The sequence below is a fragment of the Nonomuraea sp. NPDC023979 genome (assembly GCF_040639085.1).
In the GTDB taxonomy this organism is placed as follows: domain Bacteria; phylum Actinomycetota; class Actinomycetes; order Streptosporangiales; family Streptosporangiaceae; genus Nonomuraea; species Nonomuraea ceibae.
This window is the reverse complement of record NZ_JBEZZG010000046.1, coordinates 1-57,671: the sequence shown is the minus strand read 5'-3', so window position 1 is coordinate 57,671 and position 57,671 is coordinate 1. Positions and strand designations below refer to the sequence as shown.

General features: G+C 72.2%; 46 protein-coding genes (1 of these 46 running past the window's edge). 25 read left to right on the top strand and 21 right to left on the bottom strand.

Annotated features, from left to right (window positions below):
- From AB0G11_RS44615 to AB0G11_RS44590, 6 genes are all read left to right on the top strand, one after another.
- Positions 1-444, top strand: the final stretch of a protein-coding gene (locus AB0G11_RS44615) for a nucleotide sugar dehydrogenase (RefSeq protein ID WP_357592990.1). Its footprint begins 870 nt before the window's first position; the window shows 444 of its 1,314 coding nt (coding positions 871-1,314); its start codon lies beyond the left edge, outside the window; the stop codon is at positions 442-444.
- A gap of 99 nt (positions 445-543) precedes the next feature.
- Positions 544-1,914, top strand: a complete 1,371-nt coding sequence (locus AB0G11_RS44610; RefSeq protein ID WP_357592988.1) for a condensation domain-containing protein — start codon at positions 544-546, stop codon at positions 1,912-1,914.
- A gap of 41 nt (positions 1,915-1,955) precedes the next feature.
- Entirely contained in the window at positions 1,956-3,590 is a 1,635-nt protein-coding gene (locus tag AB0G11_RS44605; RefSeq protein ID WP_357592986.1) for an MFS transporter, read from the top strand.
- Between the two features lie 81 nt (positions 3,591-3,671).
- Positions 3,672-5,987, top strand: coding sequence for an excinuclease ABC subunit UvrA (locus AB0G11_RS44600; RefSeq protein ID WP_357592984.1), 2,316 nt, complete (start codon positions 3,672-3,674; stop codon positions 5,985-5,987).
- A gap of 16 nt (positions 5,988-6,003) precedes the next feature.
- The gene (locus AB0G11_RS44595) at positions 6,004-7,317 is read left to right on the top strand and encodes a nucleotide disphospho-sugar-binding domain-containing protein (protein WP_219508704.1); all 1,314 of its coding nucleotides are present in this window, start codon (positions 6,004-6,006) and stop codon (positions 7,315-7,317) included.
- Positions 7,314-8,762 (top strand): extracellular solute-binding protein, encoded by a 1,449-nt coding sequence (locus AB0G11_RS44590; RefSeq protein WP_357592983.1) that lies wholly within the window; start codon positions 7,314-7,316, stop codon positions 8,760-8,762. The genes AB0G11_RS44595 and AB0G11_RS44590 overlap by 4 nt, the downstream gene beginning before the upstream one ends.
- A gap of 78 nt (positions 8,763-8,840) precedes the next feature.
- Here AB0G11_RS44590 and AB0G11_RS44585 read toward each other — a convergent pair whose 3' ends face one another.
- On the bottom strand, positions 8,841-10,376 hold the full coding sequence (locus AB0G11_RS44585; protein ID WP_357592982.1) for a class I SAM-dependent methyltransferase: 1,536 nt from the start codon (positions 10,374-10,376) through the stop codon (positions 8,841-8,843).
- Between the two features lie 36 nt (positions 10,377-10,412).
- Positions 10,413-11,243, bottom strand: a complete 831-nt coding sequence (locus AB0G11_RS44580; protein ID WP_357592981.1) for a methyltransferase domain-containing protein — start codon at positions 11,241-11,243, stop codon at positions 10,413-10,415.
- A 183-nt stretch (positions 11,244-11,426) separates the two neighbouring features.
- On the opposite strand from AB0G11_RS44580, the gene AB0G11_RS44575 reads away from it, so the two are divergent.
- Together AB0G11_RS44575 and AB0G11_RS44570 are read left to right on the top strand one after the other, a co-directional pair.
- Positions 11,427-12,809 (top strand): FAD-binding protein, encoded by a 1,383-nt coding sequence (locus tag AB0G11_RS44575; RefSeq protein WP_357592980.1) that lies wholly within the window; start codon positions 11,427-11,429, stop codon positions 12,807-12,809.
- A 30-nt stretch (positions 12,810-12,839) separates the two neighbouring features.
- The gene (locus AB0G11_RS44570) at positions 12,840-13,196 is read left to right on the top strand and encodes a DUF1801 domain-containing protein (protein WP_219508709.1); all 357 of its coding nucleotides are present in this window, start codon (positions 12,840-12,842) and stop codon (positions 13,194-13,196) included.
- Between the two features lie 55 nt (positions 13,197-13,251).
- Here the strand turns inward: AB0G11_RS44570 and AB0G11_RS44565 are convergent, their stop codons facing one another.
- From AB0G11_RS44565 to AB0G11_RS44550, 4 genes are read right to left on the bottom strand one after another with little or no spacing between them, the layout of a single operon-like run.
- Positions 13,252-14,655, bottom strand: coding sequence for an AMP-binding protein (locus tag AB0G11_RS44565; protein WP_219508711.1), 1,404 nt, complete (start codon positions 14,653-14,655; stop codon positions 13,252-13,254).
- Positions 14,652-15,326 (bottom strand): NAD(P)H-dependent oxidoreductase, encoded by a 675-nt coding sequence (locus tag AB0G11_RS44560; RefSeq protein ID WP_219508713.1) that lies wholly within the window; start codon positions 15,324-15,326, stop codon positions 14,652-14,654. Before AB0G11_RS44560 ends, AB0G11_RS44565 begins: the two co-directional genes overlap by 4 nt.
- A 30-nt stretch (positions 15,327-15,356) precedes the next feature.
- Positions 15,357-15,566 (bottom strand): DUF6052 family protein, encoded by a 210-nt coding sequence (locus AB0G11_RS44555; protein ID WP_219508715.1) that lies wholly within the window; start codon positions 15,564-15,566, stop codon positions 15,357-15,359.
- A complete protein-coding gene (locus AB0G11_RS44550) occupies positions 15,550-16,878 on the bottom strand; it encodes an AMP-binding protein (RefSeq protein ID WP_219508717.1) in 1,329 nt (442 codons plus the stop codon). Before AB0G11_RS44550 ends, AB0G11_RS44555 begins: the two co-directional genes overlap by 17 nt.
- Before the next feature lie 264 nt (positions 16,879-17,142).
- On the opposite strand from AB0G11_RS44550, the gene AB0G11_RS44545 reads away from it, so the two are divergent.
- The 6 genes from AB0G11_RS44545 (at position 17,143) to AB0G11_RS44520 (ending at position 24,929) form a co-directional block, all read left to right on the top strand.
- Positions 17,143-18,252 carry a serine hydrolase domain-containing protein gene (locus tag AB0G11_RS44545; RefSeq protein ID WP_219508718.1) on the top strand — a complete coding sequence of 370 codons (1,110 nt, stop codon included), beginning with the start codon at positions 17,143-17,145 and terminating at the stop codon, positions 18,250-18,252.
- Positions 18,253-18,993: 741 nt separating this feature from the next.
- Positions 18,994-20,151, top strand: coding sequence for an epoxide hydrolase family protein (locus tag AB0G11_RS44540; RefSeq protein ID WP_357592978.1), 1,158 nt, complete (start codon positions 18,994-18,996; stop codon positions 20,149-20,151).
- 109 nt (positions 20,152-20,260) lie between these two features.
- Entirely contained in the window at positions 20,261-21,640 is a 1,380-nt protein-coding gene (locus AB0G11_RS44535) for an FAD-dependent oxidoreductase (protein WP_219508720.1), read from the top strand.
- A 154-nt stretch (positions 21,641-21,794) separates the two neighbouring features.
- The gene (locus tag AB0G11_RS44530) at positions 21,795-23,105 is read left to right on the top strand and encodes an acyltransferase (RefSeq protein WP_281427167.1); all 1,311 of its coding nucleotides are present in this window, start codon (positions 21,795-21,797) and stop codon (positions 23,103-23,105) included.
- A gap of 27 nt (positions 23,106-23,132) precedes the next feature.
- On the top strand, positions 23,133-23,696 hold the full coding sequence (locus AB0G11_RS44525) for a dihydrofolate reductase family protein (RefSeq protein ID WP_357592976.1): 564 nt from the start codon (positions 23,133-23,135) through the stop codon (positions 23,694-23,696).
- A 177-nt stretch (positions 23,697-23,873) separates the two neighbouring features.
- Positions 23,874-24,929, top strand: a complete 1,056-nt coding sequence (locus tag AB0G11_RS44520; RefSeq protein ID WP_357592974.1) for an NAD-dependent epimerase/dehydratase family protein — start codon at positions 23,874-23,876, stop codon at positions 24,927-24,929.
- 98 nt (positions 24,930-25,027) lie between these two features.
- Here the strand turns inward: AB0G11_RS44520 and AB0G11_RS44515 are convergent, their stop codons facing one another.
- The 5 genes from AB0G11_RS44515 to AB0G11_RS44495 form a co-directional block, all read right to left on the bottom strand.
- Positions 25,028-26,305, bottom strand: a complete 1,278-nt coding sequence (locus AB0G11_RS44515) for a cytochrome P450 (RefSeq protein ID WP_219508724.1) — start codon at positions 26,303-26,305, stop codon at positions 25,028-25,030.
- A gap of 89 nt (positions 26,306-26,394) precedes the next feature.
- Positions 26,395-27,597 (bottom strand): acyltransferase, encoded by a 1,203-nt coding sequence (locus tag AB0G11_RS44510; RefSeq protein ID WP_357592998.1) that lies wholly within the window; start codon positions 27,595-27,597, stop codon positions 26,395-26,397.
- Positions 27,598-27,699: 102 nt separating this feature from the next.
- A complete protein-coding gene (locus AB0G11_RS44505) occupies positions 27,700-28,920 on the bottom strand; it encodes a class I SAM-dependent methyltransferase (RefSeq protein WP_357592972.1) in 1,221 nt (406 codons plus the stop codon).
- 53 nt (positions 28,921-28,973) lie between these two features.
- Positions 28,974-30,074 (bottom strand): DegT/DnrJ/EryC1/StrS family aminotransferase, encoded by a 1,101-nt coding sequence (locus AB0G11_RS44500; RefSeq protein WP_357592970.1) that lies wholly within the window; start codon positions 30,072-30,074, stop codon positions 28,974-28,976.
- Between the two features lie 6 nt (positions 30,075-30,080).
- Complete coding sequence (locus tag AB0G11_RS44495) at positions 30,081-30,839, bottom strand: methyltransferase domain-containing protein (RefSeq protein ID WP_308125933.1); 759 nt, start codon at positions 30,837-30,839, stop codon at positions 30,081-30,083.
- Positions 30,840-31,100: 261 nt separating this feature from the next.
- Here AB0G11_RS44495 and AB0G11_RS44490 point away from each other — a divergent pair, with 261 nt between their 5' ends.
- The 3 genes from AB0G11_RS44490 (at position 31,101) to AB0G11_RS44480 (ending at position 34,568) form a co-directional block, all read left to right on the top strand.
- A complete protein-coding gene (locus AB0G11_RS44490) occupies positions 31,101-31,529 on the top strand; it encodes an enediyne antibiotic chromoprotein (protein ID WP_219508729.1) in 429 nt (142 codons plus the stop codon).
- A 218-nt stretch (positions 31,530-31,747) separates the two neighbouring features.
- Positions 31,748-32,968, top strand: coding sequence for an acyl-CoA dehydrogenase family protein (locus AB0G11_RS44485; protein WP_357592968.1), 1,221 nt, complete (start codon positions 31,748-31,750; stop codon positions 32,966-32,968).
- 10 nt (positions 32,969-32,978) lie between these two features.
- Positions 32,979-34,568: a 4-hydroxyphenylacetate 3-hydroxylase N-terminal domain-containing protein gene (locus AB0G11_RS44480; RefSeq protein ID WP_357592966.1), complete on the top strand. Its 1,590-nt coding sequence runs from the start codon at positions 32,979-32,981 to the stop codon at positions 34,566-34,568.
- 63 nt (positions 34,569-34,631) lie between these two features.
- On the opposite strand, the gene cmdF is transcribed toward AB0G11_RS44480, so the two are convergent.
- On the bottom strand, positions 34,632-36,305 hold the full coding sequence (gene cmdF, locus AB0G11_RS44475) for a tyrosine 2,3-aminomutase (protein WP_219508734.1): 1,674 nt from the start codon (positions 36,303-36,305) through the stop codon (positions 34,632-34,634).
- Entirely contained in the window at positions 36,298-39,531 is a 3,234-nt protein-coding gene (locus AB0G11_RS44470; RefSeq protein ID WP_357592964.1) for a condensation domain-containing protein, read from the bottom strand. Before AB0G11_RS44470 ends, cmdF begins: the two co-directional genes overlap by 8 nt.
- Before the next feature lie 257 nt (positions 39,532-39,788).
- Between AB0G11_RS44470 and AB0G11_RS44465 the strand changes: the two genes are divergently transcribed.
- The 5 genes from AB0G11_RS44465 to asnB all read left to right on the top strand — a co-directional run bounded on the left by AB0G11_RS44465 (position 39,789) and on the right by asnB (position 46,184).
- Positions 39,789-40,553: a 2,3-dihydro-2,3-dihydroxybenzoate dehydrogenase gene (locus AB0G11_RS44465; protein WP_357592962.1), complete on the top strand. Its 765-nt coding sequence runs from the start codon at positions 39,789-39,791 to the stop codon at positions 40,551-40,553.
- 162 nt (positions 40,554-40,715) lie between these two features.
- Positions 40,716-41,240: an isochorismatase family protein gene (locus tag AB0G11_RS44460; RefSeq protein ID WP_357592960.1), complete on the top strand. Its 525-nt coding sequence runs from the start codon at positions 40,716-40,718 to the stop codon at positions 41,238-41,240.
- On the top strand, positions 41,237-43,123 hold the full coding sequence (locus AB0G11_RS44455) for an anthranilate synthase family protein (RefSeq protein WP_357592958.1): 1,887 nt from the start codon (positions 41,237-41,239) through the stop codon (positions 43,121-43,123). Before AB0G11_RS44460 ends, AB0G11_RS44455 begins: the two co-directional genes overlap by 4 nt.
- Positions 43,120-44,334: a 3-hydroxybenzoate 6-monooxygenase gene (locus AB0G11_RS44450; protein WP_357592956.1), complete on the top strand. Its 1,215-nt coding sequence runs from the start codon at positions 43,120-43,122 to the stop codon at positions 44,332-44,334. The genes AB0G11_RS44455 and AB0G11_RS44450 overlap by 4 nt, the downstream gene beginning before the upstream one ends.
- A 2-nt stretch (positions 44,335-44,336) precedes the next feature.
- A complete protein-coding gene (gene asnB, locus AB0G11_RS44445; protein WP_357592954.1) occupies positions 44,337-46,184 on the top strand; it encodes an asparagine synthase (glutamine-hydrolyzing) in 1,848 nt (615 codons plus the stop codon).
- 71 nt (positions 46,185-46,255) lie between these two features.
- Here the strand turns inward: asnB and AB0G11_RS44440 are convergent, their stop codons facing one another.
- The gene (locus AB0G11_RS44440; RefSeq protein WP_219508741.1) at positions 46,256-47,614 is read right to left on the bottom strand and encodes an FAD-binding oxidoreductase; all 1,359 of its coding nucleotides are present in this window, start codon (positions 47,612-47,614) and stop codon (positions 46,256-46,258) included.
- Between the two features lie 103 nt (positions 47,615-47,717).
- Positions 47,718-48,707: an alpha/beta hydrolase gene (locus AB0G11_RS44435; protein WP_357592952.1), complete on the bottom strand. Its 990-nt coding sequence runs from the start codon at positions 48,705-48,707 to the stop codon at positions 47,718-47,720.
- Positions 48,708-48,970: 263 nt separating this feature from the next.
- Between AB0G11_RS44435 and AB0G11_RS44430 the strand changes: the two genes are divergently transcribed.
- The gene (locus tag AB0G11_RS44430; RefSeq protein WP_219508743.1) at positions 48,971-49,522 is read left to right on the top strand and encodes a hypothetical protein; all 552 of its coding nucleotides are present in this window, start codon (positions 48,971-48,973) and stop codon (positions 49,520-49,522) included.
- Complete coding sequence (locus tag AB0G11_RS44425) at positions 49,519-49,974, top strand: hypothetical protein (protein ID WP_219508744.1); 456 nt, start codon at positions 49,519-49,521, stop codon at positions 49,972-49,974. Before AB0G11_RS44430 ends, AB0G11_RS44425 begins: the two co-directional genes overlap by 4 nt.
- 5 nt (positions 49,975-49,979) lie before the next feature.
- On the opposite strand, the gene AB0G11_RS44420 is transcribed toward AB0G11_RS44425, so the two are convergent.
- The 4 genes from AB0G11_RS44420 to AB0G11_RS44405 all read right to left on the bottom strand — a co-directional run bounded on the left by AB0G11_RS44420 (position 49,980) and on the right by AB0G11_RS44405 (position 53,567).
- Positions 49,980-50,705: an alpha/beta hydrolase gene (locus tag AB0G11_RS44420; RefSeq protein ID WP_219508745.1), complete on the bottom strand. Its 726-nt coding sequence runs from the start codon at positions 50,703-50,705 to the stop codon at positions 49,980-49,982.
- Positions 50,706-50,761: 56 nt separating this feature from the next.
- Positions 50,762-51,532, bottom strand: coding sequence for a 4'-phosphopantetheinyl transferase superfamily protein (locus AB0G11_RS44415; protein WP_219508746.1), 771 nt, complete (start codon positions 51,530-51,532; stop codon positions 50,762-50,764).
- Positions 51,529-51,822 (bottom strand): hypothetical protein, encoded by a 294-nt coding sequence (locus tag AB0G11_RS44410; protein WP_219508747.1) that lies wholly within the window; start codon positions 51,820-51,822, stop codon positions 51,529-51,531. Before AB0G11_RS44410 ends, AB0G11_RS44415 begins: the two co-directional genes overlap by 4 nt.
- A 203-nt stretch (positions 51,823-52,025) precedes the next feature.
- Complete coding sequence (locus AB0G11_RS44405) at positions 52,026-53,567, bottom strand: acyl-CoA carboxylase subunit beta (RefSeq protein WP_246645795.1); 1,542 nt, start codon at positions 53,565-53,567, stop codon at positions 52,026-52,028.
- Between the two features lie 301 nt (positions 53,568-53,868).
- Between AB0G11_RS44405 and AB0G11_RS44400 the strand changes: the two genes are divergently transcribed.
- A complete protein-coding gene (locus AB0G11_RS44400; RefSeq protein ID WP_357592950.1) occupies positions 53,869-54,180 on the top strand; it encodes a hypothetical protein in 312 nt (103 codons plus the stop codon).
- Between the two features lie 144 nt (positions 54,181-54,324).
- Here the strand turns inward: AB0G11_RS44400 and AB0G11_RS44395 are convergent, their stop codons facing one another.
- Both AB0G11_RS44395 and AB0G11_RS44390 read right to left on the bottom strand, forming a co-directional pair.
- Positions 54,325-55,311: a helix-turn-helix transcriptional regulator gene (locus AB0G11_RS44395; protein WP_219508749.1), complete on the bottom strand. Its 987-nt coding sequence runs from the start codon at positions 55,309-55,311 to the stop codon at positions 54,325-54,327.
- Positions 55,312-55,384: 73 nt separating this feature from the next.
- Complete coding sequence (locus tag AB0G11_RS44390; RefSeq protein ID WP_357592948.1) at positions 55,385-56,389, bottom strand: hypothetical protein; 1,005 nt, start codon at positions 56,387-56,389, stop codon at positions 55,385-55,387.
- Positions 56,390-57,671: the final 1,282 nt, after the last annotated feature.

The following is a 57,671-nucleotide window of genomic DNA, read 5'->3' as shown; positions in this document are numbered from 1 at the left end:
AACCTCGGCATGCCCGAGCACGCCAGCCAGCTCATCATCGACACGCTGGTCGGCCAGGGCAAGGACCCGGCCACGGCGACCGTCGCCATCCTGGGCGCGGCCTTCAAGAACAACACCGGCGACCTGCGCGCGACCCCCGTCGAGGGCGTCGTCACCGCCCTGCTCAAGGCCGGCGCGACGGTCAGGCTGCACGATCCGCTGGTCGACCCGTTCCAGGCCGAGACGCTGTTCGGCATCGCCCCGACCGAGTCCCTCGACGAGACGGTCCGCGACGCCGACTGCGTGGCCATCATGGCGAACCACCACGACTTCGCGGACATCGACTACGCGGCGCTGCCGGTGGCGGGCAACTGCCTCATTCTCGACGGCCGGGCCTACTACAGCAAGGAAAAGATCGCCGAACTGCGCCGGCTCGGTTACCTCTACCTGGGCATCGGCCGGTGAAAGACAGCAATCCAGAATAAGTCCGGAAAGTGCGTCGCGGATATTCTTTCAGTCCGTCCGGGACGCGCCTTGCGGCGAATTTCAGTGAAGGGACCCGTGGTGAGCGTCACCGAAATCCTGAACACGCCGAGCGAGCCGGTGAGCCGCGTTCCGCTTTCCCTCAACCAGGAATTCCTGTCCGTCTTCGACGAGGGTGACGACTCGGGGCCGTTCGGACCGGCGTACAACATCTTCTACGCCTGCCGGGTGCGCGGCGAGGTCGACGACGGGACGCTGCGGGCGGCCCTGGGCGACGTCGTGGCGCGGCACGAGGCGCTGCGGACGCTGCTCGTCCGCGAGCCCGGCGACAGCCACCAGCGGATCATGCCGCCGGGACCGGTGGAGCTGGAGGTGCGCGACCTGTCGGACACCGGCGCGGACGCGCGTGACCTGCGGGCGAGCGAGCTGGTCAACGAGGTGGAGTCCGGCTCCTACAGCGCGACGTCGGTGCCGCTGCTGCGCGCCGTGCTCGGCCGCTTCGATTCGGCCGACGCGGTGCTCGTGCTGGCCGTCCATCACACCGCCGCCGACGCGTGGTCGATGCACGTGATCATGCGCGAGGTGGCGCTCTGCTACGCCGTCCGGCGCGGGCACCCGGTGGAGCTGCCGCCCCCGCCGCCGCAGTACCGCGAGTACGCGGCGTGGGAGCGGGAGCGGGCCGCCTCCGACGAGCTCGACGGGGCACGCGCGTTCTGGCGGGAGAAGCTGAGCGGCGCCGAGATGCTCACCTTCCCCACCGACCACCCCCGCTCGGCCGGGCTGCCCAAGACCACCGGCTGGCACCGCTTCACCGTCGGCGCCGAGCTGAGCGCCGCGACGAGGAAGGCGGCGGCGAAGCTGCGCTGCTCGCCGTTCATGGTCCTGTTCGCCGCCCACGCGATCGTGCTGCGCCGCATCACCGGCGTCAGCGACGTCGTGGTGCCGACGTTCACCACCGGGCGCACCGCGATGCGCTTCCACCAGACCGTCGGGTCGTTCTTCAACTTCGTGCCGCTGCGCACCGACCTGACGGGCTGCGACACGTTCGGCGACGTGGCCCGGCTCGTGCGGGCGAGCTGCCTGGAGAGCTACGCGCACGACATCCCGTTCTCGCAGATCGTCGCGCAGGCCCCGCAGCTCATGAGCACGGCGGCGGCCGACGACGGCGGGCTGTTCCTGTTCCAGGTCTTCCACTCGCCGTTCGCGATGAACGGCGAGCGCGTCGGCGACGTCGAGTACGCCGAGGTGCCCCGCCTGCTGTCGCAGCCGTCCGGCGGCGACATCCCGGACGGCGCGCTGTGCGAGCTCAACATCACACCGGCCGGGGAGATCATCGGCACTCTCGGCTACAACACCAACCTGTGGAACCCGGACACGATGGCCGCCTGGGCCTCGGAGTTCACCACCGTCCTGCGAGCCGTCGTCACCACTCCGGATTCCCCCCTGCACTAGGGCCGAGGGCCCTGGAAACCCCCCAGACGGAAGGATCTCCCATGGATGTGAGCTCCGGCGCCGGGTCCGATGTGCGGGCCGGTCGCAAGGAGTGGATCGGCCTGGCCGTACTGGCCCTGCCGACCCTGCTGCTGTCGCTGGACATGAGCGCGCTGTACCTGGCGCTGCCGCACCTGAGCCAGGACCTGGGCGCGAGCGCGACCCAGCAGCTCTGGATCACCGATATCTACGGCTTCCTGATCGCCGGGTTCCTGGTCACGATGGGCACGGTGGGCGACCGGGTCGGCCGGCGCAGACTGCTGCTGATCGGCGCCGTCGCGTTCGCCGCCGCCTCCGTGGCCGCCGCGTACTCGACCAGCGCGGAGATGCTGATCGTCTCCCGGGCGCTCATGGGCATCGCCGGCGCCACGCTGATGCCGTCCACCATGTCGCTGCTCGGCGTGATGTTCAAGAACCCCCAGCAGATGGGCGTCGCCATCGCCGTGTGGATGAGCTGCTTCATGGGCGGCATGGCGATCGGCCCCGTCGTCGGCGGCGTGCTGCTGGTGAACTTCTGGTGGGGCTCGGTCTTCCTGCTGGGCGTGCCGGTCATGGCGCTGCTCCTGCTGGCGGGGCCGAAGCTGCTGCCCGAATACCGCGACGCCGAGAGCGGCCGGGTCGACCTGGTCAGCGTGGCCCTGTCGCTCGGCGCGATCCTGCCCGTCATCTACGGGCTCAAGGAGGTCGCCAGGAGCGGCTGGCAGCCGGTGAACATCACCGCCGTCGCCGTCGGCCTCATCGTCGGCGTGCTGTTCGTGCAGCGCCAGCGCAGCCTCGCCAGCCCGCTGCTCGACCTGCGGCTGTTCGCCAACCGCTCGTTCAGCGCCGCCCTGGTGATCATGGTGGGCGGCGGCATCATGAGCGGCACGTACCTGCTGGTCAACCTCTACCTGCAGACGGTCGAGGGCCTCTCGCCGCTGCAGGCGGGCGCCTGGCTGGTGCCCTCGACCATCGCCACCATCTTCGGCGTGATGGCGGCCCCCGCCGTCGCCCGCAAGATCAGGCCCGGGTACGTGATCGCCGGCGGCCTCGTGGTCACCGCGGTCGGCTACCTGCTGCTGACCCAGGTCGGCAGCTCGGCGGGCGTCGCGCTGCTGGTCACCGGCCTCATCGTCAGCTCGCTCGGCGCGGGCCCGATGGGCGCGCTCGGCACCGGGCTCATCATCGGCTCCGTGCCGCCGGAGAAGGCCGGGTCGGCGTCGGCGATGTCGGAGACCAGCGGCGAGTTCGGCATCGCGTTCGGCATCGCGGTCATGGGCAGCGTCGGCACCGCCGTCTACCAGAGCAGCCTCAGCGGCGGCCTGCCCGCGGGCGTGCCCGCCGAGGCGGCGCGGACCGCCCAGGAGAGCATCGCCGGCGCCTACACGGCCGTCGAGCAGGTGACGGGGCCGGTGGCGGCGCAGCTGCTCACCGCCGCCCGCGAGGCGTTCACCTCGGCGATGAACTCCACCGCCGTCGCCAGCGCCGTCGTCGCGCTCGTCCTGGCCACCGTGGCCGCCGTCGCGCTCCGGCACGCCCCGCCCACCGGCGACCAGCCGGACGGCGGCGAGCAGGCGGGCGACGGCGAGCAGGCCGGCGAGCCCGGCGCCGCCCCCGCCGGGGCGGACCAGCCGGTGGCCGAGACCGCAGCCAAGTAGCGCGGGCCAGTGATCCGGCCGGGGATCGGAACACCTCGGCCGGATCACCGTGTCTCCCGCGCCGCAGGAACAGGAGCACCAGTGAGCGTCACAGCAGACCCGGCCCCCGCGCCGGCCGTCTCCCCCAGCCTCGACGTCATCAGGATCACCGGGGCGCGGGAGCACAACCTCAAGGACGTGTCCCTCACCATCCCGAAGAACCAGATCACCGTCTTCACCGGCGTGTCGGGATCGGGCAAGTCGTCCATCGTCTTCGACACCGTGGCGGTGGAGGCCCAGCGGCAGCTCAACGGCACCTACCCGTGGTTCATCCGCAACCAGCTGCCCAAGTACGAGCGTCCGCTGGCCGACGCCATCGAGAACCTCACGCCGCCGGTCGTCGTGGACCAGAAGCCGCTCGGCGGCAACGCCCGCTCCACGGTGGGGACGATCACCGACATCTACTCGGTCATCCGGTCCCTGTTCGCCCGCTACGGCACGCCGACCGACGGCCTGGCCTCGACGTACTCCTTCAACAACCCGCGCGGCATGTGCACCGGCTGCGACGGCCTCGGCCGCAGCGTCCGCGCCGACGTGGACCTGATGCTGGACCGCGACAAGTCGCTGGCCGACGGCGCGATCCTGGTCCCCGGCTACGGCGTCGGCACCCCCGACTGGCAGCTGTACGCCAACAGCGGCAAGCTCGACCCGGCCAAGCCGGTGCGCGACTACACGCGGGAGGAGATGGACTTCTTCCTCCACGGCACCGGCGGCAAGGTCCAGCTCACCACGAAGAGCGGCTCGTACAAGACGAACTACGAGGGCCTGCTCGACCGGTTCACCCGGCTGGGCGTCAAGCGTGACATGAGCAAGACCAGCGAGCGGACCCGCGAGACGATCCAGCGGTTCATCTCCGAGGGCGTCTGCCCCGACTGCGACGGCGCGCGGCTGAACCCGGCGGCGCTGGCGACCACGATCGGCGGGCGCAACATCGCCGAGTGGACCCGCATGCAGGTCACCGACCTGATCGAGGTGCTCGACGGCATCGACGACCCGGTGGCCACCCCCATCGCCCGCTCGGCCGCGGTGGCGCTGCGGCGCGTGGCGGCGATCGGGCTCGGCTACCTCAGCCTGGACCGCGCCACCTCGACGCTGTCGGGCGGCGAGGGCCAGCGGCTCAAGCTGGTCCGCTACCTGGGCAGCACGCTGACCGGCATGACGTACGTCTTCGACGAGCCCAGCGTCGGCCTGCACCCGCGTGACGTGGGACGGCTCAACGACCTGCTGCGCACGCTGCGCGACCAGGGCAACACCGTGCTCGTCGTCGAGCACGACCCGGACGTCATCGCCATCGCCGACCACGTCGTGGACCTCGGCCCCGGGGCGGGCGCGCACGGCGGCGAGATCGTCTACACCGGCTCGTTCGCGGGGCTGCGCGAGGCCGACACGCCCACCGGCCGGGGCCTGCGCGCGGCGACCACGATGAAGACCGAGTTCCGGCAGCCGCGCGGCGTCCTGCCGATCACCGGGGCCACCCTGCACAACCTCAAGGACGTGTCGGTGGACATCCCCCTCGGCGTGCTCACGGTGGTCACCGGCGTCGCGGGCTCGGGCAAGAGCACGCTAATCGCCGACGTGTTCACCCGCGCGTACCCCGAGGCCGTCTACGTCGACCAGTCGCCCATCGCCGCCTCCGCCCGCTCCACGCCCGCCACGTACCTGGGCCTGATGGACCCGATCAGGAAGCTGTTCGCGCAGGCCAGCGGGCAGCCGGCGAGCCTGTTCAGCTTCAACTCCGAGGGCGCCTGCGCCGAGTGCCAGGGCCGCGGCGTCATCATCACCGAGCTCGCCTACATGGACCCGGTCACCGTCCGCTGCACCGCCTGCGACGGCAGCCGGTTCCACCAGGACGTGCTCGCGCACCGGCTCGACGGCAGGTCCATCGCCGACGTGCTGGCGCTGCCCGCCGAGCAGGCCGTCGACGCGTTCACGCAGCCCGCGCTGCGCCGCAAGCTGCGGGCGCTCACGGACGTCGGCCTCGACTACCTGACGCTCGGGCAGCCGCTCAGCACGCTGTCGGGCGGCGAGCTGCAGCGCATCAAGCTGGCCGCGCAACTGCACCGCACCGGCACCGTCTACGTCCTGGACGAGCCCACCACCGGCCTGCACATGTCAGACATCACCACCCTGCTCACGCTCCTCGACACGCTGGTCCGCCAGGGCGACACCGTGGTGGCCATCGAGCACAACCTGGACGTCGTCCAGCAGGCGGACCACGTCATCGACCTGGGCCCCGACGGCGGCAAGGACGGCGGCCGCATCGTGTTCACCGGGACCCCGCTGGAACTCCTGCAGTCCCCCGACTCCCTCACCGGCGAGCACCTGAGGCGCTACCGGTCGACCCACGCACATCTCTAGATCCCAAGGAGCCTCCATGCGAGTGATGCTCACCGTCTGGCCCCAGAGATGCCATCTGTTCCCGGCCGTCCCGTACGCCCACGCGCTGCAGACCGCCGGGCACGAGGTCGTCATCGCGTGCCCGCCGGGCGCCGAGGACGACATCACCGCCGCCGGGCTGACGGCGGTGGTGTGCGGCGTCCCGGAGACGACCGCGCAAGGCTGGGCCCGGCCCGACCTGGCGCCGAACGTGCCCGAGATGGACCGGCTGGCGGCGGAGCTGGGCGTCTCCCCGGCCGACCGCGACAGCTGGGACGTCTTCTACCAGTTCCTGCTGTCGGCGGCCAAGTACCACCTGCCGCCGGAGCCGAGCGCGGACAACGTGGCGCTGGTGGAGTTCGCGCTCGCCTGGCGGCCCGACCTGGTGCTGTGGGACCCGTGGTTCCCCGGCGGCGCCGTGGCGGCGCGCGCGGCCGGCGCGGCGCACGCGCGCGTCATCATGGGCCCCGACTACAGCGGCTGGGCCACCGAGCTGTTCGCCGCCCGCGGCCCGGCCGCCGCCGGCAACCCGCTGGCCGACGCGGTCCGCCCGCTGGCCGAGCGCTACGGCGTCGAGGTGGACGAGGAGCTGCTGCTCGGCCAGTGGACGGTGGACCCGCTGCCGCCCGAGATGCGCGTCTCGACCACGCTCACGTCGCTGCCGGTGCGCTGGATCCCGTACAACGGCGGCGGCGTCAAACCCTCCTGGCTGTACGGGCCGCCCGAGCGGCCCCGGATCGCCCTGTCGCTGGGCCTGTCGACCCGCACCTACCACCAGGGCGAATGGCGCACCCCGAAGATCCTGGAGGCGGTGGCCGACCTCGACGTAGAGCTCGTCGCCACGCTCGACGCCAACCAGCTCGTCGGCCTGCCGCCGATCCCGGACAACGTCCGCGTCGTGGACTACGTGCCGCTCTCGCAGTTGCTGCCGACCTGCTCGGCCAGCATCAACCACGGCTCCAGCGGCACGTTCTGGGCCTCCGTCGCCGCCAACGTGCCGCAGATCATCGCCGACACGGACGAGTCTCAGCGCCTGGAGTTCACCGAGGAGGGCGGCAGCGTCATCCCCGAGCGGCACATCCTGTCGCCGATCGCCGCCTCGTACATCGTCGGCCGGGGCGCCGGGTTCCGGCTCGACCACCAGAAGCAGTCCGCCGAGGAGGTCCGCGCGCTGATCGTCAGCACCCTGGAGGACCCGGCGTACAAGGCGGGCGCCGACGCCCTGCACGAGGAGTGGCTGGACCGCCCGAGCCCGTCGGACATCGTGCCCGACCTGGAGAAGCTGACCGCGCAACACCGGGGGATCGCATGAAGAAGAAGATCGTGCTGGACGTGTGGGTGCCGGACCTGACCTTTCCCGGGTGGATGGACCGGTGGCGGGAGCAGGGCAGGGACTTCGAGCGGGCCCATCCCGACTACGAGGTGAACATCGAGGGCAAGGACTTCTGGACCTTCCCGCTGCAGGTCGCGCAGGCGGCGGCGAGCGGGCAGCGGCCGGCCGTGGCCGAGTACTACTTCTACATGGGCCAGGCCGCCCGCGACCTGGTCGGTCCCGACGGGGAGCCGGTGTTCACGTCGCTGGAGCGGGCGATCGGCGGCCGGACGGAGATCCTGGGCGAGCCGGTGGTGATCGACGACCTGCTGCCGGCCTTCCGCGAGTACTACTCGCTCGACGGGGATCTCACCTCGATGCCGTCCGGCGGCACGACGAGCCTGCTGTTCGCCAACAAGGGGATGCTGCGGGCGGCCGGCGTGACGGAGCTGCCGCAGACGTGGGCCGAGGTCGACGAGGTGTGCGAGCGGATCGCCGGGCTGCGCGGCGACCGGCCGGCGTTCCCCATCACCTGGTCCAACCACGGCACGTTCTTCCAGCAGGCGCTGGCCACGCAGGGCGGGCTGCTGGTGGACAACGACAACGGCCGGTCGGGGCGGGCCACCACGGCGTACCTGGCCTCGGAGGAGATGCTGGCGTGGGTGGAGTGGTGGCGGCGGCTGCACGCGCGCGGCCACTGTCTCTACACCGGCAAGATCCCCGACTGGGCGGGCACGTTCCGGGCCTTCGCCGAGCGTGACGTGGCGATCCGGCTGACCTCGTCCAACGATGTCAACTACATGGTGCAGGCGGCGCACAAGAACGGGTTCGACGTCGAGGTGGGGGTCTTCCCGTACAACGGCGAGGTGCCGTACGTGGGCAACGCGGTGGCGGGCACGTCGCTGTGGCTGGCGAACGGCCTCGACGCGGACACGCAGGACGGCGCGCTCGCGCTCATCCAGTTCCTGCACAATCCGCGCAACGCGGCCGACCGGCACAAGTTCAGCAGCTTCATCCCGATCACGCACGCCTCCTACCGGCTGCTGGAGGACGAGGGCTGGTTCGACCAGCACCCGTACCACCGGCTCGGCTACGAGCACGTCAGCAGGTACCCCAGCCGGGCGCTGCCCGGCGGCGGGCCGGTGCCGGTGTCGCGGGGCGCGCTGTTCGGCGACTTCGCCGGCAACCAGGACGTCATGACGCGGGCGATGGACGACGTGCTGACGCGGGGGGCCGACCCGCTGGCGCGCTTCACGGCCGCCACCGCGGAGGCGCAGAAGCTGCTGGACGAGTACAACGCGTACGCGATCGGCACGGGCTTCCGCAACCCGGCGACGAGCCCTGGGCACAGCCTGGCCGTGGAGTCGTTCAGCACCGCCTCGGCGGGGCGCGACTACTCGGCCGCCGACCTGGAGAAGGTGGTGCAGCTCAAGCTGAACCGCTGATACCCGGGCGAGGGAGAAGGGCCGCTGCCGATCGGATCGGCAGCGGCCCTTCTGGTTTCGCGTCGTCGTTCCCGGTCGTCAGGCGGGGCGCTCGGCGGTGATGAGGACGAAGGTGCCGGGGCCGTGCTCGTGGCGGATCGTCAGGCCCGCCGCGGCCAGCCACGCCTTGATGTCGTCGAGCTCGAACAGCTCCATGCCGCTCTGGTGGCCGGGGAAGTAGTGGCAGGCGACCAGGTGGCGGTAGACGGGGTCGGCGGAGGAGTGGAAGGTGAGGAAGGTGAACGTGCCGCCGGGGCGCAGGCAGCGGCCGATCTCCTTGATGGCCTCCGGCGCGTCGTCCGGGAAGGCCTGGAGCGCGTTCCAGCACATGACGGCGCCGAGGGTGGCGTCGCCGAAGGGCAGGCGGCGCGCGCCCGCCATGACGGCGGGCAGCTCGGGCAGGCGTCTGCGGGTGGCGGTGAGCATGGGCGGATACATGTCCAGCGCGATGACGCGGTCGGCGCCGACGGCCTCGGTCAGCGTCTGCGTCCACCGGCCGGCTCCGCAGGCGAGGTCGAGCACCGGGCCGTCGACCGGGCGGACGTGCTCGGTGATGTAGGCGTCCTCGTCGGCGGGGCTGATCGCGGTGCCCCAGTTGGAGCCGGCCAGCCGCAGGAAGTTGGGGCGCGCGTACGCCTCGTAGAAGTGGCCCATGCTGGGCACCTCGGCGAGCTTGTAGAGGAAGTCGCCGGCGTTGCGCTCGGCGTCCTCGGTGAGGTTGAGGATGCCGTTGGCCACCGGGTAGACGGCGGCGCAGGCCGCGCAGCGCACCTCGGCGCCGGTGAGGTCCAGGCCGCTCGCGCAGCGCGGGCAGCGCAGCGCGGCGGCGTGCGGCGCGAACAGCTCGGTGCCGCCGTCGGGCGGCGGGGGCAGCTCGTCGCGGGGCGGGACGGTGCCGACCTCGACGGGGGTGGGCGCGCCGTTGAGCGCGGCCCAGTGGGCTGCGGCGCCCAGGTTGCCGCGGACGGTGCTGGTGTCCTTGTCCCAGTTGAGGATGATCTGCTCGGTGGGCATGGCCTTGATCCACGAGTTGTCGAAGTCGCGCTCCGCCTCGTCCATCAGCGCCCACACGGCCGGCGACGGGAAGACCCGGCCGATGACCGGGTCTTCCAGGTCGAGCCGGGCGAGCGCCCGATCGAGCTTGGACAGGTCGTAGACGTCGAGCCCCCGGTCGCCGGCGACGGACAGGATGCGGTCGCGGTGCTCGGGGAAGTGCGACAGCAGGTAGGCCAGGGCGAGGGAGAGCGGCTGCCCGTTCGCGCTGCCGATCCACAGGTCCAGGTAGAGGTCGACCTGCCGCCCCACGGCCGTGGCCAGCTCGCCGTCACCGGCGGGGTCCTCGGCGCCGGCCAGCAGGCCCAGCAGGACGGCCGGGTGGGCCTTGCGGTCCGCGGGCGCGGTGCGCAGCAGCTCGACCAGCAGCGGCACGGCGGGCGAGGCCAGTTCGGTCGCCGTGCCGCCGTCGAGCAGCAGCCCGGCCAGGCGCAGGTACTCCTCGCCGAGCCGGTCGGGGTCCGCGCCGGAGAACGACTCGACGAGGTCGGCGACGGCCGGCTGGGACATGGACAAGGTCATGTGCGCGTCCTTTCGTGGTGATCGCCCGCCTCGCGCTCAACGCAGGGGTTTGCGGGCGGAGACGATGACGTACCCGATCTGGTCGGGACGGGGGGCGAAGAATCCGGCGTGGCGCCGCGAGAACGTCGTCACCGCGGCCTCGCCGAACCGCTCGGCGATCTCCTGCCTGCGGGGCATCGCGGTGCGCAGGTACTTGGACTTGCGGCCGAAGACCCTCGGCCCGCACTGGGTGTACTCCTCGGGCACGAACCCGGCGGCGCGCGCGTGGCCGAGCCATTCGGCGAGCGTGGGCAGCTCCCGCAGTTTGAGGCTGGCCATGAACTTGGCCACCCGCTCGGGCTCGGCCTGCGACTCCAGGCTGAAGTCGGAGAAGGTGATGCGGCCGCCCGGGCGCAGCACGCGGAACAGCTCGGCGAACACCGCGGCCAGGTCGGGGGCGTTCTGCAGCGACTCCAGGGCCAGGACGGCGTCGAAGGAGCCGTCGGCGTAGGCCAGGTCGGTGTAGTCGCCGTACTCGAAGGTGACCAGGTCGGCTACGCCGGCGGCGGCGGCCCGCTCGCGGGCGGCGCCGAGCTCGAACTCGCTGATGGAGATCCCGGTGACCCGCGCGCCGTAGCCGGTGGCCAGGAAGACGCTGGTGGCGCCCGGCCCGCAGCCGGCGTCGAGCAGCCGTTCGCCGGGGCGCAGCCCGAGCGTGTCGGCGACCTTGCGGCTGGTGCGGCCCACGGCCTCGGCCAGCGACGCCTCGTCCTCGTCGTCGTACCAGTACCACATGTGGATGTGGCCGTCGCGGAGCACGTCGCCGATGGGCGAGCGCTCGTCGTAATGCCTGCCGATTGCGGCCGTGTCGAGGAATTCGGAAGCCATGGAATACGTCGCTCTCCCGCGAATCCGGTGCACCCTGAGGCCATGGTGCGCCCCTCGGGCGGCCGGGCACATCTCCTGGTGTGCGAGACCGAAACCGCATTCTGGAAGACGTGGCGCGGGCCCGCGCGTGCGAGGCTGGACAACGGCCTGACACGCGGGCACCCGAGCTGGAGGCTGACGCTCATGACCGTGGTTGACGAGCCGGGCACGTTGATCGCCTCGCCCGGCGATCCGGCGTACGAGGCGGCCACGCACGTGTTCAACCTGGCGGGCCCGCTGCGGCCGGTCGCCGCCACCACGGCGCGGACCGTGGACCAGGTCAGGGCCGCCATCCGGCACGCGAGGGCGGCCGGGCTGGGCGTGCGCGCGCACAGCACCGGGCACGGCGCCCCCGCCGGGCGGCCGATGGACGGCGACCTGCTGATCCGCACCCGGATGGACGGCGAGGTCGAGATCGACGCGGCCCGCCGCGTGGCGCGCGTGCCCGCCGGGACCGCGTGGGCCGCCGTCGTGACGGCCGCCGCCGCCCACGGGCTGGCCGCGCCGCACGGCTCGGCGCCGACCGTCGGCGTGGTCGGCTACCTGCTGCGCGGCGGGCTGAGCTTCTACGGCCGCAAGCACGGGCTGGCCGCCAACAGCGTGCTGGCGATCGAGCTGGTGACTGCCGACGGCGAGGCGCGCCGCGTCGACGCCGCGTCCGACCCCGAGCTGTTCTGGGCGCTGCGCGGCGGCGGGGGCGGCTTCGGCGTCGTCACCGCCGTCGAGGTCGGCCTCTTCCCGGCGGCCCGGGTGGTCACCGGGGCCGCCTACTGGCCGGCCGCGCACGCCCCCCGGCTGCTGTCGGCCTGGCGGCGGTGGGCGCTCGACGCCCCCTGGGAGGCCGGCACGTCGCTGCGGGTGATGAACCTGCCGCCGCTGCCCGAGATCCCGCCCGCGCTGAGCTCCGGCCCGGTGCTGTGCGTCGACGGCGTCGTGCTCGACGCCGAGTCCGGCCCCGGCACCGCCGAGCGGCACGCCGCCGACCTGCTCGGGCCGCTGCGCGCGATCGCCGAGCCGGTGCTCGACACGTGGGAGACGACCACCACCGCCGCGGTGCTCGACGCGCACATGGAGCCGGACGAGCCCATCGCCATCGCCGGCGACCATCTGCTGCTGCGCGAGATCGGCGACGACGGCGCCGCCCGCCTGCTCGACCTGATCGCCGATCCGGCCGGCTCGCCGCTGGTCACCGCGGGGCTGCGGCAGCTCGGCGGCGCGTACGCCGCCCCGCCGGCGCCCGGCGGTGCGCTCGACCGGCTCGACGCCGCCTACGCCTATTCGGGCGCGGGCGTCGTGATGGACGCCGGCAGCCTCGCGGCCATCCGCGACCGCTGCGCCCGCGTACGTGAGGCGCTCGCGCCCTGGGACACCGGCAGGACCGCGCCCACCTTCGTGGAGGACAGCGAGCAGCCGCAGGGCCATCTCAGCGCCGAGCAGATCGGCGAGCTGGACCGGATCCGGCAGCGGGTCGACCCGGACGGGCTGTTCCGCGGAGATGTCACGCCGAACGCGTCCAGCTTGATATGAAAGCCATCACCACCACAAGGAGGTCTGCTAATGGGTAACCCGGACGTCGACGAATTCGTGAAGACCAGGGTCTCCCCGGAGTACAAGGACATCGTCGAGGGGCTGCGCGCGCTGATGGCCGAGGCCGCTCCCGACGCGCGCGAGGTGCTGACCTACGGGTCGCCCTCCTGGCGTGACAACAAGGTCCTGGCGATCATCAGCTTGAGCAAGACGCACGTCACGTTCGCCTTCGAGCGGGGCGCGAGCTTCGAGGACGCGCACGGGCTGCTGGCCGGATCGGGCAAGCAGACCCGGCACGTGAAGCTCAAGAAGCCGGCCGACCTGGAGACGCACGACGCGGCGCTGCGCGACTACATCGCCCAGGCCGTGAAGCTGGACAAGGGGTAGGACAGCGGCGTGCCGAGGGGCCGTCCGGTCGTCGACCGGACGGCCCCTCGGCGTCTCAGGTGGTGATCGCGTAGCGGTGGGCCACCTCGCGGGCCACCAGCGCCACGCGGTCGGGCTCCGACCTGTTGTCGAGGATCCTGGCCGCCTTCCAGCTCGTGAACGAGCCGGTGTTCGTCACCGGGTCCAGGCCGGCGTCCACGCTGACCCCGGCGCGCACCCCGGCCAGCTCGCGCAGCCGCGCCGACACGCCCTCGCCCACCTCGCGCGGGTCGCCGCTGATCTCCGGCAGCAGGTCCAGGCGCACCGTGACCTCGTCGCCCGGGTCGATGACGATCTGGTAGCCCAGGCAGCCCCGGACGCCGGTGAGCACGGCGCTCTCCAGCTCGGCGGGCTGCAGGGTGGCGCTGCCCAGGTGGATGCGGTCAGCCACCCGGCCGATGACCTCGACGACCGGCCCGGGCAGGGGCGCGCCGGGCGGCGCCGGGGTGATCCGGACGAGGTCGCCGGTGCGGTAGCGGATCAGCGGCTTGATGCCGTCGATCAGCATGGTCAGCACCAGCTCGCCCTCCCCCGTCTCGCCCAGCGCCTCACCGGTGTCCGGGTCGACGACCTCGGCCAGGTAGTTCGGCTTGGACAGGTGCAGGTCGCCGCTGACCGCGCCGGTGGCGATGCACAGGGCCTCCTGCGACCCGTACAGGGCGGGGTAGACGGCGGCGCCGGGCCACAGCGAGGTGACGTTCGCCCGGAAGGCGCCCGTGCACACCTCGCCGAGCACCAGGAACATCGACACCGGCAGCCGGTCGAGGTCGTAGCCGTAGTGCAGGGCGGCCTTGGCCAGGCTCAGGCACAGCGCCGGCGCGCACACCAGCACCTCGACGCCCAGCTCCTCGATGAGCCGCAGCGCCTTGCGGAAGCCGACGCGCGGCGACTCCGGCCAGATCTTGACGTGGCAGATGCCCAGCTCGGCGGTGACCGCGCCGAACACGTCGCCGAAGGCGTACAGCTCGGAGGGGCCCATCAGCCCGACGACGGGCCTGCGGTCGCCGAAGCGGGCCGCGAACAGCCGCCGCCACGCCTCCACGACGGCGGAGTTGCTCGTCATGACGTCCCTGGGCCCGCGCGGGCAGGGCGTGGACGCGCCGGTGGTGCCGGTCGTCTCGTAGTAGACGGCGGCCTCGGCGACGCTGCCGGACAGCACGTCGTACATCTCCCGGCGCAGGTCGTCCTTGGTGGTGAACGGCAGCAGCGGCAGCGTGTCCGGGGTCACCCGCGCCAGGTCGATCCCGGCCAGGTGGCGGCGGTAGAACGGCGAGCGCTCGGTGACGTGCCGCAGCACGCTCGCCAGCCGCCGCTCCTGCCAGGCGGCCCAGTCGTCCCGCGACATCGCGCCGGCGTAGAAGCGGGTGTGCAGCCGCCGGTACTCCTCGCGGAACGCGGCGTCGTCCGGCGGCGCGCTCACATGCGCTCCCGCGCGGCGTTCCAGGCCAGCCCCTCGCGCTCGTTGCGTTCCGGCGGGGGCAGGATGTCGTCGCGGCCGGTCAGCTCGCGGTAGTCGTCCAGCAGCTCGATCATGTCGATCATGCGCTCGACCTGGCGGCCGACGTTGATGAGGCCCTCCTCGTCGAAGGCCGCGTCGCCCTTGTGCAGGGCGTGCACCGTGGCCGGGAACCCGGCGCCGACGACGATCATGCGGTTGAGCAGGGCGTTGGCCATGAGCTGCGCCCACACCTCGCCGGCGCTGTAGCGGCGGGCCAGCGCGATGATGCCGGCGACCTTGTTGCTGAGCGGCCGGTCGAAGCGCAGATAGCCCACGCCGGCCCGCTCGATGAACGTCTGCATCAGGCTGGAGGTGCCGAACCCGTGCACGGGGGCGGCGTAGATGATGGCGTCGGCCTCGATCATCTTGTCGACGACGCCGGGCACGTCGTCGGTCTGCACGCACCGCACGACGCGGTCGTTGCAGTCGCCGCACGGGCCGCAGCGCATCATGTCGATGTCACGCAGGTGGATGGTCTCGAACTCGACGCCGCGCCGGAAGGCGATGCCCGCGGCGTACGCGAGCACGTCGGCGGTGTTGCCGTCGCGTTCCGACCCGTTGATCGCGACTATCTTCTTCGGCCTGCCGGCCATGGTTGCCTCCTCCGGGCTCAGACGGGCTGCTCACACGGGCTGCTCGGAGCTCCATTTGTGGGAGTAGAACCCGAAGTCGAGCGCCTGCCCGTCGAGGGCGGCGTGCAGCTCGGCCACGGCGGCGCGCGCCGCGGCCACGACGGAGGGGACTCCGCAGGTTTCCGCGAGCTCGTGCAGCGTCGCGTAGCAGTCGCGGAGCTGGCGCTCCTGCTTGTCGGAGAGCTCATCTGCGTTCGTCATGGAACCTCGCCGCCTTCAGTTCGAACCGGGGAAGGGTGCCCGGAGTCACGAACTCCACGTCCGGGCGGATGCCGACCTCCTGCTTCATCGTCGTGCTGACGCGGGCGCCGAGGTCGGCGACGTCCAGGCCGGGGATCTCGTCGGGCTCGATCCGCAGCACGATCGTGTCCAGGCCGCGGATCGTCCGCAGCACCACCTGGAACTCGTTCACCTCGGGGAAGCCGCGCAGGACGTCCTCGACCATGACCGGGGTGACCGACACGCCGCGGATCTTGCGCATGTCGTCGCGGCGGCCGAGGATGCCGCCGTCGAACCAGTCCCAGGTCCGGCCGCAGCCGCACTCGCTCCACGGCCGCTTGACCACGAGGTCGTCCGTCCAGTGCCGGAACAGCTGCATGCCCTCGCGGCCGAGCCCGGTCGTCACCCGGATGCCCTCTTCGCCGTAGCCGACCGGCTGCCGCGTGTCGGGGTGCAGCACCTCTTCGATGACGCCCGACTCGATGATGTGGCAGCCGCCGTTGAGCGAGGGGCACTCGAACATCGACACCGTGCCGAACTCGGTCGTCCCGGCCGCGTTGAAGACCCGCGCGCCGAACGCCTCGGAGATCGCCTGCGTGGTCGACTCGGGCCGCGGCTCGCCACCGGCCATGATGATCTTCACGTTGGCGTCGCGCGCCAGGTCGACGCCCATCTCCTTGGCCGTCTCGATCAGGCGCATGGCGTAGCTCGGCGTGCAGCCCAGCACCTCGACCTGCAGGTCCACCAGGATGCGCACGCGCGCCTTGGAGTCGAGCCCGCCCGCCGGGACGACCCGGCAGCCCATCCGCTCCAGCCCGTAGTGCATACCCCAGAAGCCGATGAACAGCCCGTACCCGAACGCGACCAGGCCCGTGTAGCCGGGCCGCACGCCCATGCCGTGCAGCACGGTGCACCACAGGTCGACCCCCCAGGTCCAGTCGCGCTGGGTGTCGAAGGTGCGCACGGGCGGGTCGCCGCTGGTGCCGCTGGTCTGGTGGTGCCGGATGGCGAAGGACGGGTCCAGCGACGGCCACGTCCCGTACGGCGGCGCCGTCTCCTCCGCCGCGATCAGGTCCTTCTTGTACAGCAGCGGCACCCGCGCGAAGTAGTCCTCCAGCGAGTCGAGCCGCTCGGGCAGCCGCTCGCGCCAGAAGGGCGAGTTCGCCCGGGCGTGGGCGAGCGCGAGCTGCAGCTTGCGCCACTGCCAGGCGGCCAGCTCCTGGCGTGGCATGGTCTCGGTCTTCCTGTTCCAGTAGCCGGCCGTGGCCGGTCCGGGTGGCGCGAGCAGTGCCATCAAGCCTCCCCCACGCGCGGGTGACGCGATATCAACCGAATCAACCGAAGGAATAGCGTTACGAATCATGCTTTACTGGCACATCTTGCTGGCCGGTCCGCCCGTGGCGCATCTCCGAGAATGCTGGGGCTGAACCAGCGGATTTCTCCGAGAATGCGGCGTTCATCTGTTCGGTTGTCCGGCGACCTTTTCTCTCAGCAAACTGTCGGTGAATGGCCCTCAGTTGAGGCGAGGACATCCACCATCACAAGGGAAACAGGGACCATGAGCGATCTCCAGCGGCAAGTTCAGGAGACGATCGACCAGCTAGTCGAATCCGGAGCCGAGACGGGTCTGCAGGTCGCCGTCTACCGTCACGGTGAACTGCTGGCCGACGCCGTCTCCGGCGTCGCCGACCAGGCGACCGGACGGCCACTCACCTCCGACACCCCCATCTACGCCACCTCCGCCGGCAAGGCGCTCACCTCCACGGTGGTGCACGTGCTCGTCGGTGAAGGCGTCTTCGGGTACGACACCCCGATCGCCGAGATCTGGCCCGAGTACGGGGCCAACGGCAAGGAGAAGGCGACGATCAGGCACGCGCTGACCCACACCGTCGGCACCCCCGGCGTCCCCGAGGACACCACCGGCGACGACCTGACCGACTGGGACAAGATCGTCAACGGCCTGGCCGCCGCCGAGCCGTGGTGGGAGCCCGGCTCCAAGACCGGCTACCACGCCCAGACGTTCGGCTACATCATCGGCGAGGTCGTCCGCCGCGCCACCGGCAAGCGCATCTCGGAGGTGCTGCGCGAGAAGGTGTCCGGCCCGCTCGGCGTCGCCGACGAGCTCTACCTGGCCGTGCCCGAGTCCGCCCTCGACCGCGTCGCCCCGCAGGTGCAGGTCGGCGACCCGGTCGACCTCGACATGCTCGCCCAGATGATGCCCACGTACTTCAAGGCCGTGCCCAAGGCCGTGCAGCTCTCGGCCGAGCTCGTCAACCGGCGCGACTACCTCGGCGCCGAGATCCCCGCCGGCGGCACCATGAGCGCGCGGGCGCTCGCCAAGCTGTACGCCGCCCTCCAGAGCGAGGTCGACGGCGTCCGCCTGCTCAGCCCGGGGCAGCTGGAGGAGATCTCCGCCGTCGCCGTCAACGACGTCGACCAGATCTTCGGCCACCCCACCCAGTACGCGCTCGGCTTCGGCCTCGGACGGCCCGTCGAGAACGGCCCCGACCCGTCGACCGTCCTCGGCTGGCCCGGCGCCGGCGGCAGCCACGCCGAGCTCCACCTGCCCAGCGGCACGGCGTTCGCGGTCACCAAGACCCGCTTCAGCCCGGGCGACTACTCGGCCGTGGCGGCGGTGGCGGACGTCATCACCAAGGCCACCGCCTGACCCCCGCACCGCCGGCGCCGCCACCGTAGCCGGCGCCGGACCCCTCGGCCCGGCCGGCCCGCCTCCCCCAACGGCACCCGGCCGGGCCTTCGCCATCCCTGGGCCCCGCCGTCTTCGTACGCCGCACGCCGCCGCAGAGGCCCACGTCGGCCCCCGACGCCCCTGAGAAGACCAGACCCGCCACAGGCCACCCCGAGAACCACCGACCACCCCTGGCCCCTGGGTGAAGCAGCCCCCAAGGAGCCCGGCCCCAGAGGGCACCCGCCCAGAGAGGGCACGCCCACCCGGAGGGGGCCCGTACGCCCGCAGAGGGCCGCCCCGCCGAAGAGGACCCGCCGTCTCGCGGAGAGGGCGCCCCGCCGGAGGGGGCCGTCCGGCGCAGGGGCCGCTCCGCCAGAGGGCCGGCCCGTTGAAGGGGCCCGCCGCCTCGCGAGGAGGTCACCCCACCGGAGGGTCCGTCCGGCGTTGCGGGTTCGCCCCAGCCGCGGGCGCGGTGGGTGAAGAGGCTGGTGGGAGGGCGGCCGTTCGGTGGAGGGGGCCGCTCTGGGCGGTGGGGGCGGCTGGGCGGTGGGGGCTTTCGTACGGACGGGCGGGCGGGGAACGGGCGGGGGTGAGGGGAGGGGGATGGCGCACGTCGCGAGATGCGCCGGGGGGTGGGCGGGGCTGACGATGACGTCGTGGGGCCGGAGGCGCGCAGTCCTCGCCCCTCCCCCAGACAGCTCTAGCGAACCAGGGGCACACATGCGTCCGTTCCGTATCGACATCCCGCAGGACGACCTCGACGATCTGAACCGGAGACTCGCCGCCACCCGGTGGCCGGACGAGCTGCCGGGCGTGGGCTGGGACCGGGGGGTGCCTCTGGACTACCTCAAGGAGCTGGCCGAGTACTGGCGCACGGGCTACGACTGGCGTGCGGCCGAGCGGCGGCTGAATTCCTTCCCGCAGTTCACGACGGAGATCGACGGCGCGAACGTGCACTTCGTCCACGTGCGCTCCCCCGAGCCGGACGCGACGCCGCTGATCATCACGCACGGCTGGCCGGGGTCGGTCGCGGAGTTCGTGGACGTGATCGGCCCGCTGACGGACCCGGCGGCGCACGGCGGCGATCCGGCGGACGCGTTCGACGTGGTCATCCCGTCGATCCCCGGGTACGGCTTCTCGGGCCCGACGCGGGAGACCGGGTGGGACGTGCCGCGGGTGGCGCGGGCGTGGGCGGAGCTGATGAGCCGGCTCGGCTACGACCGGTACGTGGCGCAGGGCGGCGACTGGGGCAAGGTGATCTCGCTGCAGCTCGGCCTGGCCGATCCGGCGCACGTGGCCGGGGTGCACATCAACATGCTGGTGACGTTCCCGCCGCAGGACCCGGCGGCGATGGCGGAGCTGAGCGCGGACGATCTGGCCAGGCTGGAGCACGGCGGCCGGTTCCAGCAGGACGGGATCGGCTGGCAGAAGATCCAGTCGACCCGCCCGCAGACGCTCGCGTACGGGCTGACGGACTCGCCGGTCGGGCAGCTCGCCTGGATCGTGGAGAAGTTCAAGGAGTGGACGGACTCCGACAAGTCGCCCGAGGACGCGGTGAGCCGTGACGACCTGCTGACGAACGTGTCGATCTACTGGCTGACGGCGACGGCGGGTTCGTCGGCGCAGTTCTACTACGAGTCCTCGTACGGGGACGCGGCGTTCGTGCGCACGTGGGGCGGGCCGTGGCCGCTGGAGATGCCGGTGGGCGTCGCGGTGTTCCCGGCGGACGCGACGCGGCCGATCCGGCGGTTCGCCGACCACCAGCTGCCGACGATCACGCGGTGGACGGAGTTCGAGCGTGGCGGCCACTTCGCGGCGCTGGAGCAGCCGGCCGAGCTGGTCGGCGACATCCGCGCCTTCGCGCGTTCGCTGCGATGAGGCGGGCGCGGGCGCGCCGGTCGCGACCGGCATCACACGAGACGGCCCAGCGCGCCGGGCGGCGCGCCGAGGGTTCCGCTGACGATCAGGAACGTGGGAGGTGACCGCGATGGCCGTGGGAGACCGCGCGGTGGTGCTGGGCGGCAGCATGGCGGGCCTGCTGGCGGCCCGGGTGCTGGCCGAGGCGTACACGGACGTGCTGGTGGTGGATCGTGACGCGCTGGTGGGCGTGAGCGCCGCCAGGCGCGGGGTGCCGCAGGGGCGGCACGTGCACGGGCTGCTGGCCCGGGGTCAGCAGATCCTGGAGGAGCTGTTCCCCGGGTTCACCGAGGGGGCGAAGGCGGCGGGTGTGCCGACGGGCGACCTGGGCGAGCTGCGCTGGTTCTTCAACGGCGTCCGGCTCGCGCCGGGCACGACGGGGCTGGTGTGCGTGTCGGCGGCCCGGCCGGTGCTGGAGAGCCACGTGCGGGCCCGGGTGGCGGAGCTGCCGAACGTGACGTTCGTGGAGCGGTGCGACATCGTCGGCCTGGTGGCGACGGCGGACCGGGCCCGGGTGACGGGCGTGCGGGTGCGTCCCCGGGACGGCGAGCGCGAGGAGCTCATCGAGGCGGATCTCGTCGTGGACGCGACGGGGCGCGGCTCGCGTACGCCGGTGTGGCTGGAGGAGTTCGGCTACGGGCGGCCCGAGGAGGAGAAGGTCAAGATCGACCTGACCTACACGACGCGGCACTACCGGCTGCCGGACGAGAGCATCCTGGACGGCGACCTGTCGATCAACCCGGTGTCGGGGCCGTCGCACCCGCGTGGCGCGTTCTTCTCGCGGATCGAGGGCGGCCGCTGCGTGCTGTCGCTGACGGGCGTGCTGGGCGACGCCGCGCCGGCGACGCACGAGGGCTTCATGGAGTTCGTCAGGTCGCTGCCCGTGCCGGACATCTACGAGGTGATCCGTGACGCCGAGCCGCTGGACGACCCGGTGTCGTTCAGGTATCCGGCGAGCGTCCGGCGGCACTACGAGCGGCTGGAGCGCTTCCCGGCCGGGCTGCTGGTGCTGGGTGACGCCGCGTGCAGCTTCAACCCGGTGTACGGGCAGGGCATGACGGTGGCGGCGCTGGAGGCGCTGACGCTCCGCACGCATCTGCGGCGGGGGGTGGAGCCGCGCCCGCTGGACTTCCTCAAGGACATCTCCGCGGTGATCGACGTGCCGTGGAACATCTCGGCCGGCGGTGACCTGAGCTTCGCCGAGGTGGCGGGGCCGAGGCCGGCGATGGTCCGGATGATGAACGCGTACATGGCGAAGCTGCAGGTGGCCGCGACCAGGGACGGCGCGGTGACCAGGACGTTCATGCGGGTGGCCGGGCTGGTCGACCCGCCGCAGGCGCTGATGAGCCCCGGCATGGTCTTCCGGGTGCTGCGGAACGGCACGCGCGGCCTGGATCCGGCGCCGTCGTGGACGCCGAGCCCGGCCCCGGGCGAGGCCGTCCGCCGCTGATCGGCACAACGGAGCGCGGCCTGTTCCCATAACTCAATATCCCGCAATTCAGGAGATGTGGTTCACCGATCGGCCGTGCTGATATCGACGCGTAGCAAATAAACGGATACGGCCGGAAAAGTGCCGATGAAAACACTCCTGATGGGAGCACGCGATGGTGGCAACAGCCCGCGCTAGCGGTGGCGGAACCGCTGAAGGCGAACGCCTTCCCAGATTGGAAGGAGTGCGCGGAGTCCTCGCTCTGGGAGTTCTCGTATTCCACGCAGCCTGGTTGTCCGGCGACTCCAGTTTCATGGACCAGCCGGGCAACGGGATCTGGGGCGTCCTGGCCGACGGGCTGGCCGTGTGCCTGCCCCCCTTCTTCGTCCTGTCCGGTCTGTTCCTGTACAGGCCGTTCGCCCGCGCGGCGATCGCCGGGACCTCGCGTCCGGCGATCCCGGCCTTCCTCGCCAGGCGGGCGCTGCGCATCCTGCCCGCCTACTGGCTGGTGCTGGCGGTCGCGCTGCTCGCGATCAACCTGAACGGCATCGCGACCGTGTGGGACGTGCTCCGGCCGTTCCTGGCGATCCACTTCTTCTGGCAGGAGGGTCAGCCGATGACCGGCCTCCTGCACACCTGGACGGTGCCGACGGAGCTGACGTTCTACCTGGCCATCCCGCTGCTGGCGTGGATCTCCGGCCGGCTGGCGCGGGGCCGCGAGGACCAGCGGGCGCGCCTGCGCTGGATGATGGTCACCCCGGTGGCCGTGCTGGTGCTGGGCCTGGCCTGGGTGACCTGGACGAACCTGCCGACCTTCACCGGCCCGTACGAGCTGTGGTTCTGGCCCTTCTACTACATGAGCGCCTTCGCCTGCGGCATGATGCTCGGCACCCTGTCCGCCTACCAGGACGTCTCGGGGAACACGCCCGGAATCTACCGGCTGGCCGCCCGCCGGCCGAACCTGTTCTGGCTGGCCGCGGCCGCCGTCTACCTGGCCTACGCGCCGCAGCCGTTCGGCACGCCGGGCGCGGGTGACGTGCCGGCGCTGGTGCAGGAGCTGGTGGGGCACTCGCTGGTGCTGGTCTTCGGCGTGCTGTTCATCGTGCCGCTGACCGTGCCGCACGCCAGGTCGCGCCTGATGGACGTGACGCTGGCCAACCCGGTCATCCGCTATCTCGGGCGGATCTCGTACGGGATCTACCTGTGGCACGTCGTGCTGCAGGAGGTCTACCTGCGCAACGGCAACATCTTCGGCACGGTCCCGGTCGACGCGACCCAGTTCCGCGGCACGGTGGGCTTCTGGGAGCTGACGCTGTTCGTGCTGGCGACGAGCGTCGCCCTCTCGACCGTCAGTTATTACGTCCTGGAACGCCCTGTCATGAGACTGTGGACGCGGTGGTTCGGCAAGAGCCGCCCCGCCGAGCCGGTCGCCCAGCCCGCGCCCGGCGTGCCGGTGGCCGCCGCCTCCGACAGCGCCCGTCCGTAGAGCCATCCACTTCCTGGGAGTCGCCCCATGCGCAAGGTCATCGCATCGGTCATCATGTCGCTCGACGGCGTCATCGAACGGCCCGAGGAATGGTCCATGGACTACTGGAGCGACGAGGCCGAGTCCCACGCCCTCGCCACGCTCAAGGCCGCCGACGCCCTGCTCATGGGGCGTGTGACGTACGAGGGCTTCGCCGAGGCCTGGCCCACCATGGAGGACGAGGGCGGCTACGCCGCCCGGATGAACAGCCTGCCCAAGTACGTCGTCTCCAGCACGCTGGAGAAGGCCGACTGGAACAACAGCACCGTGCTCGGCGGCGACGCCGTCGGCGAGGTGCGCAAGCTCAAGGAGCAGCCCGGCGGCGACATCCTCATCTACGGGTGGGGCCGGCTCACCGCCACGCTCGTCGAGCACGGCCTCCTCGACGAGGTGCAGATCTGGCTCCACCCGGTCCTCGTCGGCAGCGGCGGCGTCGGTGAGCTGCTCTACAACGACGGCACCACGGCGCCGCTGCGGCTGGCCGGGGCCACGCCGCTGGAGTCGGGCATCGTCATCCTCACCTACCGGACCGTCGAGAAGACCTCCGGCTGACCGGCGAAGAAAAGCCCGGTCCCGCGACGAAGCGGGGCCGGGTTTTTTCTTTTCCCGTCGGCAGGAAGCTGCCCGGCGGTGCAGTTTGCTGACGCCGGAAAAACTTATTCAGAGCCCTCGGAAGCGGGATATTGGAGGTGTCGAAGAAAATAACCACCCCGTGAAAGGGACGGAAAAATGCCGAACGCAGATCTGGCGCAGCTCAGCCCGAGGCCCGCCCGCGTGGTCGTGACCGGTGGTTCCGGATTCATCGGCAGCCATCTGGTGGAGCGGCTGATCGCCCGCGGTGACGAGGTGACCGTCTTCGACAGCGGGCCGCTGCCCGAGACGCAGCGGATGGCGCGGGCGCACGCCCGGCTGGTGCTCGGTGACGTGCGTGATCCCGGTGACCTGACCAGGGCCGTGGGCAAGGGCGTGGACGTGGTGTACCACCTGGCGGCGGTGGTCGGCGTGGACCAGTACCTGGCCCGCCCGCTGGACGTCATCGACATCAACTTCCAGGGCACCCGCAACGTCCTGGAGGCCGCCGCGCGGGCCGGGGCGCGGGTCGTGGTGGCGAGCACGAGCGAGGTGTTCGGCAAGAACCCGGCGGTGCCGTGGACGGAGGAGGCCGACCGGGTCCTCGGCTCCACCTCGGCCGACCGGTGGACGTACTCCTCCGCCAAGGCGCTGACCGAGCACCTGACGTTCGCCTTCGGCCGCCAGCACGGCCTGGAGACCACGGTGGTGCGCTACTTCAACGCCTACGGCCCGCGCCAGCGGCCCGCGTTCGTCCTCAGCCGCAGCGTGCACCGGGCGCTCAACGGCCGGCCGATCGTCATGTACGACCGGGGCGAGCAGACCCGCTGCTTCACGTACGTGGACGACGCCGTGGCGGGGACCCTGCTGGCGGCCTCGCACCCGGCGGCCGTCGGCGAGTCGTTCAACCTGGGGAGCATGGTGGAGACGAGCATCAGGGACGCCGGGGAGCTGGTGGCGAAGCTGACGGGCGCCGAGGCCGAGGAGATCGCGGTCGACACCCGGGCCGCGCTCGGGTCCGCCTACGAGGACGTGCCCCGGCGCATCCCCGACAGCTCCAAGGCGCGGCGGGTGCTGGGCTGGGAGTGCGCCACGTCGCTGGAGGAGGGGCTGCTGCGGACGATCGAGTGGGCCAGGGCGAACCCGTGGTGGCTCGCCCTGGACGACACCGGCGCCGGCGCCGTCCGGGCCCGGCCGCTGGCGGCCGCGGCGTGACCCGCCCCCGGAACGCGACGATCCGGCCCGGTGCTCCGGGCCGGATCGTCGGTCGTGCGGGCGCGCCAGCGGGCGCCGGCGGGCACAGTGCGGGCGGGCTAACGGGCCCCGGCGGGCACAGCGGTGGTCACCTCGGCGGGCACCTCGGCGGGCACGTCGGCGGTGAGGCGGACGGGCAGGGCCTGGTGGCCGTTCATGATGAACGTGGGCAGCGGCACCAGCTCCTCGCGCGGCACCGCGAGGCTCAGGTCGGGGAAGCGCTCGAACAGCGTCGAGAGCCCCGTCTGGGCGACCGCGCGGGCGATGCTGGCGCCCAGGCAGTAGTGCGGGCCGTAGCCGAAGGACAGGTGCTCCTTGTCCTGCCGGGTGATGTCGAAGCGGCCGGCCTCCTCCCCGTGCAGGGCGGGGTCGCGGCCCACGGCGCTGTAGTTGATGAGGATCGGGTCGCCCTGCGGGATCGTGACGCCGTCCAGGTGGATGTCGGTGACGGCGTAGCGCAGCGGCAGGTGGACGAGCGGCGAGTCGACGCGCAGGGTCTCGTCGATGACGTCGTCCCAGCTCGCCCGCCCGGTCCGGACGAGGTCGAGCTGGTCGGGGTGGGTGAGCAGCGCGGTGATGGCGTTGTCGAAGAAGTTGATCGTGGTCTCTGAGCCGGCGCCGAGGATCGCGAAGATCGTGTCGGTGAGCTCGACCTCCGACAGCCTCGACCCGTCCTCGTCGCGGGCGGCCACGAGGTCGCTGGTGATGTCCTCGCCGGGGTTGCGGCGCTTCTCGGCGATGAGCTCCTCCATCGCGCCGCGCCAGCCGAGCAGGATGCCCTGGGCCTGCTCGGGGCTCACGGTGGTGTCGACCATCATGTCGATGACCTTGGCGGTCTGCACGCGGGCCGCCTCCGACATGCCGATGAGGTCGGCCACCAGCATGGCGGGCAGCGGGTAGGCGAAGCTCTGCCGCAGGTCGACGACCTCGCCGGGCGGCACGGCCGCCAGGGCGTCCAGGAGCTGGTTGGTCAGCTCGGCCATGCGCGGGCGGATCGCCTCGGTGCGCCGGGGCGTGAACGCCTTGCCGACGAGCTTGCGCAGCCGCACGTGGTCCTTGCCGTACGCGGTGACCATGTTGTCCATGGCCACCCAGCTGATCATCTCCCAGTCGGGCGGGATCTCGCCGTTGCGGAAGGCGGGCCAGTGGTTGCGGGCGCTCTTGGTGACGTTCGGGTCGGTGAGCAGCCGCCTGATCGCGGCGTGGGTGTTGACGGACCAGGCGATGACCCCGCCGGGCAGCTCGACCTGGGTCGCGTGGCCGCGCGAGCGCAGTTGGTCCGTCTCGGCGTGGATGTTCTTGCCGGTGGTGTCGAGGACCGGGCAACGTCTGTTCACGGAACTCTCCTGGGTCGTGGTCGATCGTGTTACGCCGATGCCCACCGCTGGACAGGGGTGGGCATCGCGGGCACAGCGGGGGGGAAGGGTCACTCGGCGGCTGAGGCGGTGGGCACCGGGGCGCGCGCCGGCTCCCGCGGCGGTGGCGGCGGCGTCTTCTTCGACCGGCTCCAGTGCCGCATCGCGGGCCGCTCGACCAGCGTGTAGAGCAGCCAGGCGGCCACGACGTTGACCGCGATGAGGCCCAGGATCAGCAGCGTGCCGCCGACGGGCCCGTACTCGGCGTCGCCGAGCACCGCGCCGCGCAGCCAGTAGAGCACCACGGCCTGGGTCATGTAGAAGGCGAACGAGACGGTGCCGAGCCACACCATGACCCGGCTGCCCATGAAGGTGCGCCGGCCGCGCAGGTTGGCCGCGGCGTAGGTGCCGATGGCCAGCCCGAACGGGATCGCGGTGACGAGCGAGATGCTGTACGGCTCCGGCACCCACAGCGTGGCGGCGTAGGCGGCCACGAGCAGGGCGATGACCGGGGCGATCCCGATGCGGGGCCACCGGCCGCTGATCACGATCCTGGCCAGGACCATGCCGAGCACGAACTCGAACAGCCGCGCCGGCGGGAACATGTAGACGAACCAGAACTGCGTCAGCGCCAGCGCCTCACCCGGGTAGCGGGGCGAGTCGGGCAGCAGCGTGAGCGTGGCCACGCAGACCGCGGCCATGGCCAGGACCACGAGGCCGGCCGACAGCCACAGCCGGCTCTCCTTGATCTTGGCGATCGGGATGATCAGCAGCGGGAAGAGCAGGTAGAACAGCATCTCGGAGCTGAGCGACCAGGCCGGCATGTTCGCGCCGCCCCACAGGTTGGGGTCGGGCGAGAACGAGTTGACCAGGAACAGGTTCGGCAGGCCCCACAGGGGCGTGAACGACGCGGCGAACAGCAGCATCGCCAGGCCCCAGGTGACGGCGTGGTTGGGCAGGATCTTCACCGCCCGCCGCCGCCAGAAGGACGTGGCCCGGCCGCCCGGCTGCCAGGACCAGGTGATGACGAAGCCGCTCAGGATGAAGAAGAACGAGACGCCGATGTAGCCGCCGGGGTAGAAGAGCCAGACGAGCGTCTGGGTGATCCCGTCGTCGCTGTAGGGGGTCGCGGGATTCTGGTTTCCCGACGTCATGGGATAGACGACGTGGCTCATGAAAACGAGCAACGCCGCGATGATGCGTAGTCCGGTCAATGCGGGAAGGTCGGGGCGGCGCTCTCCGAGAGCGCCTGTATGACTGATTTCCGCCGCCACAGACACCGTGGGTTCCTTTCTCTCGGACCGCCCGGCTGGGGGAATTAACTAAATGGTGGGCGGCCACCCCGCACGGCGCATCTCCCCATGTGCTGAAAATGCTCAGACGATATGCACCTCGGGCACGTAGAGAACCCAGCGCCCGCCTCGCTCGGCGAACGCGCGCTCTTTCGCCATGATTTCCTCGGCGTGGTTCCAGGCGAACAGGATGGCGTGGTCGGCGTCGCTCTCGGCGAACACGGACGGCGCCACCACGGGGATGTGCGAGCCGGCCACCACGCGGCCCTGCTTGGAGGGCGTGGAGTCGCAGACGAAGGGGATGACGTCCGGGCCGAAGCCGCAGTAGTTGGTCACCGTGGTGATCTTGGCGGGGGCGCCGTAGCCGACGACCTTCTTGCCCTGGGCGCGCAGCGACCCGACGAGGGCGGTCAGCTCGTCGCGGATGCGCTCGGCGCGGCGGGCGAAGGCCTCCAGCGTGGCGTGCTCCCCCAGCCGCTGGGCGGCCTCGGCGGCCAGCAGCTCGGGCACCGCGGGGGCGACCGGGCGGGCGCCGGGCTGGCCCAGCGTGTAGCGCATCGAGCCGCCGTGCAGCGCCACCGGCTCGGCGTCGACGAGCTCCAGCCCGTACAGCTCGGCCGCGGCCTGGATGGCACGCACGGAGAAGACGAAGGAGTGCTCGTCGTAGAGGATGTCGAACGCGGTCTGCTCGACGACGCTGCCGAGGTAGGGCTCCTCGAAGACGAAGACGCCGTCCGGGCCGAGCAGCTTCTTGGCGCCCTTGAGCACCGAGGCCAGGTGGGAGATGTGGGCGATCACGTTCGCGCCGAACATCACGTCGGCCGGGCCGTGCTCGGCACGGATCGGCCCGGCGCTGTCCTCGTCGAAGAACTGCGACAGCACCCGCACGCCCCGCGCCCTGGACATCTCCGCCACCTGCGCCGACGGCTCGATGCCGAGGTGGCGCACGCCGGCCGCGGCGATGGTGGCGAGCATGACGCCGTCGTTGCTGCCGATCTCCGCGATGAACGGGTCGGGCCCGGTCAGCTCGTGCTCCAGGAAATGCCGCGCCAGGCCCTCGAAATGCCGGCTGTGCACCACCGAGTTGGAGGCGTGGTACGGGTATTCGTCGTGATATCTGACTTCCTGGGGAATGTCCGCCATCAGCTGGACCATGGTGCACGAGTCGCACATTCCCACGACCAGCTGGTAACGGAATTCACCGGCCACCCGGTCGGCCCGGGGAAAAGCGTTTCCGCGGGGCTGGAAACCGAGGTCGACAAACGCCTTGACCGGCCCGCTGCAAATTCGACAGGAAGCGTCCATGAATAGACGTTAACACCGGCCGGGCGCGAACCTTTATCGGCGATTGCCATGAGTCACCAGCCGGATCTTATGGTGTGCGCGACGTGCGCCCGGTCCTCGTCCGACAGCCACCAGCCGACCGGGATGTTGACCGCCCGGTCGTGCACCGCCTCCAGGCCGGGAAGCGGCTCGGCCGACGGCGTCACGCAGCCGTGCGCGTCGTTGCGCCGGCACACCACGCTCGCCGCGACCCCGGCGGCGGCGAGCTTGCCGATGAACGCGTCGCGGTCCTCCACCAGGACCGGGTAGAGCCAGAACGACGAGTCCAGGCCAGGCGTGCGCGCGGTCAGCTCCAGGCCGGGCACCCCGGCGAGCTCGGCGTCGTAGTAGGCGGCGTTGGCGCGGTGGCGGGCGATCCGCTCGTCGACCACGGTGAGGCTGCTGAGCCCGATGGCCGCGCCGATCTCGTTCAGGTAGAAGTTGTAGCCCCACTCGGGCACGTCGTAGTCGGCGTGCACGCGGTCGGCGTCGCGCTCGATGCCGAAGAAGCGCAGCCGCCGGGCGCGCCGCAGTGACTCCTCGTCGGGCAGCACGAGCAGGCCGCCGGTGCCGCAGCTCAGGTGCTTGGTGGCGTGGAAGCTGTAGACGCACAGGTTGCCGTGGCGGCCCAGCGGGCGGCCGTGCACGGTGGCGCCCCACGCCTGGGCGCAGTCCTCGACGACGACCGGCCGGCGCCCGTGGGCGGCCTCGGCGTCGTCCAGGATGCGGGCCAGGCGCTCGACGTCGACGGGGCAGCCGCCCCAGTGCACCACCATGACCGCCCGGGTGCGGGGGGTGATCTTCTTGGCGAGGTCCTCGAGGTCCACGTTGAGCGTGGCCGGGTCGACGTCCACCCAGGTGATGCGCCCGCCCCCGGCCAGGATGCTCCAGTTCGTCGCCTCGAACGTGAACGGCGTGCTCAGGACCTCGCCGTCGGCCCCGGCCAGGCGCAGCGCGAGCTGCAGGCCGGAGGTGGCGTTGTTCAGCGCCGCCACGTACGGGTTGCCGATCCGCTCGCCGAGCTGCCGCTCGAACTCCTCGACCAGCGGCCCGTGCCCGAGCATGCCGCTGTCGAGCACGGCGGTGACCCGGTCGGCGGCGCCGGCCGGGACCTCGACCTTGAACAGGGGGATCACCGCGAATCATCCGTCCCGTCGCACGCCGAGGAACAGGGAGCGGCCGGCGAGCAGCGGCCCGGTCTCCTCCAGGCACTCGGCGGTGAAGCCGGCCCGCTCGAAGGCCGCCGCGTACTCGGCGCGGGAGAACAGGTTCATCACCTGCGTGTGCTCGAAGTGGCGCACCCCGGCGCCGTCGGCCACCAGGTAGTGCGCCTCGACGCGGACGGTGTCGCCCACGCGGGACGATTTGGCCACCCTGGCGATGGTCCGGCCGTCCTCGCGGACCACGTCGTCGCCGATGTGCCCGTCGGCGAAGCCGTCCTTGAAGTACCAGGGCTCCACGATGAGCACCCCGCCGGGGGCCACATGCCGGCCCATGCTGGCCACGGCGGCGTCGAGCTCCTCGGTGCCCGCCATGTAGCCGACCGTGCTGTAGAGGCTGCACACGGCGTCGAAGACGCGGCCGAGCCGGAAGTCACGGATGTCGCCCGGGTGGACGGCGACGCCGGGCAGCTTGGCCTGCGCCCTGGCCCGCATCGCCGCCGACAGCTCCACCCCCTCGACCAGGGAGAAGCGGGTGCGCAGCGTCCTGAGGTGCTCGCCCGTCCCGCAGGCCACGTCGAGCAGGGAGTCGGCGTGCGGCGCGCGCTCGCGCACGAGGCTGGTCACGATGTCGGCCTCCCCCGCGTAGTCCTTGCCGCGCCGCAGGTAGAGCAGGTCGTAGATCTCGCTGATGTCGTCGCCGTAGACGTTGGCGTCCCGGGTGATCTGGTCAATGGTCACAGCCGCTCCCAACCGATGAGCCGTGCCGTACGGACGGGCACACTGGTCCGGATTCTCCCGGCTGCGCGGCCCGCTGTCTTATCCGGCCTTGCTCGCCTGCGAATAGCCCATCGTCAAACAGAACGCAAGGCGATCATTGACAAGATGCAGTCACCGTCACTGCAGCTTGCTGAATTGATTTCCTCTGGCACCCGCCGGGCCGATGCCGCAGAGTTGTACTCACGACGGCGAAACAAATCGCCCCGGAAAAAGGAGTAAAGAATGACGCGCAAGACTGGTCTGATTGCCAAGCTGGGTCTCGCCGCCACGGTCACGCTCGGCCTGGCCTTCGCCACCAGCCCGGCGGCCTCCGCCGCGGCCCCGTCGTTCTCCGTCTCGCCGGCCTCCGGCGTGTCGGACGGCGCGACTGCCACGGTGACCGTCACCGGGGCCCTGCCCAATGCCGTGTTCGGCATCGCCACCTGCGCCAACACGGCCTCGGGCGCCGCCTGCGACGGCGGCACGGCCACCTCGTTCACCACCGACGCGAGCGGTTCGGCCACCATCCCGCTGAAGCTCAACCGCCAGTTCGACGGCGTCGGCTACGACGGCACCCCGGTGGGCCCGGTGGACTGCGCGGCGGCCTCCTGCTTCGTCGGCGCCGGCAACAACGAGCAGGTGCTCGGGGAGGTGGCCATCTCCTTCAAGTGAGAAACCAGCGGTAATCCACCGGGAGAAAGGAATTCAGCCGCCCACACACCGGAATGACGCGGAAATCGAAAGCCCCTGGTTCGGGAAAATGCTTCCTGAACCGGGGGCTTCGCCGTGCCCGCGCAGAACAGCACGCCGGGAGATGCGCGGCCTAATCGTGGATGTGACGCTGGCGGCATGTCCGATTCGACCACGAAACCGTGAGGACGCGCATAGCGATGGGTGTCGACACCACTGTTTTCGAGCACCGCCTCGCCGAACCGCCGGAGCCCGGACTCACCCCCGAGGACGTGGTCGCCAGGGCGGAGGCCATGATTCCCGCGCTGGCCGAGCGCCAGGCCGAGACCGAGCGGCGCACGTTCTACGCCGAGGACGTCCACGAGGAGTTCTCCAGAGCGGGCTTCTACCGCATCCTGGTCCCCCGCCGGTTCGGCGGCTACGAGTTCGGGATCGACACCTTCGTCCGCGTGGCGATCAACCTGACCCGGGGCTGCCCCTCGACAGGCTGGATGTTCTGCCTGGGCGCCGCGCACGCGCTCCCGGCCGCGACGATCTTCGACGAGCGCACCCAGGAGGAGATCTTCGCCTCCGGGGAGTTCATCTGCCCCGCGACCGTCATGCCCGGCGGCACGGCCGAGCGCACGCCGGACGGCGACTGGCTGATCAACGGCACCTGGGGCTACTGCTCGGGGTCGCCGTACGCCACCCACTTCATGGGGCACGCCCTGATCGAGTCGGGCGAGCCGATCATGTTCATCGCCCCGCGCAGCGAGTGGACCCGGCTCGACGACTGGGGTCACGCGCTGGGCCTGAAGGGCAGCGGCTCGCACAGCATCCGCATCACCGGCGGCCGCGTCCCCGACCGCTACGTGCTCAAGCACCACATGAGCCAGATCGACGTCACCGGCGGCACCCCCGGCCGCGAGCTGCACGGCCCCGAGTACGGCGGCGGGCAGCTCAGCTTCATGGTCATGGAGGACGCGCTGCTGGCGGTCGGCATGGCCAAGGGCGCGCTGGACGCCTACGAGGACCTCATGCGGACCCGCACGACGCCGTTCCCGCCCATCGTGACCCGTACCGAGGACCCGGACTTCCAGCTCACGTACGGCAAGGCCGCGGGCCTGATCGCCACGGCCGAGGCCGCGACCACGGACGCGGTGCGGCAGTGGCGCGAGACGAGCGCCCGCGGCGCGGCGGCCGTCACCCACGAGCACGAGCTGCGGCTGGCGGCGATCTGCCAGGAGGCCGTGGCGCTGTGCTGGCGGGCGGTCGAGTCGCACCTGTTCCCCACGGCGGGTTCGAGCGCCGTGCGCGCCGGCGAGCGCGTCGAGCGGGTGTGGCGGGACATGTCGATGTTCGTCACGCACGCCGGCCTGTCCACCTACCTCGCCAAAATCGCCAAACGCGATCTGGCCAAGGCCCGGTTCGGGCTCGAATAGGGGAATTGCCATGACTGACTTGCAGGACGCGCCACACATCCCGGACACCGGGCCGGGCAGCCGGCCGAAGACCCGCCCGATGACCGGCGCCGAGTACGTCGAGAGCCTGCGCGACGACCGGGCGATCTACCTGTACGGCGACCGCGTCTCGGACGTGACCTCGCACCCGGCGTTCCACAACCCGATCCGGATGACCGCCAGGCTCTACGACGCGCTGCACGACCCGGAGCGGCGCGGCGACCTCGTCGTGCCGACCGACACGGGCGGCGACGGCTTCACCCACAGCTTCTTCACCACCCCGCGCAGCGCCGACGACCTGGTGGCCAACCAGCGCGCCATCGCCGCGTGGGCGCGGATGAGCTACGGCTGGATGGGCCGCAGCCCCGACTACAAGGCGGCCTTCCTCGGCACGCTGGGCGCCAACGCCGAGTTCTACGAGCCGTTCGCCGACAACGCGCGGCGCTGGTACCGGGAGTCGCAGGAGAAGGTCCTGTTCTGGAACCACGCGATCGTGCACCCGCCGGTGGACCGCAGCCGGCCGCCGGACGAGGTCGCCGACGTGTTCGTGCACGTGGAGAAGGAGACCGACGCCGGGCTCGTGGTGAGCGGGGCGAAGGTGGTGGCGACGGGGTCGGCGCTGACGCACTACAACTTCATCGCCCACTACGGCCTGCCGATCAAGGACAAGAAGTTCGCGCTGGTGGCGACCATCCCGATGAACGCGCCGGGGCTGAAGCTGATCTGCCGGCCGTCCTACACCGCCGCGGCGACCGTGATGGGCAGCCCGTTCGACTACCCCCTGTCGTCGCGGCTGGACGAGAACGACACGATCCTCGTCCTGGACAAGGTGCTCATCCCCTGGGAGAACGTCTTCATCTACGGCCACCTCGGCAAGGTGCAGCTGTTCACCGGCCGCTCCGGCTTCCCCGAGCGCTTCACCTTCCACGGCTGCACCCGCCTGGCGGTCAAGCTGGAGTTCATCGCGGGCCTGCTGGCCAAGGCCGTGGAGATCACCGGCACCAAGGACTTCCGGGGCGTGCAGAGCCGCATCGGCGAGGTGCTGGCCTGGCGCAACCTGTTCTGGGGCCTGTCGGACGCGGCCGCGCGCAACCCCGTCGAGTGGCGCAACGGCGCGGTCCTGCCCAACCCGGAGTACGGCCTGGCCTACCGCTGGTTCATGCAGACCGGCTACCCCCGGGTCAAGGAGATCATCCACCAGGACATCGCCAGCGGCCTGATCTACATCAACTCCAGCGCCGAGGACTTCAAGAACCCCGAGGTGCGGCCGTACCTGGACAAGTACCTGCGCGGCTCCGGCGGCATCGACTCGGTCGAGCGGATCAAGGTGATGAAGCTGCTCTGGGACGCCGTGGGCACCGAGTTCGGCGGCCGGCACGAGCTGTACGAGCGCAACTACGCCGGCAACCATGAGAACACCCGCGTGGAGCTGCTGGCCGCGCAGACCGCCAGCGGCCAGGTGGACGGCTACAAGGCGTTCGTCGACCAGTGCCTGAGCGAGTACGACCTGGACGGCTGGACGGCGCCCGACCTGTCCTCCTTCGAGCACCTGCGCCAGGCGAAGAACGGCCTGCGCCACTGAGCGCCGAGCCCGCGAGAAAGCGCCCCCGGGATCACCTCCCGGGGGCGCTTTCTCGTACGGGGTCTAACGGAGGGCGACGTCGGCCTGGACGACCGCGTCCAGGAACTCGCCCCGTGAGATCGCCGAGGCCACCAGCTCGATGTCGTCGGCCATGTACCGGTCCGCCTCCAGGACCGGCACGAGCGAGCGGACCCGCTCGTACGTGGCCCGCCCGGCCGGGCTGAGCCGGTCCGCGCGGCCCGACAGGTCCACGGCCTGGGCCGCGGCCAGGAACTCCACCGCGAGGATCCTGCTGTTGTTCTGCAGCACCCGGCGGGCGTTGCGGGCGGCGATCAGGCCCATGCTGACGACGTCCTGGTTGTCGCCGTTGGACGGCACGCTCTGGGTGCTGGCCGGGCCGATCGTCCGGTTCTCCGCGACCAGGGCGGTGGCGGGGTACTGGGCTCCCGCGAACCCGCTGTTGAGGCCGGGGTCGCCGGCGACGAGGAACTCGGGCAGGCCGTTGCTGAGGTGGCGGTTGAGCAGCCGGTTGGTGCGCCGCTCGGAGAAGACGCCGAGCTGGGTGAGCGCGATCGTCAGGTAGTCCATGACGAAGGCGACCGGCTGGCCGTGGAAGTTGGCGCCGTGGAAGACCTCCTTGCCCTCGAAGACGAGGGGGTTGTCGTTGGAGGAGTTGAGCTCGGTGCGCAGCGTGGCGGCGGCGTGGTAGACCGTGTCGCGGACGGCGCCGACGACCTGCGGGATGGCCCGCAGTGTGTACGCCTTCTGCAGGTAGACCTCGGTCCGGTGGACGCCGTGCTCGGGCGCGTCGCCGTCCTTGCGGCGGCGCGGCGGCTCCCGGTCGCGCAGGATCGACAGGCGCAGCGGGTCGACGCTGAGCGCCTGGCGCAGCTCGCTGTGCTCCACCGCCAGGCCGCTGCCGCTGAGCAGGGCGCGCATGTTGGCGGCGACGTCGATCTGCCCCTGGTGGGGGCGGGCGATGTCGTGCCCGTCGGCCACGAACGGGCTGGTCGAGCCCTGCAGCACCTCGCAGATCAGCGCGGTGACGATCTCGGCCTGCCGGACCTGGTCGAGCGCCCGGGTGACGAGCAGGCAGCCGAGCCCGGTCATCGCCGAGGTGCCGTTGATGAGCGCCAGGCCCTCCTTGAACCGCAGTTGCAGCGGCTCGATGCCGAGCTCGCGCAGCACCGGCCCGGTCTCGGTGCGGCGGCCGTCGCGCAGCACGTACCCCTCGCCGATGAGCGTCGAGGCGACGTGCGCCAGCGGCGCGAGGTCACCGCTGGCGCCCAGCGACCCGATCTCGGGGATGGCGGGCGTGATGCCGAGGTTGAGGTAGAGCGCCATGCGTTCGAGCAGTTCGGGCCGGACCGCCGAGTAGCCCTTGGACAGGGCGTTGAGCCGGGCCGTGAGAACCGCCCGAGCCTCGTCCTCGGCGAAGATCGGGCCGACGCCGGCGCAGTGGCTGCGGACGAGGTTGGTCTGGAGCTGGATCTCGTTGGAGGTGTCGACGAGCATGTAGATCATCTCGCCGTAGCCGGTCGTCACGCCGTACACGGGGATGCCACGTGCGATGACGTCCTCGAACAGCCGCCGGTTGGCCGCGACCTTGGCCAGGGCGGACGGGGCGACGCCGCAGGTGACCTGGTTCTCGGCGATCAGCCGTACTGTCGGGACATCCAGGTTCTCCCCATCGAAGTCGACTGACGTCGAGGTCTCCACCAGTGTCACATCACTCACCCGCCATAGATTGGTTGACAGCATCAGCGGAAAGCGCGTGCGCGCTGACCTGAGCGGCCAGGCCGTTCAGGGTGGGGTTGGCGAAGAACTCCCACAGGGGGATCTCCACGCCGAACCTGTCACGCACGCGATCGAGCAGGCGGGGCACCATGAGCGAGTGCCCGCCCACCGCGAAGAAGGGGTCCCCGTCGCCGTCCGGCTCGGCGCCCAGGACGTCTGACCAGATGGCGGCCAGTTCGAGCTCGGCCGGCGTCCGCGCGCTCCGGTTCGCGCCGCCCGCGGGCAGCGCCGGCAGCATCCGCCGGTCGATTTTGCCGCCGACGTTGCGGGGCAGCGCGCCGACCGTCCTGACCGACAGGGGCAGCGTGCTCTTGCCGAACCGGGCGCGCAGCGTGGCCCGCAGGTCGGCGGCCCGCACCTCCGCCTCGCCCGCCGCCGTGCGGTTCGGCACGACGTAGGCGACCAGGCGGGTGACCCAGCCGTCGGGGCCGCTCACCGGGACGACCGCGCACTCGGCGACCGCCTCGTTCCGGTTCAGCGCGTCCTCTACCTCGGCCAGCTCGACGCGGGTGCCGTGGAACTTGATCTGGGAGTCGCCGCGCCCGCGGAACTCCAGCAGGCCGTCCCACCGCAGGCGGCCGAGGTCGCCGGTGCGGTAGAAGCGGCCGAAGCCGGACCCGCACGCCTGCAGGTGGTAGACGGGCTCGAAGGGCCGCGTGTCCGCGCCCGCGCCCGCGTAGCCGAGCGCGACGTACGGGCTCCTGACCACCAGATGCCCGGTGACGCCGGGCGGGCAGGGCCGGTCCCAGTCGTCGAGCACGACGACCTGGCGGCCGGGGATGGACGTGCCGATCGGCGTCATGCCGGGCACCGGGCCGGTCACCTCGTACCAGGTCGCCAGGATCGTCTCGGTGGCGCCGTACAGGTTCGCCAGCCGGACGGCGGGCAGGGCCGCGCGCAGGTCGGCGGCCAGCTCGCCGGGCAGCGGCTCACCGGCGAGCAGCAGGCAGCCGAGCGAGAGCGAGCGGCCGGCGCCGTCGGCGGTGATCGCGTCGAGGAGCTTGCGCGCGAAGCTCGGCACGGTCTGCAGCAGCGTGATGCGCTCGTCGGCGAGCCAGGCGGCCAGCTTCTCCGGGTTCGCCCTGATCCGCTCGGGGACCGGGCAGAGCGTCGCGCCGCCGGTCAGCGCGGCGAACGTCTCGACGAGCGCGGCGTCGTAGCCGGGCGCGGCCCACTGGGCGACGCGGGCGCCCGGCCGCATCCGGAACTCGGTGGCCAGCCAGGTGGCGAACTGGGCGAGGCTGCCGTGCGACTGGATGATGCCCTTGGGCCTGCCGGTCGAGCCGGAGGTGTAGGCGACGTAGGCGGGCGCGGTGGTCATGGGGGTGACCAGGGCGGCCGGGCGGGCGGGGACGCCGAGTGCGGTGACGTCGACGACGGTTCCGCCGAGCTCGTCCTCGTACCAGCGGATCAGGTCGTCGGACCGGCCCTCGGTGAGCACGCAGGCGGGCCGCAGCTCGGCGAGCACGGCCTTGCCCCGCTCGCCCGCGTCGCCGGTGGCCAGGCAGGTGAGCCTGGCGCCGGCGCCGAGCGTGCCGAGCACGGCGGCGACCTGGGCGGGGCCCGGCGCCATCCGGACGACCACGGAGGCGTCCCCGAGAGGCCCGGCTGCGGATTCTGTGGCAGGCCCGGCGGCTTCGCCGGGGGGTGCGTCGGCGGGCAGCGCGCGCAGGGCGGTGATGACGGCCGAGGCGCGCGCGTCCAGCTCGCGGAAGGTCAGCGCGGCGTCCGGCCAGTCCACCGCGACCGCGTCCGGGGTGCGGGTGGCGCGGGCGCGCACGAGCTCGGGCACGGACGGCAGCAGCGGGTCGAGCACCCCCGTCCGGTCGGCCTCGCGCACCCGGGCGCGGGTGCGGGCGTAGTCCTCCAGCGGGATCTGGTCGGCCGGCAGGTCCGGGGCGCGCAGGGCGATGGCCAGGAACGTGCGGAGCTGGTCGAGAAGCTGCCCGGCTGACTCGTCCTCGTACAGGCTGTCGCGGTAGGTCAGCTCCCCGGTGAGGCCGGAGCCGACGTGCTCGACCGTGAGGCACAGGTCGGTCCTGGCCGAGCCCGCGCGCGGCCGCACCGGGCGCACCTCGGCGTCACCCAGGACGGGCAGCGGCTCGGCCTCGTCGCGGTAGTCGAACAGCACGTCGCACAGCGGCATCCGGCGCGGGTCCCGCTCCAGCCGCAGCGCCTGCACCAGCCGGTCGTAGGGGACGATCCGGCGCTGGTAGGCGTGCGCCACGGCCTTGGCCACCCGGCGCACCGCCTGCCGGAACGTGATCCCGCCGGACAGGTCGGCGCACAGCACCACGTGGTTGCGGAACGGGCCGACGAGCGCGCCGGTGCGCACCGCGGGCCGCAGGTTGACGGGGGCGCCGACGGCCACCCGGTCCTCGCCGCTGTGGCGGCGCAGCAGGCACAGGAACGCGGCCAGCAGCACCGCGGGGGCGCTGACCCGTTCCTCACGGGACAGCTCGGCGACGGCCTGCCCGAGCGCGGGCGCCCAGCTGAAGGGGACCGCCCCGCCGCCGAAGGACGGCCCGTCGGGACGGGGCCGGTCGGCGGGCGGCGCCGGGGAGGCGGGCGGCGGCGTCAGGTGCCCGGTCCACCAGCGCAGCAGCCCGTGGAACTCGGGCGTGTGCCCCTGGTCGCGCTGCCAGCGGGCGTAGGAGGCGTACTGGAGCCCCTCGGGCGGCGGCGGCACCCGCTGGTCGGCGTAGCCGTCGGAGAGCTCGTCGAGCAGCGTGGGAAGCGACCACTCGTCGGCGACGGCCTCGTGCAGCCGCAGCACGAGCAGGTGGCCGCCGTCGGCCGGCCGGGCCACGGTGAGCTGCGCGAGCGGGCCGTCCTCCAGGTCGAGCGGGGTGCGCGCGAGGTCGGCGCAGAGCTGCTCGGCCGTGGCGCCGGGGACGTCGAGCTCGGTGAAGGCGTGCGGGTGGCAGTCGCCGGCGATCTCCTGCACGGGCAGCCCGCCGTCGTCCACGAGCGTGGTGCGCAGGATCTCGTGCCGCAGCACGACCCCCCGCCAGGCGGCGCGGAGCGCGGGCACGTCGAGTTCGCCGGTCGTTCGGTAGGCGCGGAGCATCGTGTAGGCGGGTGAATCCGGGACCAGTTTCTGCAGGAACCATGCCTGGTCCTGCAGCCACGAGGTCGCCGCTCTCTTGACACCGGACTTCCTCACCACGACATCGTCAGCTCGGGCCGCCCCCTGGGGCATCTCTTGACGTGCTGCGTTGCTCCGGGCTGGCAGGAAACAGCGCCGGGAAGACAACTTGCTGCCACGCTCCCGCCTTGTTCCGGGTCATCCCCGATCGCAGTCTCTTACGTAAGAGAAAGACCCGGAAATTGACAGACCCGCACCTCGGCAATTGTGCGGGGAAAGGCGGCTGAGTTCATCATGCACATTCATTTGACGCGATTCTCCGCCGGGAGCTCCTGATGGTGGCGCTGGTCACCGGAGCCGCCGGCGGCATCGGGGCGGCGATCGCGCGGACGCTGGGAGAGGAGGGCATCGCGGTGGCCGCCCTGGACCGGGACGAGGCCGGGCTGAGGGAGCTGGCCGGGAAGCTGGAGGCCGACGGGCTGCGGGTGGCGGCGTTCCCCGTGGACGTCGCCTCCAGCGCCCAGGTGGAGTCGGTGGTCGAGGCGGCCGAGCGGCTGCTCGGGCCGGTCACCAAGCTGGTCAACGCCGCGGGGGTGCTGCGCACCGGCCGGGCGGTGACGATGTCGGACGCCGACTGGGCGGCCACGTTCGCGGTCAACGTCGACGGCGTCTTCCACGTCTCCAGGGCGGTCGTGTCCCGGATGGTGCCGCGGCGGGCCGGCGCGGTCGTCACCGTCGCCTCCAACGCGGCGCTGGTCGCCCGCGCCGACATGGCCGCCTACGCCGCCTCCAAGGCCGCGGCCACGGCGTTCACGAAGTCCCTGGGCCTGGAGGTGGCCGGGTACGGGATCCGCTGCAACGTGGTGACGCCGGGCTCGGTCGACACCCCGATGCTCTCGGCGCTGTGGAGCGACCACGACCGGGCGTTGCGCTCGTCGATCGAGGGCAAGCCGCGCGCCTACCGCACCGGCATCCCCCTCGGAAAGGTCGCCAGCCCGGCCGACATCGCGCACACGGTCGCATTCCTGCTCTCCGAAAAGGCGAGCCACATCACGCTTCAGCACCTGACGGTGGACGGGGGCGCCGCACTGGGCGCCTGAATTTCTTCATCGCACAACCAGATTGAGGCAACAATGATCGGGATTCCTGCTATTACGCCTTATCCGATGCCGGACTCCGGCGAACTACCGGCCAACACGGCGCGGTGGACCGTTTCCCCGGAGCGGGCCGTTCTCCTGTTGCACGACATGCAGCATTTCTTCTTGGATGCCTTTCCCGCGGGCGAGGCCCCGGTGACGGATCTCGTCAGGAACGCGGCCGCGCTGCGCGAGCGGTGCGCCGCCGCCGGCATCCCCGTCGCCTACACCACGCAGCCCGGCGGGATGTCCGACCGGCAGCGGGGACTGCTCAGGGACTTCTGGGGACCCGGCATGACCACCGGCGCGGAGCATCGCGGCGTCGTGGACCCGGTGGCGCCCGGGCCGGACGACTGGATCATCGTCAAACGGCGCTACAGCGCCTTCCACCAGTCGCCGCTGCTGTGGATGCTGCGTGACAGCGGGCGCGACCAGTTGATCATCTCGGGGGTGTACGCGCACATCGGCGTGCTGATGACGGCCGTGGACGCCTACTCCCACGACGTCCAGCCGTTCCTGGTGGCCGACGCCGTCGCCGACTTCACCGCCGAGGACCACCTCATGACGCTGCGGTACGTGGCCGGGCGGTGCGGCATGGTCGCCACGACCAAGGAGCTCCTGACCGATCTCGCGCGAGGAGGGCGGCCATGAGCGCCGAACGGCTCCTGGACGACGTCCTGTCCCCCGTGCCGCCTCCGTTCGCGCTGCTGCACCGGCCGGGCGCCGGCCGCGAGGGCATGCTGGACGTGCTGGTCGGCGAGGTGTCCACGGTCGCCACGCTGGCCGAGCTCCCACTGCCCGACGAGCCCGGCACCGAGGGCCCCGAGCTGCTGACGCTCATCCCGTACCGGCAGATCGCGGAGCGCGGCTTCGAGGCGCGCGACGACGGCGCGCCGCTCGTGGCGATGACCGTCACCGGCCACGGCAGCCTGCCGCTGCCCGCCGCGCTGGCGCGCATCCCCGACCGGCCGATCCGCACCCGCGAGCGCACGGTCGACACCTCCGACGAGGACTACGCGGCCGTGGTGCGGGCCGTCATCGACGACGAGATCGGCCGGGGCGAGGGCGCCAACTTCGTCATCAAGCGCTCGTTCCTGGCCGACATCACCGACTACACCCCGGCCGCCGCCCTCACGCTGTTCCGCCGGCTGGCCACCCGGGAGACGGGCACGTACTGGACGTTCGTCATCCACACCGGCGAGCGGACGTTCGTCGGCGCCTCGCCCGAGCGGCACATCAGCGTCGACGGCGGCGTCGCGGTGATGAACCCGATCAGCGGCACCTACCGCTATCCCCCGTCCGGGCCGACCGTCGGCGCGCTCATGGACTTCCTCGGCGACAAGAAGGAGGCCGACGAGCTCTACATGGTGGTCGACGAGGAGCTCAAGATGATGGCCCGGATCTGCGAGTCGGGCGGCCGGCTGTCGGGGCCGTACCTGCGGGAGATGGCCAGGCTCGCGCACACCGAGTACTACATCGAGGGCGAGACCACCCGCGACGTGCGGGAGATTCTGCGCGAGACCCTGTTCGCGCCGACCGTCACCGGCAGCCCGCTGGAGAGCGCCTGCCGGGTGATCGGCCGCTACGAGAAGGAGGGACGCGGCTACTACAGCGGCGTGGCCGCGCTGATCGGCAGCGACGGGGCGGGCCGGCGGACGCTCGACTCCTCGATCCTCATCCGCACCGCCGACATCGACGCCGCCGGGCGGGTCCGCATCGGCGTCGGCTCGACCCTCGTCAGGCACTCCGACCCGGAGTCGGAGGTGGCCGAGACCGCGGCGAAGGCGGCCGGGCTGCTCGACGCGCTGTGCGCCGAGCCGCCGGAACCGCTGGCCGAGCACCCCGACGTGCGCGGCGCGCTGGAGGGGCGCAACGACGGCATCTCCGGGTTCTGGCGGCAGGAGCAGGGCGAGCGGACGTTCTGGACGCCCGACCTGATCGGCCTGCGGGTGCTGGTGGTGGACGCCGAGGACACGTTCACCTCGATGATCGGCCACCAGCTCCGCTCGCTGGGCCTCCAGGTGAGCGTGCGCCGCTTCGACGAGCCGTACACGCTGGACGGCCACGACCTGGTGGTGCTCGGGCCCGGGCCGGGCGACCCGGCCGACCTGGCCCACCCCAAGATCGCGCACCTGCGTGACGCGGTCGGGCGGCTGCTCGGCTCCGGCGCCCCGTTCCTGGCCGTGTGCCTGAGCCACCAGGTGCTCAGCGGCGCGCTCGGCCTGCCGCTGCGCCGCAGGAAGGTGCCCAACCAGGGCGTGCAGCGGGTGATCGACCTGTTCGGCCGCCGGGCCAGGGTCGGCTTCTACAACACCTTCGCCGCGCACGCCCCGGCCGACGAGATCGAGCCCGCCGGGCTGACGGGGACCGTCGCGGTCAGCCGCGACCCGGAGACGGGCGAGGTGCACGCGCTGCGCGGGCCCCGGTTCGCCTCCATGCAGTTCCACGCCGAGTCGGTGCTCACCGCCGACGGGGTCGGCATCCTGCGCGACGCCCTGCTGTCGGTGCTCGACCGGACGCCGGTGCGGCGATGAGCGGGCGGACGAGGACGGCGACCGTGCTCGTCGCCGGGGGCGGCATCGGCGGGCTCGCCGCCGCGCTCGGCCTGGCCGGCCAGGGCCACCGGGCGGTGGTCCTGGAGCGCCGCGACGAGTTCAGCGAGCTCGGCGCCGGCATCCAGATCGGCCCCAACGGCTTCACCGCGCTGGACCGGCTCGGGGTCGGGCAGGCGGTGCGCAAGCTGGCCGTCTACATCGACGAGCTGCGCTTCATGGACGGCACCACCGGTGAGCGGGTGGCCAGCATGCCGCTCACCGGCCGCTACCGGGCCCGCTTCGGCAACCCGTACGCGGTCGTGCAGCGGGTGGACCTGTACGGGCCGCTGCTGGCCGCCTGCCGCGAGCACCCGCTGGTCGAGCTGCGCGGCGGCAGCCACGTCACCGGCTACGAGCAGGACGCGGGCGGCGTGCGGGCACTGCTCGGCGACGGGCGGCGGGTGCCGGGCGACGCGCTCGTCGGGGCCGACGGGCTGCACTCGATGATCCGGGCGCGGCTGGTCGGTGACGGCGGGCCGCGCGTGTCGGGGCACACGATCTTCCGCTCGGTCATCCCGATGGACCGGGTGCCCGCCGACCTGCGCTGGAACACCGTCACGCTGTGGGCGGGGCCGCGCTGGCACTTCGTGCACTACCCGATCGGCGGCGGCGAGTTCCTCAACCTGGCCGCCACCCGCGACGACGGCGCCGCCGCCGTGGTGACGGGCCGGCCGGCCGTGCGCGAGCGGGTGCTGGGCGCCTTCCCCGAGCTGGGCGAGACCGCCAGGCGGCTGCTGGAGCTCGGCGCGCAGTGGCGCGAGTGGGTGCTGTGCGACCGCGACCCGGTGCCCGACTGGGCCGACGGCCGGGTGGTGCTGCTCGGCGACGCCGCCCATCCGATGCTCCAGTACGCCGCCCAGGGCGCGTGCATGGCGCTGGAGGACGCGGTGACGCTGGGCGAGCTGGCCGACTGCGGCCCCGCCGAGTTCCCGCAGCGGTTCGAGAAGTACAACGCGGCCCGCCGGGACCGCACGGCCAGGACCCAGCTCGTCTCGCGCGAGATGGGCGCCCGCCTCTACCACCCGGCCGGCGCCGACGCGCTCGCCAGGAACCGGATGCTGTCCGCCCTCTCCGAGGACGAGCTGCACGACAAGGTCGCGTGGCTGCACGGCGCCCGCGACTTCACCGAGACCATCGAAAGGACGAACTGACCATGTGCGGCATCGCAGGATGGGTGAGCTACGACCGCGATCTGACCGGCGAACGGGACACGATCACGGCGATGACGGCGACGCTGGAGTACCGGGGCCCCGACGCGGGCGGCGTGTGGACCTGCGCCCGCGCGGCGCTCGGCCACCGGAGGCTGGCGATCATCGACCTGGAGGGCGGCAGGCAGCCGATGGCGGCCGGCGACGACGGCCTGCCGGTCATGACCTACAACGGGGAGGTCTACAACTACCGCGAGCTGCGCGAGGAGCTGCGCGGGCTGGGCCACGAGTTCCGCACCGCCAGCGACTCCGAGGTGGTGCTGCGCGCCTACCTGGAGTGGGGCGAGGACTTCGCCGGCCGGCTCGACGGCATCTTCGCGCTGGCCATCTGGGACCCGCGCACCGAGGAGCTGCTGCTGGTGCGCGACCGGATGGGCGTCAAGCCGCTCTACTACTACCCGACGCCCGACGGGGTGCTGTTCGGCTCGGAGCCGAAGACGATCCTGGCGCACGACGAGGCCGAGGCGGTCATCGACGCCGACGGGCTGCGGGAGATCTTCACGATCGTCAAGACGCCCGGCCACGGCGTCTTCCGCGGCATGCACGAGGTGCGCCCGGCCACCGTGCTGCGCCTGTCGCGCGCGGGCCGCAGCGAGCACCGCTACTGGCGGCTGCGGGCCCGCCCGCACACCGACGACCTGGACACCACGATCGCCACCGTGCGGCGGCTGCTGTCGGAGATCGTGGACCGCCAGCTCGTCGCCGACGTGCCCGTGGGCACGCTGCTGTCCGGCGGCCTCGACTCCAGCGCGATCACCGCGCTGGCCGCCGCCGCGATCGCCCGCAAGGGCGCCGGCGAGCCGCTCAAGGCGTTCTCGGTGGACTTCAAGGGCCACGAGTCGCGCTTCCAGGCGAACGTGCAGTGGGAGGACCCGGACACGCCGTTCGCGGTCGAGGTGGCCGAGCACGTCGGCGCCGAGCACATCATCGTCGAGCTGGACAACGCCGAGATCCTCGACCCGGAGGTCAGGCGGTCGGTGCTGCGCGCCCAGGACCTGCCGGTGTCGACCGGCGACATGGAGTACTCGCTGCTCGTGCTGTGCCGCGCGCTGAAGCGGGAGATGACGGTCGCGCTGTCGGGCGAGGCGGCCGACGAGCTGTTCGGCGGCTACACCTGGTTCCACGACGAGGACGCGGTCCAGTCCGACACCTTCCCCTGGCACTCGCCGTTCAGGAAGGCCGGCGGCATCGGCGCGCTGCGCGACATCGGCCTGTGGGACCGGCTCGGCCTGGAGGAGTACGTCAAGCGGCGCTACGCCGAGGCGCTGGAGGAGGTGCCGAGGCTGCCCGGCGAGAGCGGGCTGGAGGCGCGCATGCGCGAGCTGACCTACCTCAACCTCACCCGGTGGGAGAACTTCCTGCTCGACCGCAAGGACCGCATCAGCATGGCCGCCAGCCTGGAGGTGCGGGTCCCGTTCACCGACCACACGCTGGTCGAGTACGTGTACAACACGCCGTGGGCGATGAAGAACTTCGACGGCCGGGAGAAGAGCCTGCTGCGGGCCGCCATGCGCGGCGTGCTGCCCGACTCGGTGCTCGACAGGAAGAAGAACCCGTACCCGTCCACCCAGGACACCGGCTACGAGGAGGCGCTGCGCGAGAAGCTGGCCGGCATCCTGGCCGACGGCGGTCCGGCGCTGCTGCTGGCCTCGGAGGCGGAGATCCGCACCCTGCTGGACGCGCCGCCCGGCGCCTACAGCATGGGCGGCCCGTGGAGCGCCCGCGCCGTCATCGAGCGGCTGATCGAGTTCAACACCTGGGTCACCCTGTACGACGTCCGCGTCGAGCTGTGAGCCGGGCCGCGACGCACGCGAGAGCCGCCCGGGCCGGTCACCGGCCCGGGCGGCTCGCTGCCGCCCGGGGCTCAGGCGGGCGGGATGTTGTAGTTCAACCGGAAGACGTTGTCCGGGTCGTAGGCCCGCTTCACCTCGCGCAGCCTGCGGTGGTCGGCCGGGTCGTAGGCCGCCACGGCGTTGCCCGGGTCGTGCAGGAAGTTGAGGAACGCGCGCCCGCCCGTGTGGGGGCGCATCACCGCCTCCACCTCCGGCAGCCTGGCGTCGAGGATGGCGCTGAGCCGCGTCGAGCGGTGCCCGATCGGGCCGGCGTGCGGGCCGGGGCGGCCCAGCGCGCCGCCCCAGTGGCGGATCTCCACGCCGGAGACCGGCGAGCCCGGCCGGGTCGCCGCCGACACCAGGACCTCGATCACCTCGTCGGGCAGCGAGTCGAGCAGGTTGACGTGCGCGGGGCCGGTGCCGCCCATGTCCATCTCACCGAACGCGCCGGTGCGGAACGTCTCCAGCAGCGGCGGCCCCGCCGCCTCGAACAGCGGCGCGAGCAGCCGCCCGGCCTCCTCGCCCGGCCCGTCGTACATGACCTGGACGACCGCGCCCGGCCTGCCCCGCAGCGCGGCGGGCACCCGCCGGTCGTGCGGCAGCCGGGTGAGCAGGATCGCGGTGCTGAGCGCGTCGGGCGCGCCGTCGATCCAGTCGCGGTAGCGGGCGAGCAGGTCGGCGGCCCGGTCGCCGGGGAAGAACGCCGCCCCGGCGAACACCCGCGCGACCGGGTGGAGCCGGAACTCCAGCGAGGTGACCACGCCGAAGTTGCCGCCGCCGCCGCGCATCGCCCAGAACAGGTCGGGGTGGCTGTCGGCGCTCGCCGTGAGCAGCCGGCCGTCCGCGGTGACCACCTCGGCGCGCAGCACGCTGTCGGCGGCGAACCCGTACCGGCGCGACAGCCAGCCGAGGCCGCCGCCCAGCGTGTAGCCGGCCACGCCGACCGTCTGGTGTGAGCCGGCCAGCGGCGCCAGGCCGAGCGGCGCGGCGGCGGCGATCACCTGCTCCCACACGGCGCCGGCGCCGACGCGGGCCACCTGGCGCACCGGGTCGACCAGGACGCCGGCCAGCTGCGTGGTCTTGACGAGGATGCCGCCGTCGGAGGCGGCGTGGGTGCCGTGCCCGGTGCCCTGGACGGCGAAGGGCAGGTCGTGCTCGCGCGCGGTGGTGAGCGCGGTGCGGACGTCGGCCGGGCCGCTCGCCATCACGACGGCGACGGGCCTGGGGTCGATGTCGGAGTAGGGCGCCTGCCGCTCGCGTTCGTAGGCGGCCTCGAACGGGACCAGGACGGCCCCCTCGACGTCGCGGCGCAGCCGCCGCACCGCCTCCCGCTCGTTCTCTGCCGAGACGCCTGGCGGGGACAGGCGCTGATGCGCGTATTGCTGGCTCATGTCAGCCTTCCCTCCTGTCGGGGTGTGGTCATGCGGCGGCCCCGCCCCCGGATCCGGGGACGGGGACCGCGACGGGCCTGGGGTGTCAGGCGGCCCTGGGATGTCAGGGGGCACAGTCGCCGAGCCCGGGACCGGGGGTCGTGCCCGCCGGGCCGAAGAACAGGAGCGCACACCCGGCCAGGAACTCCGGGTTCTCCTCGGGGACGAAGTGCCCGGAGTCGGGCGCGACCACGGTGCGCACGTCGTCGGCCACCTGGGCGAACGAGGCGGCGACGCCGGGGCCGAACGAGTGCTGGCCGCCCACGGCCGCGACCGGCATGGCGAGCCTCCGGCCGGCGTTGGCCCGGTTGTCGGCGGCGTCGGCGGCGAAGGCGCGGTAGTACTCGTACCCCGCCGTGCGCCTGGCGTCGGAGGCATACGCGCGATAGTAGGTTTCGCGACTGACAGCGTCCTTGCGGTGGCTGAAGTCGAAGATCATGCCGAGGTAGGTGGGCACGTCCTCGTCGTCCATGATCCGCTCGGGGATCGGGGCCGGGGCGGAGTTGAACTTGAAGTGGAAGCTCACCCCGTACAGGTCCTCCAGCCCGAAGCCGGGCAGCGGGCTCTCGATCATCACGAGCCGGCTCACCTCGGCCGGGAAGTCCCGCGCGTACGGGTAGGCGACCAGAACGCCCAGGTCGTGGCCGATGATGCCGACCTTGGTGAAGCCGAGCGCGCGCACGGCCTCGCGGACCCGGTGCGCGGTGGTGACCTTGTCGTAGCCGCCGCCGGGGATGGACGAGGTGCCCAGGCCGGGCAGGTCCATGGCGATGACGGTGTGCTCGCGGGCCAGCTCGGGCATGACGTCGCGCCACATCTGCCACGTCTGCGGCCAGCCGTGCAGGAGCAGCAGCGCCGGCCCCGACCCGCCCTTGACGTAGTGGACGGAGCCGCCCTCGACGGCGACCCGGCCGTGGGTGAAGCCGGGCAGGCTCCCGGCCTGCTCGTCCTCGCCTGACGACGCGGTGGCGGTCGTGGCGATCAGCACCACGGCCAGGGCTGCGGACGCGACGACGCGCACCAGCCTCCTGCCCCACGTTCCTGCTGGCGTCATGTCGTGCTTTCCTTCCGACGGCGCGGGAGGACGGGCGGACGGAAGAAGGAGCCGCCACCCTCCCGCAAGCGTGGCGGCCCCGGCGACCAGTGGGTGGTCAGCGTGCTTTCACCGCCTCATACTCACGGTGTACGGCGGCGCCCGCATCTCCTGGATTGCGGTACATCGCGAAGTCCGCACGACCGGAGATGCACCCTTCAGAGCGCCGAACGAAGCTCGGTACCGCGACGCGACCCACCACTCCGAGAAGCGAGGTCCCGCTCATGGTCACGAACGCCCCAGCGCCAGGGCTGCTCACCAGCCTGAACACCCGGCATCACCGTGCCGCGCTGGCCGTCTACCTGCTCATCGTCCTGGCCCACTGGGCCGAGCACGTCGTCCAGGCCATCCAGATCTACGTGCTGGGCTGGCCGCTGCCCGAGGCGCGCGGCGTGCTCGGCGTGCCCTTCCCGTGGCTCGTCACCTCCGAGTGGATGCACTACGGGTACGCGCTGCTCATGCTCGTCGGGCTGATCATGCTGCGGCGGGGCTTCACCGGCCGCTCCCGCGTGTGGTGGAACGTCTCGCTCGGCATCCAGGTCTGGCACCACCTGGAGCACCTGATCCTGCTCCTGCAGGCGATCTCCGGCAGCAACCTGGCCGGCCGGCCGGTGCCGACGAGCCTCATCCAGCTGCTCGTGCCGCGCGTGGAGCTGCACCTGTTCTACAACGCGCTGGTGTTCGCGCCGATGGTCGTCGCGATGCTCCTGCACCGCCGCCCCCGGCCGGCCGAGCGTTCCGCCATGCGGTGCGGCTGCGCCGTGGCCCCCGCGTGACGATGGCCCGGCGCGAACGCTCCCGCATGTTCACCGTCGTCCTGACCCTGGTGGCGGTGTTCCTCCTCTACCTGGCCGTGCCGAACGCCGGCACGGCCGTCCGCGCGGCCAGGGCCGACGGCGTCGCCGGCACGTTCACCCCGCGCGAGCTTATCTGCATCGTGCATCCGGGGCACGAGTCGTGCGTGTGGACGGGCGAGTTCCGCTCCGGCGACGGCTCCTCGGACCGGGCCGGCGTCGAGCTGTACGGCAGCGACCGCTACTCCAACCGGGCCGGGTCCCCGGTGCGGGCGGTGGACATCGGCCTGCCCGGCCGCGTCTACGGCCCCGGCGGCTCGAACGAGTGGGTGTTCACCGCGCTCATGATCGTGAGCGGGCTGGGCATCCTGCTCTGGCTGTACGGGGGGCCGCTCCGCCGGGCGTTCCGGCGCGAGCCCGCCCGCGTCTCCTAGGGCGGTCACGAGTCGCGGGCGGCGATGCGGGCCAGCAGCGCCGCCAGCGGGCCCGGCGCGGAGACCATCGGCCAGTGGCCGGTCTCCAGCGTGTGGAAGTCCCAGGACGGCACCGACCGCATGGCCGTCACGTCCGCCGAGAGCCGCCCGGCGAAATGGTCCAGGCTGCAGACGACGTAGCTGGCCCGCTGCCGCTCCAGCGGCCGGGTCAGCGTGGCCGGCTCGGCGATCGTCCGGCCGGGGTGCCCGACGAGGCGCCCGGCCAGCCAGCGCGCCTGCGTCGTGGTCAGCCCCTGCCCCTCCCCCACGATCGTCGCGTCCGGGGCGGGCCAGCGGCCCTCGTTGTCGGCGATGAGCCGCAACTCCTGGGTCCGCTGGCGCTCCGGGAACGCGTGCAGCATCGACCTGCCGTCATGCGGCAGGAACGCCTCCACGAACACGGTGTGCGCGACCCGCTCGCGCGCCCGGTCGGCCACCTGCCCGGCCACCAGGCCGGAGTAGCTGTGGCCGACGAGCACCACGTCGCGCAGGTCGTCCGACTCCAGCAGCGCCAGCACGTCGCGTACGTGCGTCTCCAGGCCGACGTCGGACACGTCGTCCTCGCCGCCGGCCAGGCCGCGCAGGGTGACCGCGCGGGCCTCGTGCCCGCGCGCCCGCAGCCGCCTGGCGACCGGCTCCCACGCCCAGGCCCCCATCCAGGGGCCCGGGATCAGGACGAACCCTCGCTTCACCGGAGGTCACCTCCTTCTTCCTCATCTGACAGAAGCCCGGCCACGGTGTCCACCGCTCAGGCGGCGACCAGCACGCGCTCACGGGCGGGCGGCGGGGCGGCCACCGGCTGACCGGCCACCAGGGACTGCACGACGTGCACGCGCTGATCGCCGGCGATCAGCGCCACCACCGCCACGTACCCGTCACCCGGGTCCAGGTCGACGAACCTGATGTCACGCGGCGGGATCTCCAGCGGCCAGCTCAGCAGCTCGGGCGGCTCCTCGGGGCCGGTGACCTCAAGCTTGCCCGGGGAGACGCGCAGGCCGTGCCCGGTGGCCTTGAGCGCCGCCTCCTTGCGCGTCCACACCCTGGCGAACGCCTCATAACGCTCATCCGGCGGCAGCGCGTCCAGGGCCTTCAACTCGTGCGGGGTCAGGGCGCACCGGGCCAGGTCGTCCACGGGCTCCGAAGGCACCGCCTCGACGTCCACGCCCAGCGCTCCCACGCCCGTCAGCGCCACCGCCACCCGGTCGCCCGAGTGGGAGACCGACACGTGCAGCCGGCGGCCCGACATCCTGATGTACGGCTTGCCGTGGTGCCTGGCGCAGTCCGCGCAGCTCCGGTCGACCACCACGTCCTCCGGGCGCACCCCGAGCTGGGTGGCCGCCGCGTTGCGCAGCAGCCAGGCCCCGGTCAGGAAACGGCGGCGGTCGGGGTCGCGGCGGAACCTGGCGGCCCGCTCCAGCTCGGGTTCGCTGAGCACCGCGGACAGCGTCTCCACGCTCCGGTGTCCGGGAGTGGCCCACCAGACACGGCATTCTCCGGGGGCCAGCAGGGAAGCGATCATCGGTATCCTCCTTCGGCGTCCTCTTCGGGGTTCCTCGTGAGCAGCGTCCGGCAGGTCACCAGCTCCCAGTGGTCGATCTCGGGATTGGTGAGGACCTCGGCGACCACGTCCCGCACCTGGGCGCTCGTCGTGGGCTCGTCGGGACGCACGCGGATGACGATGTCCCCGGTGGCCTGCGTGAGGTCCTTGTGCCAGCGGCTCGGCAGCAGCGCCATGATCCGGATCCCGTCGACCGGCGAGCCGGGGACGGGAAGCCCGTCGACCTTGCGCATCGTCAGCTGGATCAGCATGATTCCTGGGTCTCCGTCCTCCTCCTGGCGATGGTCCTTCGTTCTCGCACTTCCCACTGTGGGACAGGCGCGACAACCGGGCCAGGGCTCGCGGAGTCAGGAAGCTGCAGGTGGGCAGCCGCATGCTGTCAACGGGGCCCCGGACACGCGAAAGCCCCGCAGGCGGCGGCCTGCGGGGCTCCCCTCGCCTCTCCAGGGGGCATCTACAGGGGCACGTTCCCGTGCTTGCGCGGCGTCGGATGCTTGCGCTTGTCGCGCAGCATGGCCAGCCCGCGCGCCACGGCCGCCCGCGTGTCCACGGGGTCGATCACGTCGTCGACCAGCCCGCGCTCGGCCGCGTACGTGGGATGCACGAGCTCGCTCCTGTAGCGGGCCACCAGGTCCGCGCGCAGCATGCCCGGATCGCTCGCGCCGGCCAGCTCCTTGCGGTAGATGACGTTCACCGCGCCCTCCGCGCCCATCACCGCGATCTCGTTGGTGGGCCACGCCAGTGACAGGTCCGTGCCGATGGAGCGGGAGTCCATCACGATGTACGCGCCGCCGTACGCCTTCCTGATGATGACCTGGACGCGCGGCACCGTCGCCTCGCAGTAGGCGTACAGGAGCTTGGCGCCGTGCCGGATGGCGCCGGCGTGCTCCTGGTCGGTGCCCGGCAGGAAGCCGGGCACGTCCACGAGCGTCACCAGCGGGATGCCGAAGGCGTCGCACAGCCGGACGAAGCGCGCCGCCTTCTGCGAGGCGTTCACGTCCAGCACGCCCGCGAGCACCATCGGCTGGTTGCCGACGACGCCCACCACCTCGCCGTCGATCCTGGCGAACGCGCAGATCACGTTCGGCGCCCAGGCGCGGTGCACCTCCAGGAAGTCGCCGTCGTCCACCAGCTCCGCCAGCACCCGCCGCATGTCGTACGGCTTGTTCGGCTCGACGGGCACGATCTCCGCCAGGCGGGGCCGCACGTCGTCGGACGCGCCGCGCGAGGGCAGCGACGGCGGGCGGCTCATGTTGTTGCTCGGCAGCATCGACACCAGGTGGCGCACCTCGGCCAGGCAGCTCTCCTCGTCGTCGTGCACGAACGCGGCCAGGCCCGAGCGGGTCGCGTGCACCGGCGCGCCGCCGAGCTGCGCGTGCGAGACTCGCTCGCCCGTGACCGCCTCCACCACGTCCGGGCCCGTCAGGTAGAGCTGCGCCGTGTCCCGGACCATGAACGTGAAGTCCGCCAGCGCCGCCGAGTAGGCCGCGCCGCCCGCGCACGGGCCGAGGATGACGTTGATCTGCGGGATGACGCCCGACGCCGCGACGTTCCGCTGGAAGATGCCGCCATAGCCGTTGAGCGACATCACGCCTTCCTGGATCCTGGCGCCGCCGCTGTCGTTCAGGCCGATGAACGGGGAGCCGGTGGACAGCGCCAGGTCCATCACCTTCTGGATCTTCAACGCGTGCGCCTCGCCCAGCGAGCCGCCGAACACGGTGAAGTCCTGCGCGTAGACGAAGACCCGGCGGCCGTCGATCGTGCCGGAGCCGGCGATCACCCCGTCCGTGTGCGGGCGCTGCCGTTCCATGCCGAGCCCCTGCGCGCGATGCCGGCGCAACATGTCCAGTTCGAGAAAGGACCCCTCGTCGAGCAGCAGCTCCAGCCGCTCACGGGCGGTCCGCTTGCCCAGCGAACGCTGCCGGGCCACCGCCTGCGGGCGGCCCTCCGCGACCTCCTCACGCAGGCGCCCATGCTCCTCGCGCAACCGGTTCATGGACGGGGGCGGCGCCTGAACCGCCTCGTCAAGGGCCTCCACGGACGGCATCGCGGCGATGTCGAGTTCCGAGATGCTCATGATTTCCCTCCCTCGTCAGTGCCTCCAGTCAATGGTCAGTGGCCGTTTCCTGTCATCTCCTGCAGTGCGGGGAGCCCCGGCGCGTGGCAGGAAGCGGAAACCCGCGTGCAGCTTGCTGCCCGCCGGAAGCCTGGTTCCGGGGCTTGCCGCAGCGCAAAGTTGGAAGTGCGAAAGGGAAACACGAAAAACACAAAACACTAAATAAGAAAGAGGCAGAGTGATGGCTGAGACGACGATTTTCAAGACGGTTACCGACAACATTGCGAAGTGGGCCATCGTGATCGTCGCCGCGGGGGCCACCTTGACCGCCGGCTCCGCCGCCCTTGAGTCGCTGAGCACCCTGAACGGGACCGTGGCCGTCGCCGACGGCGACCCGGGCAACACCTGGCCCGTCCCGGCCCCCACGCCCACCCCCACGGACGGCCCCGGCAACACCTGGCCCGCCCCGGTCGCCGCCGACGACCCCGGCAACACCTGGCCGGTGCCCCCGACCACCCCCACCCCCGACCCCAACACCTGGCCGAGCGCCTGACCCGGAAAGGCCCCCCGATTGTTCCGCACACTTTGAACATCCGGAAAGGAGAGATGAACCACGAGAATTCACAAAAGAACCCCGCGGCCACCGGCCGCGGGGTTCACGCTGTGCCCGTGAGGCACGCGAAAAGAAGAGGCGGATTCAGATCCAGTTCTCCTCCTTGGCGCGCAGCGCCGCCTGGAAACGGTTCACCGCGCCCAGCCGGGCCATCAGGTCCGCGACGTAGCGCCGGTAGGTGCGCACCGACACGTCGAGCTCCCGGGCCGCGATCTCGTCCTTGTCCGCCGTGGCCATCACCTCCAGGACCCGCTGCTCCATCTCCGTCAGCATCGGCTCCTCCTCCGGCGGGTCGATGTAGGTGCGCAGGTCCACCGCCGAGTTCCACAGGCCCTCGAAATAGATGACGAGCTGCGACACCAGGCCCGGCTCCCGTACGAGCAGCGCGCCCTTGGAGTTCTGCTTCGGGTCGATCGGGACCACCGCGACACTGCGGTCGTACATGAGCATGCGGTCCATCGGCTGCTCGGTGATGCGCACCTCGCCGCCGAGACTGATCAGCTCGCGCAGGTACGACACCATGTGCGGGTCCTCCAGCGCCGACGGGTGGAAGATCTCCTTGATCGACAGGCCCCGGCGCAGGCTCCGCGTGTCCAGCGGCAGCGCCGAGTCGATCATCACCTTGGTGAACGGGCCGCCCGGGTGCAGGCAGAGCGTCTCCTTGTAGGAGAAGAACGCGAGATCGTCCAGCCGCTGCCGGACCCGCGCGCCGTTCTCCACCCGCTCGATGTCCAGCGCCGCACCGGTGCGCTCGCCCTCCTGCATGTCCTCCAGGAAGCCGGCGATGGCGTCACGGGCGGCGAACACCCGGCGGATCTCCGCGTTCAGCTCGTCCAGCCGCTTCTCCACCAGCCGCTCGATCGCGACACGCGGCTCCGTGGCCACGACCCGGTGCCGGTCGGTCAGGTCCAGCATGTGCAGCTGGCCCAGCCGCTCCACGGCCGCCTCGACCGTGTCGGGATCCATGGACAGGCTCTCCGGCAACGATCCGACGCCCTCGCCCCGATGCCGAAGGAAGTAGCGGTAGATCTCCTCCAGTTCGGGAGTGATACCGATGACTGTGAGGTCCATGGCCGCCTCCCTATACATGCGATTATCGGCATTCGGCCGGCGCGGATTCTCTTGCGCCGTGCGGAACCGGCCCCTACGGCACGGGACAGGGCAGCCTCGCGGGAGCGGCGCCGTAACACGCGGCCCCCGGGCACACGACCTTCACGACCGCCTCCGCCCTGCGTGACTCGACGGCCACGGGCTCCTGCCCGAACCTGCGGGCGGCGATCTCCGGCCAGCTCGACGGCCGCAGATCCCCCGGCTCGTCCACCAGCCACGGCTCGGCGTCGACCGCCAGGCGCTCCAGATGCGCGGCGTAGTCCGCCTCATGGTTCCAGACCGCGAACCGGCGCAGCGAATCCGCCGGCGAGAGCCCCGCCCACGGCTGCGCCTTGGCCGCCATCGCCCGCAGGAACGCCTCCCCCACCGCGCTCCGCACCGTACGGCCCGCCGCGACGCCCAGCGTGGCGCCCTCACCGCCGACCATCACCAGCGCGGCCCGCACGTCCGGCGCCGCCAGCGCGAACGCCGACACCCGCAACCCCAGCCCCCGCGCCGCCGCCATCACCCCGCCCGGCAGCAGCCGGTCCAGCTGCGCCGAGACGCGCAGCAACTGCTGCTCGCCCGGAGCGGCCCACCAGCGCGCCACGACGTCGTGCGCCACGACCTCGGCGATCGCCTCGGAGACGCCGAGGTCCACCACGCCGCTCATGACCGGCTCCACCCGCGTCTCGCGCTCCCCCAGCCACACGACCTCCGCCGGCACCCGGTAGCGGTTCCCGCTCACCAGGCCCGTCCCGGCCACCGCCGCCCCCACCGGCTCCGGCGCCCCGGCCATGAAGTCCGCCAGCCGCAACTCCCTGCCCCTGCCGGCCTCGCTCCCGTACGGCATCCGGCGCAGCTCGTCCAGGGCGCCCGCGCGCGCGACGGCCCGCGACCTGGTGCGCTCCTCGTAACGGGAGAAACCGGCGACGACCACGTCCAGGCCGGAGACCTGCGCGTACGCCAGATGCACGGCGCCTCCGAGGCAGTCGGCCACCTCCGCCACCACCCCTGGCACCGCTGACGCCGGACGCGAACCCGCGGGCGTGGGTGCCATCGTGTCTCCTCCGCACTCAGTCCCATGCCGGGGCAGCCCCGGCGTGGGGCCTCCGGCACCGCGGCCGCCTCGTGCCGGCGGATACGGAGGGGGTCCGGCGATGGGCGGACCGCGGGCCGAGCTTCCCCACCGGCCGGCATCGGGGCGATCCTCCGGACACCGGCTCATGCCCAGTACAGTCGCGGCCCGGCCCGACCGTCAACGCCCCGGGGCCCATCCAGCAATCGGCAAGAAGCCCCCCAAACCCCCACCCCCACCCCGAACCCTGGCAACCTAGCGGCGCGATGCCCGGGGTTGCCCGGCGTAGCGGCTGGCGGGTGTGGGGTGTGGCGGGTGGCGGATGGCGGGTGGCGGGTGGCGGTGTGAGGGGCGGCGGGTGGGTGGACGGCGCATCCAGGCGGCCGACTCCCCTCCTCTCCGCACCCCGCCCCTCACCTGCCCAGCCGAACGCCCGAGCGTCCGGGGCGTCCGGGGCGTCCGGGTGCGCTGGCGGGGCCAGCCGGGGCGCGACCGGATGGCCGAATCCCCCAACTCCCCGCGCCCCCTCACTTGCCCAGCCGAATGGCCGAGCGTCCGGGCACGCTGGCGGGCCGGACGTCCGGACTGTCCAAACCGCCGGGTCAGGGGCGCGACCGGACCGCCGGGCCGGCAGCGGCCGGGCCGGGTGGCCGGATTCCCCCAGCTTTCCGCACCCCCACCTGCCCCAGCCGGATGGCCGAGCGGGCGCGCTGGCGGGCCGGGCGGACCGTCGCGGTGGTCGGCGGCACGCGGCCGGGCCGGCCGCTGCGGCGGCGCGACTGCCCCGGGTGCGGCCGCGGCTGGGCACGGGCGCGCCTGGGCCGGGGGCTCACCCGGTCGCCGGACAGCGCACCCACCAGCGACCGTGCGGGGGGCCGGGCGGGGAATCCCCTGCCCTCCCAACCCCGCCTGGGCCGGGGGCTTGCCCGGTCGCCGGGCAGGGCACCCGCCAGCGACCGTACGGGGGGCCGGGCGGGTGAATTCCCCTGCCCTCGCCGGGGTGGGGAGGTGCAGGCGGGCGTGGCCCAGGGGCGCGGGGGCGCCTGGGCTGGGGGCTCGCGCGATCCCCGGGCAGCACACCCACCAGCGGCCGGGCGCCCGGGAGGACGGGCGGGCGAGATCCCGGCTGGATCTCGGTCGCCTGGCGCGGGGCGTATGGAGGCCCGGGGCGGGGTGGAGGCCCCGGGCCGCCCTACGCCCCGGGGGGGGTGGAGGCCCCCGGGTGGGGGCAGGGCCGGGGGCGGGTGGGGGCCCCGGGAGGGTG

Bases quoted from the DNA above. Each gene is read 5' to 3' on its own strand.
- AB0G11_RS44605 (WP_357592986.1), top strand. From the start codon at position 1,956: ATGGATGTGAGCTCCGGCGCCGGGTCCGATGTGCGGGCCGGTCGCAAG.
- AB0G11_RS44595 (WP_219508704.1), top strand. From the start codon at position 6,004: ATGCGAGTGATGCTCACCGTCTGGCCCCAGAGATGCCATCTGTTCCCG.
- AB0G11_RS44590 (WP_357592983.1), top strand. From the start codon at position 7,314: ATGAAGAAGAAGATCGTGCTGGACGTGTGGGTGCCGGACCTGACCTTT.
- AB0G11_RS44585 (WP_357592982.1), bottom strand. From the start codon at position 10,376: ATGACCTTGTCCATGTCCCAGCCGGCCGTCGCCGACCTCGTCGAGTCG.
- AB0G11_RS44580 (WP_357592981.1), bottom strand. From the start codon at position 11,243: ATGGCTTCCGAATTCCTCGACACGGCCGCAATCGGCAGGCATTACGAC.
- AB0G11_RS44575 (WP_357592980.1), top strand. From the start codon at position 11,427: ATGACCGTGGTTGACGAGCCGGGCACGTTGATCGCCTCGCCCGGCGAT.
- AB0G11_RS44570 (WP_219508709.1), top strand. From the start codon at position 12,840: ATGGGTAACCCGGACGTCGACGAATTCGTGAAGACCAGGGTCTCCCCG.
- AB0G11_RS44560 (WP_219508713.1), bottom strand. From the start codon at position 15,326: ATGGCCGGCAGGCCGAAGAAGATAGTCGCGATCAACGGGTCGGAACGC.
- AB0G11_RS44555 (WP_219508715.1), bottom strand. From the start codon at position 15,566: ATGACGAACGCAGATGAGCTCTCCGACAAGCAGGAGCGCCAGCTCCGC.
- AB0G11_RS44550 (WP_219508717.1), bottom strand. From the start codon at position 16,878: ATGGCACTGCTCGCGCCACCCGGACCGGCCACGGCCGGCTACTGGAAC.
- AB0G11_RS44545 (WP_219508718.1), top strand. From the start codon at position 17,143: ATGAGCGATCTCCAGCGGCAAGTTCAGGAGACGATCGACCAGCTAGTC.
- AB0G11_RS44540 (WP_357592978.1), top strand. From the start codon at position 18,994: ATGCGTCCGTTCCGTATCGACATCCCGCAGGACGACCTCGACGATCTG.
- AB0G11_RS44535 (WP_219508720.1), top strand. From the start codon at position 20,261: ATGGCCGTGGGAGACCGCGCGGTGGTGCTGGGCGGCAGCATGGCGGGC.
- AB0G11_RS44530 (WP_281427167.1), top strand. From the start codon at position 21,795: ATGGTGGCAACAGCCCGCGCTAGCGGTGGCGGAACCGCTGAAGGCGAA.
- AB0G11_RS44525 (WP_357592976.1), top strand. From the start codon at position 23,133: ATGCGCAAGGTCATCGCATCGGTCATCATGTCGCTCGACGGCGTCATC.
- AB0G11_RS44520 (WP_357592974.1), top strand. From the start codon at position 23,874: ATGCCGAACGCAGATCTGGCGCAGCTCAGCCCGAGGCCCGCCCGCGTG.
- AB0G11_RS44505 (WP_357592972.1), bottom strand. From the start codon at position 28,920: ATGGACGCTTCCTGTCGAATTTGCAGCGGGCCGGTCAAGGCGTTTGTC.
- AB0G11_RS44490 (WP_219508729.1), top strand. From the start codon at position 31,101: ATGACGCGCAAGACTGGTCTGATTGCCAAGCTGGGTCTCGCCGCCACG.
- AB0G11_RS44485 (WP_357592968.1), top strand. From the start codon at position 31,748: ATGGGTGTCGACACCACTGTTTTCGAGCACCGCCTCGCCGAACCGCCG.
- AB0G11_RS44480 (WP_357592966.1), top strand. From the start codon at position 32,979: ATGACTGACTTGCAGGACGCGCCACACATCCCGGACACCGGGCCGGGC.
- AB0G11_RS44465 (WP_357592962.1), top strand. From the start codon at position 39,789: ATGGTGGCGCTGGTCACCGGAGCCGCCGGCGGCATCGGGGCGGCGATC.
- AB0G11_RS44455 (WP_357592958.1), top strand. From the start codon at position 41,237: ATGAGCGCCGAACGGCTCCTGGACGACGTCCTGTCCCCCGTGCCGCCT.
- AB0G11_RS44450 (WP_357592956.1), top strand. From the start codon at position 43,120: ATGAGCGGGCGGACGAGGACGGCGACCGTGCTCGTCGCCGGGGGCGGC.
- asnB (WP_357592954.1), top strand. From the start codon at position 44,337: ATGTGCGGCATCGCAGGATGGGTGAGCTACGACCGCGATCTGACCGGC.
- AB0G11_RS44440 (WP_219508741.1), bottom strand. From the start codon at position 47,614: ATGAGCCAGCAATACGCGCATCAGCGCCTGTCCCCGCCAGGCGTCTCG.
- AB0G11_RS44435 (WP_357592952.1), bottom strand. From the start codon at position 48,707: ATGACGCCAGCAGGAACGTGGGGCAGGAGGCTGGTGCGCGTCGTCGCG.
- AB0G11_RS44430 (WP_219508743.1), top strand. From the start codon at position 48,971: ATGGTCACGAACGCCCCAGCGCCAGGGCTGCTCACCAGCCTGAACACC.
- AB0G11_RS44415 (WP_219508746.1), bottom strand. From the start codon at position 51,532: ATGATCGCTTCCCTGCTGGCCCCCGGAGAATGCCGTGTCTGGTGGGCC.
- AB0G11_RS44410 (WP_219508747.1), bottom strand. From the start codon at position 51,822: ATGCTGATCCAGCTGACGATGCGCAAGGTCGACGGGCTTCCCGTCCCC.
- AB0G11_RS44405 (WP_246645795.1), bottom strand. From the start codon at position 53,567: ATGAACCGGTTGCGCGAGGAGCATGGGCGCCTGCGTGAGGAGGTCGCG.
- AB0G11_RS44400 (WP_357592950.1), top strand. From the start codon at position 53,869: ATGGCTGAGACGACGATTTTCAAGACGGTTACCGACAACATTGCGAAG.
- AB0G11_RS44395 (WP_219508749.1), bottom strand. From the start codon at position 55,311: ATGGACCTCACAGTCATCGGTATCACTCCCGAACTGGAGGAGATCTAC.
- AB0G11_RS44390 (WP_357592948.1), bottom strand. From the start codon at position 56,389: ATGGCACCCACGCCCGCGGGTTCGCGTCCGGCGTCAGCGGTGCCAGGG.